Annotated in this window: 36 protein-coding genes and 1 tRNA gene (2 of these 37 only partly in view); 22 read left to right on the forward strand and 15 right to left on the reverse strand. The window is 52.7% G+C overall.

The features are described from left to right. The 5 genes from RBB63_RS16040 to RBB63_RS16060 all read left to right on the forward strand — a co-directional run. On the forward strand, nucleotides 1-165 hold the 3' portion of the coding sequence (locus RBB63_RS16040) for an ExbD/TolR family protein (RefSeq protein ID WP_309385984.1). Its footprint begins 258 nt before the window's first position; 165 of the gene's 423 nt are visible here — the last part of the coding sequence; the start codon falls outside the window, past its left edge; the stop codon is at nucleotides 163-165. Continuing rightward, nucleotides 165-2,246, forward strand: coding sequence for a hypothetical protein (locus RBB63_RS16045; RefSeq protein ID WP_309385985.1), 2,082 nt, complete (start codon nucleotides 165-167; stop codon nucleotides 2,244-2,246). Before RBB63_RS16040 ends, RBB63_RS16045 begins: the two co-directional genes overlap by 1 nt. Nucleotides 2,247-2,348: 102 nt before the next feature. Then, nucleotides 2,349-2,433 (forward strand) — tRNA-Leu (locus RBB63_RS16050). 222 nt (nucleotides 2,434-2,655) lie between these two features. Continuing rightward, the gene (locus RBB63_RS16055) at nucleotides 2,656-3,357 is read left to right on the forward strand and encodes a PEP-CTERM sorting domain-containing protein (RefSeq protein WP_309385986.1); all 702 of its coding nucleotides are present in this window, start codon (nucleotides 2,656-2,658) and stop codon (nucleotides 3,355-3,357) included. 200 nt (nucleotides 3,358-3,557) lie between these two features. Further along, entirely contained in the window at nucleotides 3,558-4,499 is a 942-nt protein-coding gene (locus RBB63_RS16060) for a hypothetical protein (RefSeq protein WP_309385987.1), read from the forward strand. 99 nt (nucleotides 4,500-4,598) lie between these two features. Here RBB63_RS16060 and RBB63_RS16065 read toward each other — a convergent pair whose 3' ends face one another. The 6 genes from RBB63_RS16065 to RBB63_RS16090 all read right to left on the reverse strand — a co-directional run bounded on the left by RBB63_RS16065 (nucleotide 4,599) and on the right by RBB63_RS16090 (nucleotide 12,798). Beyond that, nucleotides 4,599-5,717 (reverse strand): ABC transporter ATP-binding protein, encoded by a 1,119-nt coding sequence (locus RBB63_RS16065; RefSeq protein WP_309385988.1) that lies wholly within the window; start codon nucleotides 5,715-5,717, stop codon nucleotides 4,599-4,601. Beyond that, nucleotides 5,717-6,580, reverse strand: coding sequence for a hypothetical protein (locus tag RBB63_RS16070; RefSeq protein WP_309385989.1), 864 nt, complete (start codon nucleotides 6,578-6,580; stop codon nucleotides 5,717-5,719). Before RBB63_RS16070 ends, RBB63_RS16065 begins: the two co-directional genes overlap by 1 nt. Nucleotides 6,581-6,687: 107 nt before the next feature. Then, nucleotides 6,688-7,473, reverse strand: a complete 786-nt coding sequence (locus tag RBB63_RS16075; protein WP_309385990.1) for a glucosamine-6-phosphate deaminase — start codon at nucleotides 7,471-7,473, stop codon at nucleotides 6,688-6,690. A gap of 11 nt (nucleotides 7,474-7,484) precedes the next feature. Beyond that, nucleotides 7,485-8,996 carry a family 20 glycosylhydrolase gene (locus RBB63_RS16080; RefSeq protein WP_309385991.1) on the reverse strand — a complete coding sequence of 504 codons (1,512 nt, stop codon included), beginning with the start codon at nucleotides 8,994-8,996 and terminating at the stop codon, nucleotides 7,485-7,487. A 35-nt stretch (nucleotides 8,997-9,031) separates the two neighbouring features. Then, on the reverse strand, nucleotides 9,032-9,745 hold the full coding sequence (locus RBB63_RS16085; protein WP_309385992.1) for a hypothetical protein: 714 nt from the start codon (nucleotides 9,743-9,745) through the stop codon (nucleotides 9,032-9,034). Beyond that, on the reverse strand, nucleotides 9,745-12,798 hold the full coding sequence (locus RBB63_RS16090) for a hypothetical protein (protein WP_309385993.1): 3,054 nt from the start codon (nucleotides 12,796-12,798) through the stop codon (nucleotides 9,745-9,747). Before RBB63_RS16090 ends, RBB63_RS16085 begins: the two co-directional genes overlap by 1 nt. 226 nt (nucleotides 12,799-13,024) lie before the next feature. On the opposite strand from RBB63_RS16090, the gene RBB63_RS16095 reads away from it, so the two are divergent. From RBB63_RS16095 to RBB63_RS16125, 7 genes are all read left to right on the forward strand, one after another. Continuing rightward, nucleotides 13,025-14,134 carry an ROK family protein gene (locus RBB63_RS16095; RefSeq protein ID WP_309385994.1) on the forward strand — a complete coding sequence of 370 codons (1,110 nt, stop codon included), beginning with the start codon at nucleotides 13,025-13,027 and terminating at the stop codon, nucleotides 14,132-14,134. Between the two features lie 109 nt (nucleotides 14,135-14,243). Continuing rightward, nucleotides 14,244-16,889, forward strand: a complete 2,646-nt coding sequence (locus tag RBB63_RS16100; protein ID WP_309385995.1) for an extracellular solute-binding protein — start codon at nucleotides 14,244-14,246, stop codon at nucleotides 16,887-16,889. Nucleotides 16,890-16,892: 3 nt separating this feature from the next. Then, nucleotides 16,893-18,761, forward strand: a complete 1,869-nt coding sequence (locus RBB63_RS16105) for a carbohydrate ABC transporter permease (protein ID WP_309385996.1) — start codon at nucleotides 16,893-16,895, stop codon at nucleotides 18,759-18,761. Nucleotides 18,762-18,874: 113 nt separating this feature from the next. Further along, nucleotides 18,875-19,507, forward strand: a complete 633-nt coding sequence (locus RBB63_RS16110; RefSeq protein ID WP_309385997.1) for a hypothetical protein — start codon at nucleotides 18,875-18,877, stop codon at nucleotides 19,505-19,507. A gap of 143 nt (nucleotides 19,508-19,650) precedes the next feature. After that, entirely contained in the window at nucleotides 19,651-20,691 is a 1,041-nt protein-coding gene (locus tag RBB63_RS16115) for a hypothetical protein (RefSeq protein WP_309385998.1), read from the forward strand. 91 nt (nucleotides 20,692-20,782) lie between these two features. Next, a complete protein-coding gene (locus RBB63_RS16120) occupies nucleotides 20,783-22,651 on the forward strand; it encodes a beta-N-acetylhexosaminidase (RefSeq protein ID WP_309385999.1) in 1,869 nt (622 codons plus the stop codon). A gap of 24 nt (nucleotides 22,652-22,675) precedes the next feature. Further along, nucleotides 22,676-23,401, forward strand: a complete 726-nt coding sequence (locus RBB63_RS16125; protein ID WP_309386000.1) for a prepilin-type N-terminal cleavage/methylation domain-containing protein — start codon at nucleotides 22,676-22,678, stop codon at nucleotides 23,399-23,401. Nucleotides 23,402-23,413: 12 nt separating this feature from the next. Here RBB63_RS16125 and RBB63_RS16130 read toward each other — a convergent pair whose 3' ends face one another. The 3 genes from RBB63_RS16130 to RBB63_RS16140 all read right to left on the reverse strand — a co-directional run bounded on the left by RBB63_RS16130 (nucleotide 23,414) and on the right by RBB63_RS16140 (nucleotide 31,471). Then, complete coding sequence (locus RBB63_RS16130) at nucleotides 23,414-24,013, reverse strand: hypothetical protein (RefSeq protein ID WP_309386001.1); 600 nt, start codon at nucleotides 24,011-24,013, stop codon at nucleotides 23,414-23,416. A 234-nt stretch (nucleotides 24,014-24,247) separates the two neighbouring features. Then, nucleotides 24,248-24,850 (reverse strand): PEP-CTERM sorting domain-containing protein, encoded by a 603-nt coding sequence (locus RBB63_RS16135; protein ID WP_309386002.1) that lies wholly within the window; start codon nucleotides 24,848-24,850, stop codon nucleotides 24,248-24,250. Nucleotides 24,851-24,874: 24 nt separating this feature from the next. Next, nucleotides 24,875-31,471 (reverse strand): lamin tail domain-containing protein, encoded by a 6,597-nt coding sequence (locus RBB63_RS16140; protein ID WP_309386003.1) that lies wholly within the window; start codon nucleotides 31,469-31,471, stop codon nucleotides 24,875-24,877. Between the two features lie 898 nt (nucleotides 31,472-32,369). On the opposite strand from RBB63_RS16140, the gene RBB63_RS16145 reads away from it, so the two are divergent. Beyond that, nucleotides 32,370-32,615 carry an ATP-binding protein gene (locus RBB63_RS16145; RefSeq protein ID WP_309386004.1) on the forward strand — a complete coding sequence of 82 codons (246 nt, stop codon included), beginning with the start codon at nucleotides 32,370-32,372 and terminating at the stop codon, nucleotides 32,613-32,615. Further along, a complete protein-coding gene (locus tag RBB63_RS16150) occupies nucleotides 32,612-32,914 on the forward strand; it encodes a response regulator (RefSeq protein ID WP_309386005.1) in 303 nt (100 codons plus the stop codon). The genes RBB63_RS16145 and RBB63_RS16150 overlap by 4 nt, the downstream gene beginning before the upstream one ends. Nucleotides 32,915-33,052: 138 nt before the next feature. On the opposite strand, the gene RBB63_RS16155 is transcribed toward RBB63_RS16150, so the two are convergent. Next, nucleotides 33,053-39,424 carry a beta strand repeat-containing protein gene (locus tag RBB63_RS16155; RefSeq protein WP_309386006.1) on the reverse strand — a complete coding sequence of 2,124 codons (6,372 nt, stop codon included), beginning with the start codon at nucleotides 39,422-39,424 and terminating at the stop codon, nucleotides 33,053-33,055. 107 nt (nucleotides 39,425-39,531) lie between these two features. Then, nucleotides 39,532-43,455 carry a beta strand repeat-containing protein gene (locus RBB63_RS16160; protein WP_309386007.1) on the reverse strand — a complete coding sequence of 1,308 codons (3,924 nt, stop codon included), beginning with the start codon at nucleotides 43,453-43,455 and terminating at the stop codon, nucleotides 39,532-39,534. Nucleotides 43,456-44,083: 628 nt separating this feature from the next. Between RBB63_RS16160 and RBB63_RS16165 the strand changes: the two genes are divergently transcribed. The 7 genes from RBB63_RS16165 to RBB63_RS16195 are packed head-to-tail and all read left to right on the forward strand — an operon-like array spanning nucleotide 44,084 to nucleotide 49,982. Beyond that, on the forward strand, nucleotides 44,084-44,512 hold the full coding sequence (locus RBB63_RS16165; RefSeq protein WP_309386008.1) for a PqqD family protein: 429 nt from the start codon (nucleotides 44,084-44,086) through the stop codon (nucleotides 44,510-44,512). Between the two features lie 5 nt (nucleotides 44,513-44,517). Further along, on the forward strand, nucleotides 44,518-45,573 hold the full coding sequence (locus RBB63_RS16170; protein WP_309386009.1) for a hypothetical protein: 1,056 nt from the start codon (nucleotides 44,518-44,520) through the stop codon (nucleotides 45,571-45,573). Nucleotide 45,574: 1 nt separating this feature from the next. After that, the gene (locus RBB63_RS16175) at nucleotides 45,575-46,267 is read left to right on the forward strand and encodes a glycosyltransferase family 2 protein (RefSeq protein ID WP_309386010.1); all 693 of its coding nucleotides are present in this window, start codon (nucleotides 45,575-45,577) and stop codon (nucleotides 46,265-46,267) included. Further along, nucleotides 46,264-47,010 carry a glycosyltransferase family 2 protein gene (locus RBB63_RS16180; protein WP_309386011.1) on the forward strand — a complete coding sequence of 249 codons (747 nt, stop codon included), beginning with the start codon at nucleotides 46,264-46,266 and terminating at the stop codon, nucleotides 47,008-47,010. The genes RBB63_RS16175 and RBB63_RS16180 overlap by 4 nt, the downstream gene beginning before the upstream one ends. A gap of 46 nt (nucleotides 47,011-47,056) precedes the next feature. Next, entirely contained in the window at nucleotides 47,057-47,740 is a 684-nt protein-coding gene (locus RBB63_RS16185) for a glycosyltransferase family 2 protein (protein WP_309386012.1), read from the forward strand. Nucleotides 47,741-47,745: 5 nt separating this feature from the next. Then, nucleotides 47,746-48,882 (forward strand): nucleotidyltransferase family protein, encoded by a 1,137-nt coding sequence (locus tag RBB63_RS16190; RefSeq protein ID WP_309386013.1) that lies wholly within the window; start codon nucleotides 47,746-47,748, stop codon nucleotides 48,880-48,882. Then, entirely contained in the window at nucleotides 48,882-49,982 is a 1,101-nt protein-coding gene (locus tag RBB63_RS16195) for a glycosyltransferase (RefSeq protein WP_309386014.1), read from the forward strand. The genes RBB63_RS16190 and RBB63_RS16195 overlap by 1 nt, the downstream gene beginning before the upstream one ends. Nucleotides 49,983-49,988: 6 nt before the next feature. On the opposite strand, the gene RBB63_RS16200 is transcribed toward RBB63_RS16195, so the two are convergent. From RBB63_RS16200 to RBB63_RS16215, 4 genes are all read right to left on the reverse strand, one after another. Beyond that, nucleotides 49,989-53,891 carry a beta strand repeat-containing protein gene (locus RBB63_RS16200; protein ID WP_309386015.1) on the reverse strand — a complete coding sequence of 1,301 codons (3,903 nt, stop codon included), beginning with the start codon at nucleotides 53,889-53,891 and terminating at the stop codon, nucleotides 49,989-49,991. A gap of 153 nt (nucleotides 53,892-54,044) precedes the next feature. Beyond that, a complete protein-coding gene (locus RBB63_RS16205; protein WP_309386016.1) occupies nucleotides 54,045-55,691 on the reverse strand; it encodes a sensor histidine kinase in 1,647 nt (548 codons plus the stop codon). 2 nt (nucleotides 55,692-55,693) lie between these two features. Beyond that, complete coding sequence (locus RBB63_RS16210; protein ID WP_309386017.1) at nucleotides 55,694-56,350, reverse strand: response regulator transcription factor; 657 nt, start codon at nucleotides 56,348-56,350, stop codon at nucleotides 55,694-55,696. A gap of 272 nt (nucleotides 56,351-56,622) precedes the next feature. Beyond that, nucleotides 56,623-57,294, reverse strand: coding sequence for an HAD hydrolase-like protein (locus RBB63_RS16215; protein ID WP_309386018.1), 672 nt, complete (start codon nucleotides 57,292-57,294; stop codon nucleotides 56,623-56,625). Nucleotides 57,295-57,423: 129 nt separating this feature from the next. Here RBB63_RS16215 and hemN point away from each other — a divergent pair, with 129 nt between their 5' ends. Continuing rightward, nucleotides 57,424-57,671, forward strand: partial view of an oxygen-independent coproporphyrinogen III oxidase gene (hemN, locus tag RBB63_RS16220; protein ID WP_309386019.1) — the beginning only. The gene runs 1,117 nt beyond the window's last position; only the first 248 of its 1,365 coding nucleotides appear in the window; the start codon lies at nucleotides 57,424-57,426; its stop codon lies off the right edge, out of view.

Below are 57,671 nucleotides of genomic sequence, written 5' to 3' on the forward strand. Positions count from 1 at the left end.
CTGGAGGAGCTTAAAGTGATCGAGCAAGATGACCCGGAACGCCGCATCCGCTTGGACACCGATGAGAACACGCCTTTCTACCGGCTGGTTGAAGTCCTCGACGCCTTGAGTTTCCGCAACCTGCGCAACGTCGGCGTGCGCACTTACCACGAAAAATTTGACTAATGTCTTCCCCCCTCACCAGTCGCAAGCCCCTCGTCGTTGCACTAACCCTCGCCAGCATTTTGGTGGGTGGGTTTTCCATCGCGCTTTACCTCAACGAAGACCTTCGCCGCTACACCATTGCGCAAATCGAGGAAATCACGAATGAGGACGGCGAGAAAATCAAACGGGTCAAAATTGAAAAACCTGAGCCCAACGAACAGCAGGTTCGGGAAATTTCCCGCAATCAGGAGCGCAAGAAGCGCGAGGAGCTGAAAGAGAAAGCCAAGGAACTGCGCGAGACCGTTTACAAAATTGAAGAAGTTGTCGAAGCACAGAAAAAGCTCGTTGAAGACCGCCTGACCGAATGGCAACAAATCGCGCTAGCCGCTGATCAGTTGGCCGAACAGGCGCAAGATTTCAACGAGCATCTCGCTGCCGATGATGCGCCGCAAAATCTGGAAACCGCCCGCCCCTTCAGTGAAGAGCTCAAGGAGCTTACGGAAGAATACGCCGAAATGGTCAACCAGATGAAGGATAGCACCGTGACTCCCGACGATGCCAAACAAGCCTCACACAGTGCCCGGGAGTTGCGCAACCAAGCCCGTGATTTTGAGCGTAAATTTAAGCAAGCCACCAGCCAGGCGCCCCCCGAAGACCGGGCCAAGGCCCAAGAGCTTCAAGCAGAGCTCTCTGAGTTCGTCAGCAATGTGGAGCAGCATTACCAAGACATGGATGAGTTCTCCAAGTCCCCCTACTTTTTGGAGAAGGAAGAAGAGACTCCCAGTGAGACAAATCCCGCCGAAAGCGAATTGGCGCAAAACGATGAAGGCGCTCCGACGCAGGATTCGGAGCAACTCGAACTCGATACCGAACTTGAGTCCGCAATGGCCGATGAGGCCACCGATGAACTCGCCCAAAATGGCCAACTCGAAGATGGTGAGATGTCACCTCTGGGCAATCATCTACCCAGCGATGAAGAACTGGAGCAACTCAGCACCGCCGAACTTTATGAGCAAATCCAGGAGATGACCGGCTTGGTTGATGAGGCGTTTGCCGAAGGTCAGGCCGCTGATTTGGCGAACCGTAAGGAGATGTCTCTCCAAAAGGCCAGAGAGGAAGTTTATAAACCAGAATCGCAAAAAGGCCCGGACCTAGGGGAGGCACTTAGCCAAAACCAGCCATCGACTCGCGAAGAATTCCAACAGTTTAATGAAGCACTGGACGAGGCAACCAGCGCCGCCCAGCAAATGTCGCGCACCGCCCAAAACCGCAAGGAAGCCCTGACCGGCGAAAATCAACAGCAGAGCGGGCAAGGGCAAAATGGCGAACAATTGGAGGCCAAGCTCAACCAGAAAAACCAGCTTCAGGCCCAAATGAAAATGCTGGCGCAAAACGGCGGACGACAAAACGGCAACGTGCAGGACATGCGCGCGCTCATGGCCCAGAACTACACCTTGGGCGGTGGCGGCAACGACAGTGATGGCCAAGCCTTGAGCATGTCATTCGAGACGGCAATGAGCCAGAGCGCCCTGCCCAAAACCGTTTCCCTAAATGTGAATAAGACGCTCGCCCAGGCAGTGCCAGGGCGGCGACTGGACATGAATTCCGAGCGTCAAGGTTGGATTTTTCTCGATACCTGGTATGTCATCGGCCCTTGGCAGCGCCCGAATAAAAACGATTCGTTCGATGTGGAATTCCCTCCCGAAAGCCTGGTCGATCTCGACGCGACCTACATTGGTAAAGTCAGCCGTTTCCGCAATGAACCCATGGAGCTCCGGTGGCGCTTCGTTCAGACGGAGAACATCCGCATCAACCCACCCGATGAAATCAGCGACGCCGTCTACTATGGTTACACCGAAGTTTTCTGCGAAGCCGCAACCGAAGTCACCGTAGCAGTCGCCAGCGACGACATGGCCAAGCTTTGGGTGAATGGGCTGGTTGTCTACGAAGACTCGGGGCTCTCCGGTTGGCAGATTGATGAAGGCTTTCGCACCATCCTACTCAAACCAGGCTACAACAAGGTGTTAATCCGTTTGGACAACGGCCCAGCCGTCTGCTATTTCTCGGTGCTCATGTGTCCGACAGAATCTTTAACGAATTAGCCGAGGCGCTCAGCCACCCCTTCAAATAAAATGGCAAAAATGTCGTGAAATGAAGGCTTTACAAGCATCGCTTCGAACGCCATTTTCCTTTGTTTTCCGAGGGCCCAGGTGGCGGAATTGGCAGACGCGGCGGACTCAAAATCCGCTTCCTTCGGGAGTGTGGGTTCGACCCCCACCCTGGGTACCATCTCGAAAAGCCCGCATCAACACGACGATGCGGGCTTTTTCGTGGCCAGAGGACAGCCCATAAGCCCTAAGCACTTTTCATCTAGATTGAATGAAAATGTGCATCCAATAATTGCTGTTAAAGCCTGAGTCGCAGCGGAAATTGCTAATTTCAGAATTGTAGTTGACATTGCACGTCGCATTTATTTCATTGAATGAAACAAATCACTCTAATCCAACGACCATGATGGAACACACCCAAAAGATACCAACTATCGCACTCTTTATTTTGAGTGCCGCAATCGCCAACGCACAGACACTTGTGATTGACGATTTTGACAGCTACACAGATACGACTGAACTTCAGGCAAACTGGAACTCATTCGGAAATGCAGCCACATCTGGCGCTCCGCTTCTCGCCGCTGGACAAGGTGTAGACGGCAGCAATGCGGCTGCCTTCAGCTTGAACTGGTTTGCCACCGGAGCCAGTAATGCAAACATGCGCCGCATCAATCTAACTAGCCTTGACTTGAGCAGTTATGATTTCCTCGATGTCAACCTATTCGTCGAAACGGATACCGGCAACGATTCCCCCACAAATCCCACTATCCTAAAGATTGCGTTTCAATCGAGCGATTCCACTATCTGGCAAACGTCATTAAGCTTTGCGCTGGAACCAAACCTTGACGCATACTCTCTACTTTCATTCGAACTTTCTGAAACCGCGATGGAAAGAGTCAGTGGAAGTGGCTCCTTTGCAGATTCCATTGTTGATATCACTAATATCCGTCTGCGCTTTGAGAATGTGGAGGAAGCAAACGTTGGGCAAACGGCATTCGTCAGTTCCATTGTCGCGAGCACCATACCGGAACCAAGCACTTACGCTCTCGGCTTTGGTTTAGCCATGGCTGGAACCGTTTTGTTATGGCGGCGAAAAGCTCAATAACAACATAGTCACCGTATATTCCATAGCGCGATTACTTACCAGGTCGCGCTATTTTTTTACCCGCCCCTGATCAAGTCGTCATACAGTTCAACTGCATGGCCTGGCTTAGCCGTATCATAACCGCACTAAATTCTTATATTCATTACATCATGCGCTATCTTCAACCAGCACCAAACTCATTCCACCTCCTCGTAAGATACATGGCCTTAATAGCCTGCCAATTACTCTTCACCACTGCGACGCTCCGAGCCGATATCGACCACGCACTGTGGGTTTGGGATGCCGAATGCATCACGGACTCCACTAAGCGCAGTGATCTCTTTAATTTCTGCACTAACAAGGGCATTACCACGATCTTCATTAATACGGGCAACGCATTTGTTGATCCCAATGACACAGCCTACGCGAGTAAACATCCCGTTACGAATCCGCAGTTAGGTCAATTCAACATCGCCGCGCACAACCTTGGCATTCATGTGCATGCGTCGGACGGCGACCCGTCATTTTGCCTGAACAGCCAACATAGCCGAGCAGTTGGCCGCATGCAGATGGCGGTTACCTTCAATTACAATCAGGCTATCAATGCCCGCCTCGATGGATTCAACTGGGACATCGAACCACATGGACTAGCCGCATGGGCAAACGCATCATATGAGCAAAGGCGCGCCTATCTGAACGGTCTACTACTCGTCGCCGAGCAATTAACCGACGAAGCAATAGACGCGATTCCCGAGTTGCCCATTGGTTTCACGATTCCTTTCTGGTACGATAATACCGAGTACGTTCGCTCCTTCAACGGAGTCACCAAGGAGACTACGTTCCATCTGTTCGACATAGTGTCTGCGTCAGATGATGCTTACATTGCCATCATGGCCTACCGCGACACCGCTTACTCCTCCTATTCACTTGCGGTCGATGAGTATGAATACGCAAAATTATCCACACCCAATGTAAAGATCTGGCATGGCTTGGAAACTGGTCCTTTTTCGCCCGAATACGTTACTTTTCATGAAGAAGGAGAAATCCAGTTAAACTCAAACATAACGATGCTGGAATCATACTTGGCTCCGTATCTCCCGCCAAACTCAGACGTTGTTGCTGGCGTCGCCATTCATGCATATCAATATTACAGCGCTTGGTAAACGTCGCATCATCCTGTGATGAAAACCTCAATCACGTCTCGCAGTGGTTCTTCTGCTGCGAGACGTTTTTTCAACTGACATGGCTCGACAACGATTCGCTTAAGAAACCTTCTGCATGGTTTCCGCATCAAATAAATGAATTTTATCGATGTTCATGCCGATCGTCGCTCGTTCACCAATCCGATGCTTGTTATCGCTCGGAAAGCGTCCGATGAAATCGTGACGCCCTGTGTTGAAATATAAATACGTCTCAGCCCCCATCGGCTCGACAACTGTGACTTCCGCATTCAATTCACAGCATGCCGTTCGGGCAGAGGAAATAACATCCTCAGGTCGAATGCCCATCATGACTCTACGGCCCTGAAATCCCCTTGCCAAAGAAGCTAAGCGATCGTCCAGCGAGATACGGAAAGGAGCCGCGCTTAAATTATGCTCTACAAAGGAAAGTCGACTTCCTTCTTTCTCGATCTTGCCTTCAAAGAAATTCATCGGGGGACTGCCGATAAAGCCAGCAGTGAATACATTGTTCGGTCGGCAATACAGCGATATAGGATCATCCACTTGCATGATTTCGCCATCCTTCATTACGCAGATTCGATCTCCCATGGTCATGGCTTCAACTTGATCATGGGTCACGTAGATCATTGTCGCCTGCAACCGGGCATGAAGCCTCGAAATTTCCGTACGCATCTGCACGCGCATTTTCGCATCCAGATTAGAAAGCGGTTCATCGAACAAAAAAACTTTCGGTTTGCGGACAATGGCTCTGCCTAACGCGACACGCTGTCGCTGCCCGCCTGACATCTGTTTGGGCTTGCGCTCCAGCATAGCCTCCAAGCCTAGAATCTCCGCTGCCTCATAAACGCGCTGACGAATTTCTGCGCAGGGAAATTTTTGCAGCTTCAATCCAAAAGCCATGTTATCGAACACCGTCATATGCGGATACAGAGCATAGTTCTGAAACACCATCGCGATATCCCGATCTTTCGGCGCAACATTGTTCACAATGCGTCCATCGATCTCGATGCTCCCCGAAGTCACATTCTCCAAGCCGGCAATCATACGCAATGTCGTCGATTTTCCACAGCCGGATGGGCCAACCAAAATCATGAATTCTCCCTGTTCGATTTCCAAGTTAATGCCTTTGACGGCTGTAAACTTGGAGCGTCCACCATCCTGGTATTCCTTTACCAGCTTATTTAAATTTACTAAACCCATTATAAAACCTCAGCTTGAATTAAAGGTAAATTCAGCAACTGGCGGACTCTGTCCCCCATGGACTGTTCTGCGTCCTCCCGAGTGACTCCGAAGTGACTCTGTAGGCAAAGGACCGCCTCGTCCGGCGTTAGAGATGATCCGGCAAACCCTGAATGGTCTGGTTGCCGGACAATGCGATCTGCGCCAACAACCAGCTCCAGTTCACCCAGTGTATAGAGACCGCTGGGGGCCGCTGCTGCCGCCATACAATCCGTTGTGAAGATCGACCGACGCCAACCTTTTATCCGGACATAGTTTTTCAATACCGGAAAAGGTATGTGCACGCCATCAGGGATGAAGCACGCCGTCAGCTCATCTCGCGACAAGAGACGGTTGATTATGTTATCATGCCGATGCAGCATCTGCGGAGCCCCGTTCCCCAAGTGAGTGCAGAGACTTGCACCAGCAGTTATCGCCCGATCAATCTCATGCTCACTTGCATTCGTGTGCCCCAAGCTAACGGTGACGCCACGCTTGACGAACTCGCAAATCGCCTCCCTCCCCCCTTTTCGCTCGGGGGCCAGAGTAACGAGCCTAAGCAATCCCCCGGAAGCAGAAACCAGCTGGTTTAACACCTTCGGGTTCGGGTCGATTACGGCATGGATTGGATGCGCTCCACGATAGCCATCCACCTCGCTGATAAAGGGTCCTTCCAGATGCACCCCCTCTACCATCTCGTGAATGATAGGCGACTCCTGACGCCACTTTACCAGCTGACACATTTGCTGACAAAGCAGATCAACTTCCGCAGTGATCAGCGTAAATAAAAACCCGGCAACGCCATGTGCGCGCAATTGCCGACAGGCGGTTTCCAATTCAGACATGCAAAGGTCTGGGTTCTGAAAATCAACGCCCGCAAATCCGTTAACCTGCAGATCAAATAAACTTGGGCTTCGCATCGGGTTCGCTCAACAAATTGATTCGCGTGCAATTATGGCATCAGCGAGGCTGCATCGCGATCAAGCCATAACACCGCTGAGGGATGTTGGCGCAAAATCGATGCGGGACACGCCGTGCTCACTGGGCCGTTTAAACTACGTGCGACTGCATTCGCCTTTAACTTTCCCGGAACCACACAAGATACGTGGCGACACGCGATCAATGCAGGTATCGTTAAGGTAAATGCGTGTGTCGGCACTTCTTCAATCCGAGCGAAGCAACCATCGTTGACCTGCTGCCGTCGGCAGGCGCCTTCCAGCTCAACAACTTTCACCCACAGCGGGTCATCAAAGTCAGCAACTGGCGGGTCGTTAAAGGCAATGTGGCCGTTCTCACCGATGCCCATGCAAACCAGATCAATAGCGGACAGTTTGAGCGCGGCTTCGTAGCGTGCTCGCTCCGCTTCCAAGTCTTCCTCATCACTGCCGATCAGTTGAACCTCGCGGCAATCAACATATGAAAGCAGATGCTCGTTCAGGTAATGGCGAAAGCTCTGAGGGTTATCTGCTGACAAGCCGATGTAGTCGTCCATATGAAAGACTACGACCTTAGACCAATCAACCTCTCTGCGACGTTCCATCAACTCATGCAAGAAATTATCCTGCGAAGGCGCGCATGCAAAAATAACCCTAGCTTCGCCTCGCTCCTCAATGGCTTCATTGATGACGTGAATGACGTAAGCAGCAGACGCCTCACCTTGCGATTTGCGATCGGAGAAGATCTCCACCGCAAGTGAATCGACTTGCATCGCCGTTTGAATATTACTCGGAGTTTTCATGATAGTATATGCTAATTCGAAGAAATGAGGCTGCCTTTAGAATGTGCTTCAACAACCTGTAGGCTCTTCCGGAAATTGATAAGCAGGTACTCAGCTTCCTCCCAATCAAAGACTGGAGCGAACCTGCGTGGGTCGTCCGCGAAACGCTCGTGATCCCAAACCTGCTCTAATTTCCCAAGCCACTTTTCACCCTCTGCTACAATGTAATCAGTTTCTTCCGCAGTTGCTGAATCTGACTTCAAGAGAGCCGCACGTTTATACAGATATGACATCCAACCCGCAAACAGTCTGAGGGTTTCCAGTGTGCGACATTCAGACCTAACGATCGGCAGAAAGCGCTTAATCTGATCTGCGATCATTGACCAGTCCGCCGAACTTCTCACCAAAGCTGAATGCTTTAACTGCTCCGGCCTAGCCGTGAGAATGCTGAGGTATTCTTTGCGCTTAGGTGCAATGTCAAAGCTAAGCTTCAATGCCCCGATAATTCCTGGGGTTGGCTCTGCATCATGAAACGTCCGGATATAATTTTTCAGACTCCGGGAAATATCCATGTTTCCCTCAGACAACATCGTGTCTGCAGCAATACTCAGGGATGGCCACAGTGAGTCGTGAAGGAAGCGCATTGGCGTCCAAATCGTCGTGAGCGCGCCAACCACTTTCCCTTTCCCCGACAGTTGTTGATAGCCGCTCATCCTTTCGATATTCGGCAGGGCTATTTTGCCAGGATAAGCTTGCTGATCATACGTAATGAGCGCGGGACAAAGCAAAACGTCGAAACCTGTATCAAGTAGTCGTTGAGCAAGCTCCGGCGTAACGTCGGGGTGGTATTGCCAAACGGCGATCAGTATGTCCCTCGGCAAGTCTTGTATAAAGCCTGTGTCAAAACTGTTTTGATCAACCCACATGATCATCTTTCGTCCGAGCGACTTCACCTCATTGTAGATGAACGATACATATTCAGCTAAAAGTTCAGATACGCTTTGAGTCTTCAATGCCTCTCGCGTTAATGGGTGGCCACCGAGCTTTATTTCATCGAGCCCTACATGGATCCAAGGCGAAGGGAAGATGTCCGCGACATCGCCCAGCAGACGTTTCATCAAACTCCTGGTTTCTGGATGCAGTGGGCAAATTGCCGTAAAGTCGCCATCGCTCTCACAAAGATGTTGATAGTCTGTGCGGCGTGTAATGTAGCGAGAATGCCCCAGCGTCTCTAGCTCTGGAATGAGGGTGATGCCGTTACGCTCAGCATAGGCGATTAAGTCGCGCATCTCATCTGCACGGTAAGCATGCTTGTCCGCCAAGCCAGGCTCACTAGGCAATTCCAAACTCAAACCCTGATCATCGGAGAAATGCCAGAGTATTGTGTTTAAACCTTTAGCCGCACAGAACTGAATGAATCGCCGGTAGTATTCCCGGCTTTCCATACAGCGAGCGCTGTCGATCATGAAGCCTCTCATATACATACTTTTTTCTTTAAAACCGCCAGGCTTGAATGCCGCAGTTAATCCGTAGTCATCGAACATAACACTACTACGATTCCTTTATTTTATTCAATGAATTAATTTAACCACGTGAATTTTTCCTCCTCAGGCAAGTCGTAATAGAGCTTAAACGAAACCTCCCTTTCACCGCTCAAGTCATCGGCAAGACTCGGATAGAAGATGATCAATATTCGCGCATGCTGACGCACCTCTATGGCGGTCGATAAAAAGCGTGTCCAGTTCGTCTCAGTTGAGTCCTTTCTGACGAATTGAAGCGGCACGAACCCCTGGCTCCCGTTTAAAGACACTGCCTGATCCTTAACCTCATCGAGGACTACCTTTTCCCCGTTAACAAGCCCAGCAATCGGACGACCACTGAGGTTTAGCAAGCGAATTGAATTCTCGGGATGCGCTGCTTTACTATCATCAAGCGCTAGCAAATTAAGGTTCTCTGATTTCCTGTCGTACTGGGCGAGAAACAAGACCTCACGCCATTCTGCATTTGCAGTCAATTTCCCTACGACAAGCGCTCCGTCATCCTTGCCGCCGGGGTGTTTGCTAAAGCTAAGTTCCCGACCTCCCCGATAGTGCAACGCCTCTGAACGCTGATCGATAGGCGCATAGAGTGACTTCATCTCCCCATCAATCGGAAGCGCGATTCCTGACAAGGGCTCAGCTCCCCACGAGATCATTCTAAAACGAAACGAAACCAGTTCATTCGACTCGGCCAAAGCCAGTGCACTCGACGCGAGCGCCATACATATAGTAATCAGTGTAATAGATAATTTCATCATATTTCTCCCTCTTTCAGCCATCGAAAATCGATAACCTTAAACTCTCTTCCCATTTCATCCATTGGCTCAAAAAAAGCAGGTTCGTCTGGATTCTGACTAACGGGCGTAACAGCTTCCGGGAAGCGCTGGACAACCGCTTCGCAAATAGCCTCAGCTTCGATCTCATGGGTATACGGGTTGATAAAATCACCGTATGATCGAATGATGAAAGTATCAGACCTAACCGTCAGATACGGGCCGATTGCAGTAAGCACGTCAGCCTGCGTCAACCACCCAGGAGCCGCAGTGTTCCTGGAGCCCAAACCAGCTTCTGGATTCGGCGCTGCAGAACTGTCATAGCTAGTCACTTGCGGCAAAGCGAAAGAACTGTTGATACCCGATTCTGCGAAACTTTCTCCGTTCAACTCTACGCCAGCAGTAGCGTCAATTGCCGCTTGCAAGAGACCAACATTCTCCTCCAATGGCCGGTTGATAAATTCGGCAAGAGAGTTAAATGGTTCTCCTCGCGCACGAATACGGTAAACAATCTGCGCAGCCAGATTCTCAACCTGTTCGGAGTTTAGCGCATGATAGCCACTCCACTCTTTATCTGCGCTGCCATTGGGGTTTGGCGTGCGGAAAAAGCTATTATCCAAAACAACTTCCTCAATCGCACTGGCGTCGGTGTCATAGTACGCCATACTTAAACCACCGAAATTACTCAAAAACGCTTTCCAAGCATCAAGCGACGTCGAGTTCACATTAAAGCCTCCTCGAATCATCAAGCCAGCAGCGGCTAGCTCTGGATCACTGTAAAGCAAATCAGTTGGCTCTCGCAACAATTCAATACGCGGATTCTTTGCTATCCATTCTCCAGAATTATCTTCGCCGGAAAGACCTGAAAAAAAGAAATCGTCCCAGAAAAACGCATTCAGCTCATAACTGAGATCCACGCTTTCCGGTTCCACAAATGGACTCGCGTATGAGTTGCCAACGGCATAGCTTGGATCCCATACTCGTGATGACAACGGAGCGTGCTGCAGATAGCCCAGTGAAGTTATCGGCTGCCTCGGCACACTGAAAAGGGTGACCACACTTTCGCCAGCAGCGTCAGATGAAGCGCCCCAGAAGCCCCGTGCATCTCCTTCGGAATCTAACTGAAAGTCCGATATCCAGTCAGCATTCAATGGTAGTTGATTGTTTGTATTTCCAGCATCCGCCAGCCAAAGCGGATGAGAAATCCAGTCAGGCGGGCGCGTATTCTCAAAAGATGAGCGTGGATTGAAATCTGCCAACCATCGCAGACCAGTACCCGCATAATTATCAGAGACATAGTCGGTTGCGCTATTCCTCATATTGAACCTTCGGCGAATTAAGTTGATGGAAGGCGGCAAACCGCCCTCCTCTGGCTCCAGGCTGACCTGAACCTTGGGCTGTCCACCATCGTCTAGCTGGTTAGAACTCGGAGAAATACCGATTCCGATGTCTTCAATAGTTTGTAATTCCTTCCAAACGCCATCCTCACTCAAGCGGAAAAGCAGCGAATAACGTCCGCCACTGATCTGCATCGTAACTCGTCCCTCTGGACCACGGGTATGTGAGCCCAAAATCCTGCGAGTATCCTTCCAGGCATAATTCGCGGTGGGGTATGCTTCTGCCAACAGCACGCCCCCCTCACCTGCTTCCGGATACTCATCGGTATCCGCCAGCCCAAATAACTTTACCTCTCCAGGCTCGAAAGCAACACCCCGCAATTGCAGCGTTGGATATTCTCCCAATAAGTCCTTAGGAAAAAATTCAACCGGGCGTGTATGAACTCCATCCTCAAATTCACTAGAACTGTATTCTGGCTCGGGATCAAAAGACACCATGACATAACCGCGCCCAGTCGCCGGCTGCACCTCCAACTGATAATCCGAGGGAGCTAACGCAACATCGTATGGATTAGCCAATGCCACAACAGGCTTCATGGTTAGGCGTAAAGTTGCACCATCCTCACTGCCAGAACGCATCGCTCCCCAACCGATCTGCAACATCACCGGCAAAGGAAACAAACCAGCTTGATTCGACTCAGGCGCAGTCGGCGCGATGACAGGCATGGTCGCCATCGCGTCACTCCAATTTGCCCAAGGATTGGCGAAGCTGCGAAGCACTCCCCAAGTAACCGTAGAAATATCTGGTGCGGGCAATATTTCTGCATCCGTTGCATAAGGGGCATCATTGTAATCCACATCCAAAATCCGCGAAAGATCTTTGCGAAAACCACCACTTGAAACGCTGACTGGCAAGCTTCTTGAAACGACCGAACCAGCCAATGCAAGCGCAGCCAATTGCTCTGTGGAACCACCACCAGCGATGTTCGATTGCAGAATATCAACCTGCCCCTGCGAAATGACTTTTTCCAGACTCTCTCCCCACTGCACTTTGCCGCGAAACTCTCGCATTGACTCCCATGCTTCGATTTCCTCGATCCCATAGCGCCATGTAGATTCACGGGCCCGCCTCAATTGCGCTTCGTCAGTGCTCTCCCAGGCCGGATCATTTAAATTTATGCGCGCCTTAACCCCCTCATCCATTATCCAGTAAGCATAACGCCCAAATCCTTGTGCATCGACATCCTGCAGCGGCGCCATAACCTCAAAATTGCTTCCCTCACCTCCCCAGAGCGTTACTCCATTATCGAGCTGGGTTAGCGGTGAAAACTGAGTAGGAGCTTCACTATTGGCGTTTCCGGACACTAACCAGGTCATGAGAGAACCATCGGTCGCGTCCCATACGCCTGTCCAATACTCATGTGGCATGCCTGCACCACTTAGAATATTGGCCCGTGCAGTAACACGCTGATCGCTGCCGGCAGCACTCTGCAAATGCCCAAGCGCTACCAATAGTCCTAAGCGCGCATTCTCCTTGGCCATTGCCTCGGAGGCGACATATGCACTCGTCGCCAGCTCCGTTCTGGTGAGAGTCGCCATCGATAGCGCAATGAGCAGCATAAAGCTCATCAAGCTCAGCGCGACGACCAAGGCAAATCCCCTTACTCCGCCTTCATAGTCCTGAATATTTTTAACCATCAATCCATCCCTCCACTTGCGCCACCTCAAGTTTAATTGAAGTTTCACCAGCCTATTGTTTCATTTAATGAAATATTTATCTCGACTCATGTCAATATTTAGTTTTTCTCTAAATTCAGGATGCGACCGGCTTGATTATTAGCTTGGTCAAAGCAACAGTAGCGGGTCTATTACTACATTTAGCTAAATAATACATTCATTACACAAGTCGCTAGCAAAACCATCCATGAGCAAAACCCACAACACAGATAGCAAGTCCAAGAATAATCGTAAGCAGGCGCAGATTGCGAACCGGCTACGCATTCTCCGCCTAATTTACTCCAAGACGCCATACTCCCAACGTGGGCTCACCCTGGAAACGCAGCTACAAGCCTCTACAATCTCCAATATCATCTCCGAACTATTAAAGTCAGATATGGTAATCGAGGGAGAATCACTTGAGAGCGGAAAAGTTGGACCACGAGAAACTATTTTGCGCATCAATCCGAAATTCACAGCGACAATCGGAATCAACATACACACGACCGCTCAAGACATATGCTTGATGAACGGAAGCGGCGAAATCATTTCACAGGATTGGCTTCAAAAGCCCTGGAGCGATGACTCCATTCACTTGATTGCCGATGAAATCAAAAACACCGTAAAGAAAGCCGGACTTCGCATGAAGGATATCGGCGGCGTAGGCTTCGCCGTCCCAGGCGTAGTCGATAATGAGACGGGTAAAGTCATATTATCTCGCGCGCTCAAACTGGAAAACTATCCGCTGCGCGACTTCATCCGCCAGAAACTCAAGACCCCGGTAAACATAGACCGTAACGTGATCAGCGGCAGTTACTATGAGCAGCACGCGCAACCGGACTCTAACTGGGCCAACTCGGGTTACCTCTTCATCAAGGACGTAACGCCACAAAAAGCGGTGAGTGAATACTCGGTTGGAATGGCATTGACCGTAAATGGGAACATCTACCGTGGCATTAACCATGCGGCAGGTGAGCTTGACGCCGTGCTCCTCCCCTCCGAAGAAGAAAGCGCGCGCAGCCGCGCTAATGCTCAGGAATTTTTCCGCAACATGGGTAGTCATCTCGCCTCGGCGGTAAACCTTTTGGATATCGGCAAGCTCATCGTCTCATCCGACGTAGACACGATGTCGCCTGACGATTTTAAAATCCTCTCTGCCGCTCTCTCCGATTCCCTGATTCCAATCAGTAATCGGACGTTCGAAGCGTCATTTTCAAAGCTGGGATTCTCTGGTATGACCCAGGGCGCCGCCCTGCAGGTGCTGCATCAAAAGCTGGAGAACGACCTCAGCGATATCATTCTAAATCATCGAAAGTAAATCCTCCCCTATGCTTCGACCCGCGTTGGTAAGTTTGTGTATTTTCTGCACTCCTCTTTTTCTCTCAGGAAACACGACTGTAGAGAGCTCAGAAAAAGTAAACGTACGCGTGCAGAACCTGCCAGGTCCGACATCGGAGGGCGTCAATGCCCAAGCCCAACGCAAGGTGTTGAAGAGCTTCCTTGACCAGCACCCCGACATACAAATTGAACCTTTCGCGATGCCCAAGATTGCTGGTAGCGCGATGGACATCGGGCCACTCATGGCCATCGCCGCTGGCATACCTCCACATGGAATCTATGTAAATTTCCGCCAGTCTTCCACCTATGTTGAACAGGGGTTCCTTGAGCCAATGGAAGTGCTACTCGCACGCATACTCAGCGACAACGAGCAAGTGCGCCAATGGGATAATCAGAATGCGTGGCTTGCCGATCCCAGCGAAGTGGAAATCCAAACCGCCATTGCCGCCATCAAAGCGCGCACGCCCAAGCCAGCATGGCCCGTTGTGTATCGTCCCAATTTCGCATCGGACAGCACGAGCCCTCACATCTGGGCGCTGCCAACCAGGACGTTGGTTGTTGGCTTGCTATACCGAAAAGACCTCTTTCAGGAGGCCGGTCTCAATCCAGATAAACCACCCAGTAATTGGACGGAATTACTGGAGTATGCCCGCGCATTACGCGACCCAATAAAACGTCAATATGGCATGGTGTTTGACCCCAGTAACCCATTGGGCTACGAAGCTTACACCTTCATCGTTTCACAAGGAGGGCGCGCGGTAAAAGAAAGCGCCCCTGGCGTCTGGGAAGCTTCATTTGCATCACCGCAAGTAGCAGAAGCTGCCTACTTTTTCTGGCAACTACTGCGAGAGCCTTTTACCAAAAACGGCACGACCATCAATGGCGCAGCTGGCCTGATTCCCGGTGGGCGAAAACTGGATTGGAACCGCGGTAAAGTGGGCATGATTTTTTCCTACTTAGACAGCGAGCTCCTGGACAGCATAAATCCCCAACTCGTAGGCATTGCGCCCGTCCCCGAGGCCTCCTCCGGCGTGAGAGCTAGCGAAATAAACTCTGAAATGCTAGGCGTCTTCTCGCAAAGCACGCCAGCCCAGAAATTGGCGGTTATGCGCTACATATGGTACATTACCGGATCAGATGCCGAACGCATTCGCACCGAGACATTCGTCGAGAACCGCTATGGCATGTTCGTGAACCCCGAGCTACTCGAAAAATACGGTTACCAGCGCATCCTGCAAAGAGTGCCTCCAAGTTGGCGCGAGACGTTCAACCATTCCATGGAAGACGGCGTTCCTGAGCCCTACGGGCGCAATACTCAGAGCGTTTATCGCTGGATGTCTTTACCATTCACGCAAACCCTCGACACCAATTTTGAAGGGATGCCCAAAGAGCAAGCCATCAAAACAATCTTGGGATATCTGGAAAGCACCGCACAGGAAATGGACGAAAAGGCGCTGGGTAACATCTCGCCAGAACAAATGCGAATCCGGCGCATCGGCGCGTTGATTGTCCTCGGCATTGTGATTGCGTCATTTGCGATAGGCTTTCGCTATTTGTGGCGCTACTTCACGCAGATCGATCAGAGCTTGCCCGCCAATAATGCGAGCCGACGCATCAAAGTTGGCTACCTTCTGTTAATACCAGGCTTGTCGCTAATCCTGATGTGGCAATACCTTCCGCTCTTGGGTGGCGGACTGAGCATTGCATTCATGGATTACCGCATTGCACTCGAAAGTGTCTGGGTAGGCATTGATAACTTTGCCAACGTACTGTTTGATGATAAATTTTGGGCCGGCATTGGGCGAACGTTCTACTTTGTGGCGCTCATGCTGGGCCTTGGGTTTTGGCCGCCTATTCTACTGGCGATACTGCTTCAGGAAGCGCCAACCAACACCGCAAAGTATATCTTTCGGACTATTTTCTACCTACCTTCAGTCTTAAGCGGCATCGTCGTCATGTTTCTCTGGAAGCAGCTGTATGACCCCTCTCCTACTGGCATTCTCAATACAATCATCATGAGCGTAAATGCGTTGGATCCAATATTCGCATCTCTGCTCAAACTCATCTTCCTTGCCGTGTGGTTGCTGCTGATTTTTTGCCTGATCTATTTACCATTCAAGCTTCAGGAACAAAGCACAGCAATGAAGGTTGGCATGTGGCTATTCGGCGTTGGCTTCATACTAGTAACCTTATGGCCGATATATAATGGCCTTTCCACGGCTGGCCTAGCTGGCGCGTCGAGCGTTATCGGCTCACTTTTCCGTGGCTTTCAAGTCGAGCCCATGCGCTGGCTAGAAAACCCAAGCACCGCGATGCTCTGTGTCGTGATCCCAACGGTGTGGGCAACATCCGGCCCCGGATGCATTATATACTTGGCAGCATTAAAAACGGTGCCAGAAGAACTATACGAGGCAGCAGAAATCGACGGCGCCAATTTCTGGCACAAGGTCTTTTACATCGTGCTGCCACGGCTGAAATTCTTAATACTCATACAGTTCGTGGCTGCTGTTGTGGCAGCATTTAAAGGCGGACAGGAATTCATCCTGGTAATGACGGGGGGCGGCCCTGCTGAAGCAACGACGATCCTGTCATTAGAGATATTTTTCCGCACTTTCCTGGATCTCGAATTCGGGATAGGCACGGCTATGGCATGGCTGCTTGGCGCGCTTCTGATTGGCTTTACTGCCTATCAACTACGCCTACTGGCCAACGCAGAATTCAAAGGAGGTAATTAAACCATGCCGATCATTTCTCAACAGGCTTCACGCTCTCCAAAAGGTCGCCTCGCCCACGCCGCGATACTGCTCGCACTCACTCTAGGCAGCATCACAATTTTATACCCTTTTGCACTGATGGTTTCCGGTTCGCTGAAAAGTGAAATGGATGAGAGTGACTTAAATTTAATCCCCAAGTATCTGTATCAGCAATCTGAGCTTTACCAGAAATTCTTGGAGACTAAGTATGCGCAACGCATTGACTTGCTGAACCAATCACACTTATCCAATCACCTTAAATTCCGCCAAGCACCTTCACCTTCCCCCAATGAGGCGCTCGCTAACGAATACGCCTCTTTCTTGAGAGAAGGCTCAATGCCGCCGGAATGGCTAGTTCTGGGCGGAGTCAATGGTCTGAAAACCGTGCCCATCAATTTACGCGAATTGCGCGGGAATTTGAAGCGACAGTTCAAGGGTGATCTGGACGCGTTTAATCGTGAGACCGGCGGAGTTTCAGCAACCTGGCTCAACATAACAATCCCACAACCAGACCCCCTATCTCAGCGCTATGACTATCCTGATAATGCAGTTGGCGAGGCCTATTTCAAAATACAAAAGAGCGCACCCCAAGCAGAGCTCTATGCTGTCAGCCCCACTGGCTTCTTCCTCGACCGCATGGTCTATCCGAGATTTGGGCGATACGACACGAGCGCTTTTGCTAAGTTATTGGGCCAAAAACTCGAAAGCTTTCACGACTTCCGTTTGGAGGAAAAATTTCCCGCACACCAGGATAAAGCCTATCAAGCACTTTGGCTCGAATATGTCATTGAGGAACTCAACTCTTCCTACGTGCAAACAGACAATGTGCCAACGCAGAGCTATCAAGATTTTCTGCACGACGCATACGGCAGCATCGTAAAGCTCAATGAAGCCTGGGTCACGGGATATGAAAACTTCAACGACATTGAATTACCTCAGGGCGCCTGGCTCAATGGAGCGCGACGCACAGACTATAATGCCTTTCTGAAAACGCTTTCACCGGACAAACTCGTATTAACCGGCCCTGAGTATCGCTGGCGTAAATGGCTGCGCCAGCGATACAATTCGCTTTCAGCAATTAATGCGCAGCTCGGTAGTCATTACGAAAGCTTCGAAGAGATTTACCCTCCGTCCGCTCAACTGGAGTGGCAATTCACGCAAGCCAACAGCACCTCGATCAAATGGGAATTCATAGTCCGCAACTTCGTCAATGTGTTCGATGAACTCTTTGTCGAAGGTCGGCCATTTTTAAACACTGTCATCTTCTGCGCACTATCGGTTCTGTCTGCGTTGATTATTAATCCATTAACCGCGTACGCGATGTCTCGCTTCCAGTTGCCTGGGTCCTACAAGATCCTGTTGCTACTGATGGCGACAATGGCGTTTCCACCAATGGTAACGCTCATCCCAACCTTTCTGATTCTACAAAAGCTAAGCATGATGAATACTTTTGCGGCCTTGGTTCTCCCAACCATCGCCAATGGCTACCTGATCTTTCTGCTCAAAGGCTTTTTCGATTCGTTGCCCAAAGAACTATACGAAGCCGCCAGTATCGATGGCGCCTCGGAAATGCGCATCTTCTTTCAAATTACTCTGGCGCTCAGCAAACCGATCTTAGCGGTCGTCGCCCTCAGCGCTTTCAACAGTGCCTATACCATGTTCCTGTATCCACTGCTCGTAGCTCCCGATCCAGACATGTGGCTACTCAGTGTTTGGCTTTACCAATTCCAATTGGAAGCATCGACTGGCGGCATTTTCGCCTCAGTTTTGATCGCCGCCATCCCGACATTACTTCTCTTCATTTTCTGTCAGCGCATAATCATGCGAGGCATTGTCGTGCCGGTTGAAAAGTAACAACTATTCGCTAATTCCAATCTAAATAAACGTTGACAGCAGATACAGATGAGCCAATTATTTCATTCAATGAATCTTCTGGTCAATTGAGTTCAATTTTATAAAATTAAGCTATGTCCTTTCAGTCTTACAGTATCGCAGCCATTAGCTTTCTGCTAACCGTGCTTCCCCTGTCTGCGGAGAGGTTGATCATAGACGATTTCGATAGCTACGCGAACAGCGAGCAACTGCAACGCAATTGGAATTCATTCGGGAGCGCAGCATCCTCTGGCCCAGCAAATCTGGAAGTCGACATGGGCTATGCGAACTCAAATGCCGTTTTGTTCAACTTAAACTGGGATGCCGGTAACAACGCCAATATGCGTATGGCGAAATTTCCAGCAGACGTGAAAGACCTCAGCCGCTACCTTACAGTCATCGTGTGGCTTCGCATCCTAAAAGAATCGGGCGACTTTGATGAACCAAGCGACTCCACCACTCTACGCTTGGCAATACAAGGCGGACCGGATGACAGCATTTGGCAGACGAAGGCAAACTACGAAGTCAAAATCGATTTCGATGATTACAAAAGCGCTGAGTTCTCATTGCTCGATTCAGAAATGGAGCGTGTGTCCGGCAAGTGCAGTTTCAACGAAACCCTTACCAATATAAACAACATCCGCCTTCGCTTCGAAAATGAAATCGAGCCTCAAGTCCGGCAAGATGTCTACATCGATTCCATTCTGGCAACGACCAGTACTGATTAACCAACCGCAACAGCTTTCTTACAATCTTATCTCGTTGCAGCTAATGTATGCCAAGGTGGGTGCGGACCGCACAACCGCACCCACCTTACTGCCAACTCAAATGAGGCATTAGCTCAGTTATCTCAACCCCCACACTAACCATTATGCAGTCTACATTCGCACTTACTCAATGGGCCCGTCGCGGCGCCCTCATTACAACAACAATTTTAGCGGGCTTGGCTCCAGCCGAGGCCAACGCTGAGAGCTGCTCAATCTACTCAGATACGAAGCCGAAAAGCACCGACCTCAAACTAGCCCCGGGAACCGACATCGGCATGTGGGTCTGGCGGCGTGAATACGTTGCGGATGCACAAGAGCAGGAGAAACTGATTCACTTTTGCCAGCAATTCGGCATCAGTCGTATTTTCGTTCAAGTCAGATTCGACGAGTTAGATGGACACTACAGCTTTGCCGATGCTGATCATTGGGATCGTCTGCTTAAGTCCGCCAACGCTGCAAACATTAAAGTCGAAGCGCTGGATGGCGCTGGTTATATGGGATTCGCGGAGTACCGTGAGGACACCTTGCAACGATTAGACGCGGTGCTAGAGTTCAACGAGAACCAGCCATCCGACGCCAAATTGGCCGGACTGCATTACGACATCGAGCCCTACGTTACCGAACGCTGGAAACAGGGAGATCAACAAGCTATCGCCAGCGAACTACTGGAGACAATGGATCAAATTCGCAGCAAAGTTAAAAGCAGTGATCCGTCTCTAACCATTGCTCACGACATTCCCTTCTGGTACAGTGGACGCGACGCACTCAAAGTTAATTTTAACGGATCGGACAAGTATCTGGACGAACACATTCAGGACCTTTCCGACTTCATGGGCATCATGTCATACCGCACCCATATGACCGGCAGTAACTCGGTTTCAGCGGTAGGCCAGGAAGAAATTGATTACGCGAGTCAGAACGGCGGTAAAGTTTATCTATCGCTCGAAACGGTTCCTCTGGAGGAGACTCCAAACATCACCTTTCACAATAAAAGCCCGGAACAATTGGCTATAGCCATCCAGGAGCTTAGCGCACACATGGAGGGGCAACCAGGATTTGGCGGAATCTTCATCCATTGCTATCGCACCGCAGGACCAATGCTCGAAGCATGGGCCAAGACAAGAGAACTACCAGCAACGAACTAATCAATTTACAGTGGGAAGCACGAACAGTAATCTGGAAACCACCATAGACTCTACGGCAGAGTTTACGCACTCCCTAGGTCTGAACCTGGGAATGCTGCCCACAGAACTTGCCGACGGCATTGAAGCGATAAAAGGACTCTTCCCTGATAGTTTTAACGAAGGGGATAACTGCTGGAAAATTGAGTTCAAGCGTCAGTCAAGTGACAAGCCGTTGCTTATCATTTCCCACGATTCAGGGCAAAGCATCAGCATCACCTACTCAGAACCTGCCTGTGCATTTCGCGCAATGGGGATTTTAATGGGTCAGATGGCAGGCAACCTGACTCCCCAAAGGATCTACGAGCAAAGCACCTTTCTCAAGATCGGAGCAATGGTGGATGCTTCCAGAAACGGTGTGCCTCGCATGGACACTCTCAAGAAGCTCATCTGCCATTTTGCGCTCATGGGCATTAATCAACTAATGCTCTATACTGAGGATACTTATGAAATTCCAGGAGAGCCAACCTTCGGCTATTTTCGCGGAGGCTATACCCAGACAGAACTCCGTGAAATAGATAATTTCGCTGTGCAGTTCGGGCTAGAAGTCATACCCTGCATTCAAACCCTCGGGCACCTGGAGCAAGTCCTGCAATGGCCTGAATACCAGGGCATAAAAGACACCAATGGCGTGCTGCTAGTCGGCGAGGAAGGAACAGATCGCTTCGTCGAAAAAATGATCCAATCAGCTTCGGCGCCGTTTCGAAGCAACCGTATTCATATCGGCATGGACGAAGCCCATGGTGTTGGCTCCGGCATCTACCGTTTAAAAAACGGCTTAAGGCCGCCCTTCGACATCCTTTGCGAGCACATGCAAAAAACAGTCGAAACCTGTAGGCGCCTCAACTTAAAGCCAATGGTTTGGAGTGATATGTTTTTCCGCCTTAGCTCGCCTCAAAACAGCTACTACGACATCAACTCCACGATCGATCCTACTCTAGCCGATAAAATCCCCGAGGACGTGCAACTCGTTTATTGGGACTATTACCATGCCGACAAAGACTTCTATAACGAGTGGATTAATCGTCACCGATCACTGGGGAAGCGCCCAATATTCGCGGCCGGCATTTGGACCTGGAATCGTTTCTGGGCTCAGCTTCCTCAGTCCATGAACACGATTCGAGCTGGTATCCAGGCGGCACGTGAAGAAGGACTGGACGAGACATTCGTCACCATGTGGGGTGATGACGGCATGGAGTGCGAATTGTCCTCAGCCTTGCCAGCCGTACAATGCTTCGCCGATCATGCCTACTCTGGGGAATACACCATGGAGCGCCACACGCTCAACTTCCTGGGCAGCGTAGGCGGAACCATGGAGCAATGGATTGCCGGCAGCCAGTTGGATATCTTGCCGATTCAATCAAGCTCAGACTTTGAGGCAAACGCCAGCAAATGGATTTTTTGGCTGGATCCCCTACTCGGGCACTTCGAATGTCAGTTACTACCAGAATTCGTAGAACACTTCAGGCAGGTTTCAGCAGCGTTAACTTCGAGTACAGAGAGTCAGCCGCAAGACCAATGTACTGAAATCATACGACATGCGGCAATTGTGCTAACCCTCAAAACAGAGCTACACCTGACCCTGCGCTCTGCCTACCGCGCTAGAGACTTGGATAAGCTTGAAAGCTTAAACGATTCGCTCATTAACCGATTACAACAAGAGTTAATTGTAATGAAAGATCTCCATGAAGTCAGATGGCATACAAACTTCCGGTGCTTCGGCTGGGAGGTCATTGAGCGACGCTATGCAGGACTGCTTTCACGCATCACCACGCTCCAGAAAAAACTATGCGATTTTCTGGACGCGCCACACACAACAATTCCCGAACTGGAGTGTACGCCAACACAGCTGTGGCCACATGAGCAAACTCAATCCATCACGATAACCCACAGGCAAGCCGCAACGCCCAGCTTTATAGGTTAGCCCAACACTTCAATCTTATACGCTGTGATTCAGAACTACTCTAAACGCCTGGGATTTACACTCGTAGAATTGCTCGTGTGCATCAGCATCATTGCGATTTTGGCCAGCATCTTATTAGTGGCCATCGGAGCGGTGCGGGAGTCGGCAAAAGAATCGAAATCGCTATCGAACTTGCGCCAGATCGCAACTGCGATGCAGATGCACACATCAGAGAACAATGGCCTATATCCACCTGGCTACTTCTACAAACAGGGTGAAGGCGAGCGAATATGGATGGTGGAATTGATTCCATACATTGCGCAAATCAGCGATTCCAACAGTTCAGTGGACAATGTCTTTGTTTCACCACTAGTAGATCAGGAAATCAGAGAAGGTGATCTCGAGAATGGCGTCATCCCATCGACTTACTCTGTGCATGGAGGGCTGTGTCCCAACATTTCCAACGTCGATTCAAGGATTCCTTACTGGAACATTCTTAACCCATCAGATATCATCATCGCTGGCGAAGCAACTTTACGCAGTAATAACACCTACGCCAGTGCCACATTCAGCACGCCGAGCGCTTTCAAAACAATCGGGGTCGAGGCGGACCTAGACGCCCCAATCCCAACCGACACTTCAGACGATGGCATCGGCGGCGCACTCAGTTATCGCGCAGACGGATCAGCTCCAGTGGCTTTTGTTGATGGGCATGTGGAATCAATTCCCAAAGGCAGCGTGCTCTACAAAAACATCGTCATCCGCAAGTAGTAGCCGCACGACTCAGCAATGCTTTTGATTCCGCGCAGACAGCTGCTGAATAGCGCGTTCTCTCGCAGCAAAGCTTTTGGCGGGATCGCTTAACTCAGGCGGATTCCAATTCAGCGCTTCCAAACGCCCCCAATCCCGGCCTAGCATCGTCGCATCGTCATAAACAGGATCCATGCCCGGTTCTGTTGATGGTTCGAAAATATAGCTCGGGTTGCTCAGATAAAGCACACGTGCAGGCGCCGAGCCATCCTGATTGTCTAGTTGCAAAAAAGCTCCCGGCGGTATCAATGCCGCCGCACTGGGAAAACCTTTTCCATCGCTTGCTTCCGGCAATTTCATCTCCAGCATGGTACGGTCTTCATTACTATCAGGTTCCTTGATCCAAATTTTAAGTTCACCCGACAAAAGAACGATCACATGGGACACAAACCGATGGACAATGATATTAGACAGCACGCCTGGATCTATTTGCCCAGCGGCTACACTAAGACCATCGAGCAGATTCCAGGGCAACCCACTCATGCTGTCTTTGGGGTTGAGGAATGGATTCACAAGCGTGCCATCAGGAACACGGTAAAATCCTTCTGAAGTGCAATTGAATAGGCGTTTCATTATCTACGACGGATTGATCAATAACGTGCGCAGGAAAACTGATGAGTAATCTGCTGATCAATACAGCTAACTCCGGATCAACTCGTTGCAAGGCTTCACTGGTTATCAGTAAAAAACGCCCGGCCACTCCAACGAGTGAACCGGGCGTAGAGAAACCTAGAGATAACATGAAGTTGCCGGGTTGAGCAAGTGATGGACCCGGCAACTTCATGTTATCTCTAGAAGCGAGAAGCTTTAATCCTGCCGCCGACGCCAAAGCACGATGCCAAGCCCCAGCAGACCAATCATCACCGCATAGTGCCCTGGCTCCGGCACCACTGTGACGCCAGTGTTCGGAGTGCTCTCATAAGTCCAGTCCAGAATCATGCCACCGGTATCGGCGTTGCCTAACTGCACCCGCATGAAGCCAAAGTGAATGCTGCCATCAATGTCGAACTGAAAACCAAGATAACCGGTCTCGCCAATTTGGAATTGGTCCAAACTAACCCCCAAATGCTCATTCTGAGAGCCGCCAAAGCCACTGCTAAAGTTAAGGCTTCCGTCGACAATCGATCCGGGCGCCAGGTTCACAATGGCGTCGAGATTGCCTGTTCCAGTGCGGGCGGGTTGAAATTCCAACCCATTCGCAACACCACTGCCGCCGAAGAAGAAGTTCACATCTGAATCTGAGAAATCCGCGTCATCGGCAGTCGAAGAGGCGCCAGTCACGATGTCGACAAACACGCCGGTAAAATCCGTCGGAATCGCGATATTCTGCAGGCCACTGTATTCCAAGGACGCGGCTGCTCCGTTGGCGACCAGGGCAAGCGTAATGGTGGAGAGTAAATAGCTTTTCATAGCGTTAACAGTAATTGGTTTCGCTTAGTTCTGAATGATGACGATGCGGGCAAAGCGAGCCTTGCGTCCATCGGGAGTGAAGAATGGATACGGCACGCTGACTGCTTCGACTTCACCGTCGATTGCGAGAACGGTTGGCGTCGCCGTCGATGAGGACCAGGAACTCATGTCGTAGCTGAATTGCACGATATAAGTCAGGCCAAGGGAAGCCGCGTCGCGACGACGGACAAACCACATTTCGTAGTCAGTGCCCGAGGCAGTCGCTTCGATATCGACGATTTGTGCGCCTCGTTGAGTTAAGGTTGTTCCGTCGAGAATCAAGTCAGCGCCACTGTTGTTCACGCTCGGGTCAAGGCCGAAGGCGAAGAGCATCAGATTAGGCATTGAGTTGCCATTGACTGTGCCTGCGGTGTCCGTCAAATCGATGCCGGGGAAGTCCGCAGTCCACGCATTGTAGGCGCCATTAAAGCTGCGGGAAATCGTGCCCGGCGAGCCAATTTCGTTGCTGTCATTCGCCGCGAGGAATGCGCCGTTGACGCCGACCACGCTCAGTTGCGTAACAATCACTACGTCTAAGCCATCGGAGTTGTCAAAGGTGCCATAAGGCGCTGCGTTCGGTGACTGTCCAAAGGATACGTTGGCCCGGCGAACATTGGCTGTATCGTAAAGGTTCACCGCGTCACCGCCGGTGCTCAGGCCAACGCCCGATCCACTGTAACCGCCAATCTGCAAACCACTGGGCAAACTACCATCGAACCACACGTCAGCAAAGGCCGTTTGCGCGTCAGACAGATTAGTCGAGATTTCGATGAAGATGACTGATTCGCCGGGCGCAATACTCGTGATGCCCACCAGCGGCACGGCGGCCACCGGAGACTCCGAACCATCGTCCATTTTCCAATCGGTTATGTCGACCGTGCGCGCGCCGATGTTCGTAACTTCGAACCAATCCGCACCGACGGGACTGTTACCACTGCTCCAGGGCGCCACTTCCGTCACCACTAGATTGCCACCAGGCGCTTCGCCGGGGGAACCGATTTCGTTCGCGTCATTCGCAGCGACAAAAGCGCCGTTCCAGCCTTCCACGCTCAGGAGCGTAATCGTGGTCCCGTCAAGGCCAACCGTGTTGTCAAAGGTCGCATAAGGCGCTGTGCCGTCTGCGGCGCCAAAGCTGACCGACGCCTGGAGCTCGCCGGATTCGTCGTAAAGATTGACCGCATCTCCATTGGTGCTGAGGCCGAGGCCTGAGCCGCTGTAGCTGCCGATTTGTAAACCAGTTGGGGCCGAGTCGCCGAACCAGGTCGTGATGAATGTGGCGGCAGTCGTTGCCAGGTCACTCGTTTCGATGAAGATCACCGACTCACCAGCGGCAATGCTCGTGACGCCGCTGAGGGCCACTGCATTGGCAAAATTCGCTGAACCGTCGTCGACCTTCCAACCGGTGATGTCCACCGCCGAGTCGCTGGTGTTGGTAACCTCAAACCAGTCGCTGCCTACCGGGCTATCGCCACTGGACCAGGGAGCCACTTCGGAAATGATCAGCGCAGGCGCCGGAGGGAGCTCCACCACTTCGTCATCAACGAGCAGCGTATAATTCACGGTCGCATCGGGTGTGCCGCCAACCAACGTATCGTCGACTTCGATCATAATCGAGTAGCTCGTCTGCGTTTCGTAGTCGAGCACTACGCCGGCCTTCAGGAACAGCTCCAGGCCTGAAATCTCAAAGCTTGCTGCATCGGCGCCGGTAATCGTGAACTCGTTGTCGCCCAAGCCGTCGTCATCGAGCACAATGTCCGCCAGCTTGATGCCAAAGGCTGTGCTCGTGTTTTCCTGAATCGAGGTCACAACGTTGTCGAGCACGATGGCCGTCGGTGCTTCGTTGGGAACTTCCGACACTGCAAAGACCCACAATTGCGGGTGATCGCTATCGCCACCACCGTTTTCATTGACGATGTAAATGCGGCCCGCCAAGTCCATCGTGATCCCCTCATGCTGCTGATTCCCGGCGGAGAGTGGATTGCCCAAGTCGCTCTGGATGTTGAGCGTGCTCGCAATGTTGCCAGATCGGTCAACGTTGACGATGCGCGCGTCTTCCTGGCCGACGATGAGCAGGTTGCCATACTGCGGCTGGCCAACCATCGACGGAATGTTTGAGAGAGCATAAACATCGGCCACGTCGGACATACCGAGGAGCGCCGGATCAAAGAGATTCGTGGAATTCTCCGTTGAAGCCGAGCCGTTGCTCGCCGTTCCGGCATCGAAATCGACATTGGTTTGGAATATACCGATGGGCGAAATTTCCTTCAACACGATGAAGCCACCTGTCATCGGGTCGTGACTCATCCCTTCCGTGCCAGTGTTATCAACGAACGTGCCAAGCTTGACCGTCTGCGTGTCGCCGCGCTCGAGCGTGGTTCCAGCCACGTAAGTGAACTTCACAAGCTGGCGGTCGCGCTCTTCACTGAATACAAACTCGCCGCCGCCGATGTAAGTGACGCCTTCAAGGTCGTAGAACTCAGTGCCCTGTGCGCTGCTGCCGAGAGCCAGCGTCATCGTATCGATGAGCTCGCCGGTCTTGGTGACCTGGGTGACCGAGCGACCGCCATCGCCTACAACGAACAGCGTATCGGTATCCCAATTGTAAGTAACGCCAGAAGCTTCCTGACAAAGCAAATTGTGAACGGGCGTGCCATCGGGCAAGGCAGTGCGAGTGGGTTCAGGCAAATCATAGCGGCCAATGCGCACATAAGTCGTCAGGTCGACCTCAGTTGGGCTCGCCACCACAGTCACCGTAACGGTGTCACTATCGATGCTGCCCGCGCTGTTCGTGACGCGCGCCCAGAACTTAGTGGTCTCGGTTAGCGCTGCGGTAATCAGCGTTGCCGAGGTCGCGCCGTCAACCGGTTTCGACGTGTCGCCAGCATCCCCCTCAAACCACTGGATGGTCGGAGTTGGCGTGCCGCTGGCGGCAATACGGACGTAGCCAACGCCACCGGAGCCGATCGTTGTGCCTTCAGCCTGGACGTCGATGCTCGGCAGGAGCGGATCATCGTTGAGGATCGTGCCGACGCCGTTGCTATTGCCGATCACAGTCTCGCCAACGCTGTCCACGAGGTTGGAAAGCGTGATGATCACGGTTTCGTCCTGCTCGGAATCGGTATCGCCCAAAACGGTGACGTCGATGGTCTGCGAGCTTGCTCCGCCGTCTGTGAAGGTCACCGTGCCGGAAACCGCGATGTAATCAATTCCAGCAGTAGCCGTGCCGCCGCCTATGGCGTAATCGACGGAAAACGCGGTATCCGTCACGTTGCGGGTAACGGTGAAGCTGAGCGTGCTCGTGCCGCTGTCGCCTTCCGTCACCGAAGCGCTGGCGATACTGACTGTGGGCACGATTTCACCGGGGTTGCCTGGTGAACCCAAGTCCGTGGCGGGATCAACCGCTTGGAACGTGGCGTAGTTGCTTCCCGTCGCAGCGGTGTAGCGAGGGTTCTCTGTGCCCGAGGTCAGCACCCAAACGAGGGCTGCCGTTTCGGCGCCGCCACCGGCTAAACCAGCATGCTCGCTCGCAGCAGTCGAAGCTGAGCCGTCTTCCATCAGGAAGCCGCCGCCGGCGTAGCTGAAGAAGAAAATTTCATTACCCTCTGGATCGAAGAACGAAACACCATCGCCCTTGCCCAGCCCAGGTGCGCCAACTGATTGGAAAACCTGAACGGTGTCCGACAAGCCCCACCAAGCACGGAAAGCGGCCGGGTCCATTTCCGTGAAGATCACGGATTCGTTCGGTGCAATGAAGGTATCGGCCGGCAAAGCCCAGGCGGCTGCTGAAGCCGCCGAGCGACCGCTGTCGTGCCAACTGAAACCTTCGAGGTTGACAGTGGAAGCGCCAAAGTTCGTCAGTTCCCAGTAGTCTTCGGCGCTAGAAGGAGCCAAGTCCGATTCACTGGTCAGCACCTCGGTCAGCATCAGCGTATAGTCCAGCGCATCGCCGTCATCGGCCACGGTGACGTCTTGCGTCCCTGGATTCGCCCCCGTCGCGGACGCCGTAATGGTCACAGTTTGGTCGCCGTCTGGAAAACTGTCATCCACTGCCGTTACGTCGAAGCTGGCGCTGGCATGACCCGCCAAGATGGTCACCGTGCTCGGAACCGTTGTCTCGCCTTCGTCGCTGGAGCTGAGTTCGACGACCAAGTCTTCGGTGGTGTCGCCGCTGCGGGTTACCGTGCCGGATGCAGCAGGGTTAGAAGCGCTTTCGACAAAAGTGCCTGGCGTGATGACGACTGTCAGGTCAAAGCCCGCGCCAACACCGGACAGGCCGCTAAAGCCAGGTGTGCCAAAGTCGCTTGCATCAAGTGCGGAGGCCCAGGTCGCGTAAGTGTAGCGCGGCGAAAAAGCGCCAAAGCTCGGATCGATCACCAGTGATTCCGATGCCAAGGAACCGCCCGCTGAAATGCCGGCATGATCGCCGATCGATTCGCTGCCATCTGGTCGGATAAATCCACCCGTATCATAAGAGAAGAAGAAGAGTTCGTCGGAGTCGGCGTTAAAGAACGAAACACCGTCACCCTTGCCAAAGCCAGGAGCTTCCGGATCAGAGATGACTTGAACCAATGGAGAGAGCCCCCACCAGGCGCGGAAGATCTCCGGTGTAGCTGCAGTGAAAATAACAGACTCTCCCGGCCCGATGTAGACGCCCGACGGGATCATGACTTCGCCTGCTTCGCGACCATTGTCGCTCCATGACCAACCTGAAAGATCGATCGGCAGCAGGCCAATGTTTGTCAGTTCCCAGAAATCTTCCCCACTACCGTATTCCTGATTGGACAGCAACTCGGTTAGGACCAGCACATCGGCTGGAGCCTGCGCCGTAACAACGCCCGGTGAAGCGATATCCGTCGAAGCAATCGTTGACGGCGTCGTGCCGAGCGTAGTCCCGTCAGCAAAAGTGTAGCGCGGATTTTCTACACCATAGGCGGGGACGATGACCAATGATTGAGTCTTGGTTGCGCCACCGGCGGAAAGTCCCGCGTGATCGCCCAACGACTCACTGCCATCAACCAAGGTAAAGCCACCGACGTCGTAGCTGAAAAAGAAAACTTCGTTCCCCAGTGGGTCAAAGAATGAAATGCCATCTCCACCACCCAGGCCTGGCGCTCCAGAATCACTGATCACTTGAACTGACTCAGCAAGGTCCCACCAGGCGCGGAATGCCGCAGCATCCATTTCCGTAAAGATGATGGACTCGCCAGGTGCGATTTGGATACCAGTCGGGATGACGACCTCGCCCGCTTCGCGACCGTTGTCACTCCACGACCAACCACCCAAGTCGATCAGTCTGAGACCAACGTTGGTCAGCTCCCAAAAATCCTCGCCACCGCCAGAATCTTGGTTTGAAAGCACTTCCGTCAGCAGCAAACCATACCTAGGGCCACTGCTAAAGATGCCGTTGACGCCCGGCGTGCCGAAGTCATTGGGATCGAGTGCGGAAACATCCTTTGCATACGTGTAGCGCGGCGCAGTCGTGCCGTAAGTCGGATCGAGCACCAGCGACTCGGAGTCCAGCGCGCCGCCAGACGAAGGCCCCGCATGCCCGCCAAGCGAAGGACTGCCATTCACCAGGGTGAAGCCGCCCTCATCGTAGGTGAAAAAGAAGATCTCGGCATCGTCCGCGTCAAAGAGCGCAACTCCATCACCACCGCCCAGACCCGGAGCATTGGAATCACCGATCACCTGCACGCTATCCTCAATGCCCCACCATGTACGGAAAACCGCTGCGTCTGCGGCGGTGAAAATAATCGACTCGCCGGACTGGATAAAAGTATCCGTGGGGATCGGCACAACGCCTGCCTCCCGGCTGTTGTCGTCCCAGGACCAGCCGCCAAGATCAATCGGCAAGAGGCCAATGTTCGTCAGTTCCCAAAAGTCCTCGCCAACACCGAATTCCTGATTCGACATGAGCTCGGTCACGAGTAGTCGATCAGCAAACGTTGCATTGTCCACCGAGCCGGGTGAGCCGACATCACCGGCGTCAATCGTCGAAGCGACGGTTCCGAAATTCGCGCCATCAGCGACCGTGTAGCGCGGGTATTCGATGCCGAAGGTCGGATCAATAATCAGGGACGCCGTTTCTGATGAGCCCCCGGCCGAAAGCCCGGCATGATCACCCAGCGACAAACTACCGTCAGAAAGAACGAATCCACCGGCGGCGTAGCTGAAGAAGAGCACCTCGACACTGGCGTCATTGAACAGCGCCACGCCATCGTCTCCCCCCAAGCCTGGCGCGCCGTCGCCCGTCAGAACCTGCACCGTTTCCGGCAGCCCCCACCAACTGCGAAAGCTTCCGGCTTCCATTTTCGTGAAAATAATAGACTCGCCGGGCTCAATCAACGTGCCATCCGGAATGATCGCCGTACCAGCAACGCGGCTATCGTCATCCCAGGACCAGTTACTCAAGTCAACCGTCGTGACGCCAACATTAGTCAGCTCCCAGAAGTCTTCTCCGCCAGCCGAATTTTCGCTCGATAAGATTTCAGTGAGTAATAGGTCTTGAGCAGAGACGGAAGATGTCGCCGCCCAAGCGCCGCAAAGAATAGAAGTGAAGCAGAGAAGCTTTTGGTACGCCATAGTAACGAGGAGCAATAGGAATTTAGATAATGCCAAACAGGCATTTTGCAGTCGCATCAATGTAGGCTCTTCATTTTCGATTCAGTTCAATGCAGAACGTATGCGTTGGCTCGCTAAACGCATTTTTTAACCTGACAGCCACAGTCCGGTAGCGCATTCGTAACAGCGTTACCTCAGTGACATATTTCAACAACCGCGCCCCCGACTTGGTAACTTACAGCCACCGCCAAATCACAAGTAAGCATCAAATCCTAATACCCAAAGTAGTCTACTTTGGATTAAGGACTTCAGCCTACAGTCTGCTTGACCTGATTAACACCAATGATTTTAATGCCAACCGCTACTCCACATGAAATTGGCTTCAAAAATACGCTTGATTGCTGCTTCGCTGGTATTGATCACATCAACCGCAACGTAATTAATTGTCTTCGTTGGGTATAATTCTATCGTCACTCGTTTACAAACGGAGTCCATCGAGCAGCGTGGAGATCTTGAAGTGGAGCGACTAAAAGTCGCTATTGGAGAAGTTTCACATTACATTCGACTACTCGAAGGTCTCCCTAGGTTAATCTGCATTGCGACGATAAAGCCAATGGCCACAGCTCGGAATATGTTGCTGTAGCGGTCGAAGACCTTGCCATCATTTTTCAACAGATATTGGAGGCCAAGCCCCCACTATGATCAATTACGCTTAATTGTCGTCGGCGACGAAGGGCGCGAAGTCATACGCCTGAATCGACTGAACAATGAGATAGTTCGCGTTGGCGAAGATGGATCCCCGTAGAAGGGCTTGCGCACAAATTTCATAGAGGTAACGAATGAACCCAAGGAAGACGCCTACCATTCCAAGGTGAATCTAAACTGGTACTGGAACCGCATCTAAGAACCTTACCGTCCCATGTTCCGTCTGGTTATGCCGATTTTCAGCTCCAACGAGGAACTCTACGGAATAGTCATCATAATCCTCAATTTTCGCGATTTCATCGGCACGACACAAACATCGGAAACAAAAAACACAAAGAGCACCGGCATGCGATTGCCGATATGCAAGCGCATCGTCGAACGCCATGGCGGAACGCTAAACATAACTTCTGGACAAGACTTTGTTCACGTCACTTTCACCCTAAACCTCTCTCCTATATGACTATTTTCGGGCCCAGACTGATTAACGGAACCAGCCCCATTCTGATGGTTGATGATAGTCCAATCGATGTCACTATTGCTAAAAAATACTACCAACGCTCTAGCCTAACCAATCCCCTGATCGTATTCAGTGGAGGAGAAGCCTTTCTCGAACACATGGATCTCGTAAAATACAACGAGGTAGAATACCCGGGCATGGTATTACTCGATATAAACATGCCCAACATGGATGGGTTTGACGTGTTGCGCGCATTGCGCTCGCAACCCTTCTTCAGCGAAGTGCCCCCATCATCATGTTGACGAATTCCGATTCTCGAGCGCACGAAGAGAACTCAATTTCGCTGGGGGCCAATATGTTCAAGACCAAGCCAATCCACTACAAAGAGTACGTTGCTTTTTTTAATTCCCTAGCAGCCTAGTAGCTACGCGATAGAACGGTTATTCCACTGCTGCATCCGAAACCGGCACGGTTACATCCAATTCGATAAAGATAACCTCTTCTTCAGGGACATCGAAATACAAGGTGCGGTATTCGTAACTGCCGTCGATAGTTTCGGTCTTGCTGTTGGCTGGCGCAATTGACGCGCCGACTGCGTCAGCGTCTTCCCAAGTTAACAGGTCCAGACTGCCATAGACGGTGTAATCGAGTTCCGTGGAGTCAATCAGGCGGATATAGCGGTAGTAGAAGTCGCCAGTGTTATCCATGCCGATGACCGGCAAGTAAGTCCAATCAACTACCGCGACATTGGGGTCGCCGATGCCAAAGGCATAGTAGAGAATATTCTCCAAGCCGTTTCCAGACCAGTCCGCATAATCGTCTGATCCATCGGCGGCCAGGCCATACTCCGAACGGAAGCCGTCTATATCATAGGTCACAGTGAGCGTCAGGCTCGTGTCACTCCAGTCTACTGACCAGGCTAAGCCAGCGCTGAGGTCCGGTAAGTTGTGGACGAGTGTGTAGGATTCCAGATCACTGAAGTGCAGCACCGTAAACGAATCGCCCAGACTAGGCGTGAAGTCATTGATCAACTCAACTGTCAGATAGCCATCTAAGACAAACTCACCGGTGATGGTGAGGACATCGTAATCAGTGCCTGCCGTCGTCCCGCCGAGTTCGAGGAGAAGTTCACCACCAGTTTGATTATAGTCACCATCCAAGGTAACGGCTGCGGCTGAGGCCCCAGGACTGAAAGTGCCCGAAACGTTATCCAAATAACCAGTAACCCCCATCGCCTTCAAGGTCGCACCACTGAGGATAGCACAGGAGGTAAAATATCCGATATGAAGTGTCCCGCCAACCAGCAAGGTCGCGTCATCCTCCAGTATCAGACTATTAGCGTACGAATTCCCAACAGTAAGCGTGCCAGAGATATCGACCAAGGTTCCCGAGCCGGTAAAGGTGCCAGCAGTACCAGTATCCAATAAGAGCGAAGTCCCGTAAAACTCGGCGCCGTCTTCCACGGTCAAGGTCGAGCCTCCCGAATAGATGCGATCTTTACCGAATGTTAGGGAGCTGCTGAAGGTGGCTTTGGAGCCGCTGCCACTGACGAGAAACCTACCTTGGCCTACGTTCCCAACAATCGCGGTGCCATCGGTTTCTTCCCGATATTCAAACTGACCGCCATTGGTTATTTCGACATCGCCCGAAGAACGCCACTCTGAAGCCACTTCGAAAAACGAGGAACCGGTGTTCTCGATGATCAAGCTTGAGCTTTCATCAGACACCTGCTTGACAACCACCTTGCCGTAACCATCCGCGCCTACGACCAGTTGCGCCATCGAGGCTGAACTGCCAGATTCAATGTTTAAAGCGCCACTGGCGTCTTTATGGCCACTGCCCAGGATAATACCGGGCAAGCTGCCAGTTGTGGCCCTTGAGAAAGACAATTCGCCAGCACCATCCTCATTAAGGCCCAAATAAATCAAGCCGTCCGCATTGAGAATTCCCTCCTCTCCATCAATGAAAATCTCACCCGTCGCGCCATCGCCGACATAGCAGTCATCCCCAAAGCTTAAGGTGGTATTACTATCCGAAGCATAGGCTTCTACGAGGAGATATGAATCTGCGCCACTTTGTCCGATGTAGCTTTTGCCATCGACCGAGAAATTGCCCCGAATAAAAATATCCACATCGCCTCCATTAGCTCCGGCATAAAAGTCTCCAAAAACCTGGAGCGACTGATAGGTTGTCACTTCTGCCACTCCTCCTTGATAAGCCAGGTAAAACGCATCCCCGTAAGCATCCCAGGCCCCCGCTGTTAAATGCACATACGCCTCGCCATAATCTCCTAAATGAACATCAGCATAAGTGGCAAACTCGCATGAATTACCAACGTCCTGGATTATCCCTTTTTCACCGCTGGCCCAGCCTTCATACAGCTCGGTATCCAAAAACGCCTTCCCGCGTAGATAGAGGTGTGAATAATCGTTGTCCGACACCAGGACGTAGCCAGTGGTGGGCAAGCCGGTTGTCGAGCCATTGCCGATGGTCACGTTACTGTATTCAGAAACATTAAAGTTTGCATTCTTTCCGACATGAAGATCGCCTCCCACGGATAAATGGCTCTGGATAGTATCCGTCGAATATACATTGAAACGTGAAAAGTTGCTGGCGTTATTACTTTCATCCTGGCTCAGATACAGGTCTTCCGTAACCTGAAGCAAACCTCCATTTAGCAAAGTCACTGTAGAGGTGGCGCTCACATCGATCACGAAATTGCTCCCCACGGTGAGTGTGCCACTATCAACCGTCAGAAGCCCATATCCCGAGCCGTCGTCGCCGATATCAAACTGATTCGTCACCGCCAGCGTCCCACCGACAATTCTGGCTTCGCCGTAGCCCTCCTGCCCCATCACCAGGCTATCCACCGAGCCCCGGGCATTTTCCCAAGAGCCATAGCTGCCGCTGCCACTGCCCACGATGACGCTGCCACCAACGCTCAGGCTACCCGTTCCGAAATGTGTCAGCCAGCCTGTCCCGCCATTGGCGCCAATGGTCAGATCGTCGTTAGTCACTTGCAAGGTGGCGCCATCCTTCACCAGCAACGCTCCCTCCAAACTGGCGACACTGCCAATGCTCAGCGATCCATTGCTAATCGTCATTGTAGCGTCTTCTTCGATCGTGACGCCCGTCTTGCCGCCGCTGTTGACTACGTTGATCTGGCGACCGCCAGTCGTATAGCTGCTGGCCTTGTTCCCAATGGCGATGACATGGAAGGCATATGACACGTCGAAGGTCACGGCCCCACCACCCGAGGTTGCATCACCGACGGTTAACGAATTAAATCGAACCGTGTCCCCAAGGAAATTACCGGAAATCGTGACGTCGCTGCTGCCTCCGTCTGGCGCTGCGACGACATCGGCGGCGGTGAAGCTGGACCGATCCTGAATATCCAAGGTCGCGCCGTCACCGAGGTAAAGCTGTCCGCCAACGGTCACCGTCGCGTAGTTGTCAGCGGTAAAGGAATTGCTGCCAGCATCGGCGAGTATCAGGTCACCCGTCAGCGTCATGATTCCTGAGTCGGAGACGATGCCCTCGGCGCCATTGGTTAAGGACAAGGAGACGGCGTCCAAACTAGCGCTATTCATAACCGTCAAGGCCGAGTCGGCATCAAGGTCGATCTGTCCGCCTACACTCACCGTCGCGTAGCTATTGGCAGTGAAGGTATTGCTGCCAACATCATCGAGCGAAAGGCCGCCCGTCAACGTCATGACTCCAGAGTCCGATACCGTGCCGTGGGCTCCATTGGCTAAGGATACGGAAGCGCCGTTATAGTTTGCGCTATTCTTGACCTTAAACGTCGAGCCTCCGCCGAGGTCGGTCAGACCACTTACGTTCACCGTCGCGTTGCTGTTGGCAGTGAAGGCATTGCTGCCAACATCATCGAGCGAAAGGCCTCCTGTTAAAGTCATGATTGCATCTTCTGAGACCGTGCCCAGCGAACTGTTGGCGAAGGTAATCGAGGTACCGTCAAAGGTCGCGCTGTCGGTAACGGTCAACGACGAACCAATGGCGTTGCTAGTCGAGCCCACCGTAACCGAACTGCTGAATGATGCGTTCGAGCCACTGCCGCTCACCAGAAATGCGCCCAGGCCATTCACCCCGATGATCGCCGTGCCGTCGGTTTCTTCCAGGTATTGAAACTGACCGCCGTCGGTTATTTCCACATCGCCGGAAGCATTCACCGATGAAGCCACTTGCAGGAACGATGAAGCCGTATTCTCAATGGTCAGGGTGGAGTTGCCGTTGGCGTCGGAACCCTGAACATCAACTTTACCGTAGCCATCAGCGCCCACCTTGAGTTCGGACGTTTTGGCCGAAGCCTTATCATAGATGGTTAAAGTTCCACTCGCGCCGCTATGCCCACTGCCCAGAGTAATGCCTGGCAGGCTGCTCGTGGTGCTGCCGGCGCCAAAGGCCAGCTCGCCGTCGCCGTTTTGATTCAGGCCCACATAAAAGATGCCCGCTGAATTGAGCGTCGTATTGCTGAGGTCAAGTTTGCTGGTAATGCCGTCTCCGATGTTGCTTATGCCGTCCAGCGTCATGCTACCAGCCGAAAGAACATTTACCGTGCCTCCAGTATAGAGGTCTCCGTAAACGCGAACTGACTCACTGCTGTTGAAATCCACGGTCCCGCCCTGGTAAGCGAGGTAGAGTGAGTCGCCTTTTGCCTCCCAGGTCGTCTCCTCAAGATCCACGTAGGCATAACCGAATTCACCCAAGTGCACGTCGGCGTTGGTGGTCAAGACGCCAACCGGGCCTCCCGAGGCAGTGAACAAGTTTCCTGATTCGCCACTCGACCAGCCGATGTAAAATGCTTCGTCCAATGTCGCATCGCCAAACAGAGAAAAGTCTACGTCGTTGGTATCCGAGACGAGCACATAGCCAGCAGTTGGTAAGCCGCTCGTCGATCCATTGCCAATCGTCACTTTGCTGTATTCGCTGACATTCAACGATGACTTATCGCCCACCTTGAAATCCCCCTGAACCGCCAAAGTGGTTTGCTTGGAGGCCGTCGAATCAACGCTTAGGCTGGCCGCCTGCGCAATACTTGCATTGTAAGCTTCGTCACCCACGACCATGTTTCCGGCGACTTGCATCGTGGCCGCATTTTTCAACTGCACTTCCGACAGCGCATTCACATCCATCTCAAAGTCACTCCCCACGGTCAACGTCGCGCCGTCCACCGTCACATCGCCACTGCCCGAGCCGTTGTTGCCGATCGCAAATCCATTGGCCACCGTCAGCGTCCCACTGGTAAGCGTGACCTCCCCATTGCCGCCTTGCCCAATGCCCACGCTCCCCGCCGAGCCCTGGGCGTTGGACCATTTGCCCGTGCTGCCGCTGCCGCTGCCCACGGTGACGCTGCCGCCGAGGCTCACCTTGCCCGCACCTGAGTGGTTCAGCGTTCCCGCGCCGCCATTCTGCCCGATGACCAAGTTCTCGTTGGAATCCACCAGCTTCAGCACGCCGCCGTCCTGCACCTCGACCTTACCCGCCAAGCCGGACACACTGCCGATGCTCAGCGAGCCGTCCTCGATGCTCCAGGTCGCGTCATCATAAATGGTCACGTTGGTCACGCCACTGCTGCCGACGACATTGATCTGGTTGGACCGCGTCGTGAGGCTGCTTGCTTTATCGCCAATGCCAAAGATCGTATTTTCGTCGTTCAGCAAGAAATTACCAACGCCACCGCCACCGAATGCCCCAACGAACAAGGAGCCAAAACGGATTGTCGTGCCCTCATCTTCGCCGAACTGAGAAATTTCAAAGTCGGAGTCTCCCCCACCCGGACTGACAACTGCGGAATTGGTCGTAAACAATCCATCGTCGTAAACCGTAAACTGCGCGCCATCCCACAGTCGCGTCCTTCCCAAGACTTCCAGATGACCGGAAATCTTCGCTCTGGATGAGCTTCCTGCCGCAGCGGAGTCCGTGCCTCCCAAGGTTAAATTGCTGGCCTGCATATAGGCGGAATCATCGGCCAGATACAGAACTGCACTCGAACCACTTTCCCGCGCCATGTAGACATCTTTGCCTGCATAGAAGCTACTGCTAATAATGTTTAGAGACCCAGAGCCTTCGTTGCCAATGTAAACAGCAAAGGATGGAACCGTGAGCTTGGAGTCGTTATACATATTAATGATGCCCTCCGAGCCACTCCACAACCCTATCCGCAAGCGCTCGTCCACGGTCATTTCAGCTCCTTCATTCAATTGAGCAAAGGCATAGCCGTCCTGCCCGACCGTGAGATTTCCGCCGACATCAATCGTGGAGTCCCCATTGGAGCCGTTTGCAGACAGATAGCCGCTCGCATCGGCGTAGGCCGCCATGATAATCTGCGAATCCGTTTCCAGCGCGCCCTCGTTAACGATCACCTTTCCCGTACCATTAAGATCGCCAATCGTCATTGTGCCCACAGACCAGGTCGAACCTAAGTCGACCTCGACCGACGATTCGCCCGACCCCGAGTAACCGATTTCCGCTTGATCAGTGGTGGTAAAGGTAATCGCCTGATCGTAACCTAGTTCCAATATATGTGTCCCAGATCCCCCCATCCATAACGAAGCGACAGCTAAGCCATCATGCCGAATGTAAATCGACTGATTGCCCGGATTGACGACTGCTTCGTCGTCGATGCTAGGCAGCCTTTGCGGACTCCAATTAGGTGAAAAAAACCAATCACTGTTATAACCGCCTGCCCAGGTGAAGGAACCCGCGTCAAGAGTCTGGGAAGCACCGGCGCCCAGGGAAAGTACGGCAATTAAGCCTGTTTTACGACCTAGCAGTCTCAGGATAGGTGATAGCATCCACCCATTTTACCACTCAATAATGAGTGTATACTTAAGATCGATTGGCTCTAAGCCATTATTTAGATGACTTTTTTGCAACAAATGCGCCGCCACCCACCTCTGACTTAATCGCTGACCTCAACATCGACGTAGAGGAAGATAGGATCTTCCGCTATAGGGAACACTGTCATTACTTCTTCGTAGTCATCATCGATGGGGCGTATATCACCCGCATCTGGTGAGGGGTCCGCCCCATCAGCCAACACATCTACCCATGCTTCCAAATCATAGCTGCCGTAAACCGTGTAGACGATCTCACTGGAATCAATGAGCCGCACGAAGCTGTAGAAAACAGCGCCCGAGCTATCCACACTAAAGCTCGGCAAGTAGTCCTCATTCACGGTCTCGCTGCTTGGGTCACCCAGGCCAAACGCATAGTAGAGAATGTTCTCCAGGCCGTTATCAGACCAATCCAAATCGTCATCCGAACCGTCGGCGGCCAAGCCATACTCAGTGCGGAATCCTGCCATATCGTCCGAGTAGCCGACCGTGAGGGTCAGGCTGGTTGACCCCCAATCACTGCTCCACGCCAGGCCGTCGCTCAAGTCCGGCAGGCTAAGTGAAACCCCGTTATCGACCAGTGTAGTGTAATTCAGCACCGTAAAGGAGTCGCCGACGTTGGGCGTGAAATCATCGATCAGGTCGATGGTTAAAGCGCCCGCCAGGGTAACGGTTCCGGTGACGGTCAGCACGTCATATTCCGTGCCGGCGGTGGTTCCCCCCAGCTCCAGCACCAACTCCCCCGAGGAGCTCTGCTGATAATCCCCATCCACGGTCACCGCAGCCGGTGAGGCGCCCGGGCTGAAGATGCCCGAAGTATTGGTCAAATTCCCCAGAACATCCATCGCCTTCAAGGTCGCGCCATTAGCCAGTTTGAAGGTCGCATTGGTTCCGATTTGGAGCGTGCCCCCCACTGACAAGGCCGCTCCATCGTCGAGGTAAATGCCATTACCAGCCGAGCTCCCCGTAATGAGTGAACCGGAGATGTCCGCCATGGTTCCGACGCCGGTAAACGTTGCGGTGGACGCATTGCGCACGTAAACGGTCGTCCCATAAAACGCCGCGCCGTCTTCTACCTTGAGGGACGACCCCTTTGCATCGTGGTTTTTCCCCACGGCTAGCGAACTGCTGAAGGAGGCGCTGGAGTCGGCGCCGCTGACCAGGAATGTGGCCAGGCCTTTCACCCCAATAATCGCCGTATCATCGGTGACTTCCTGGTAGTCAAATTGCGCGCCATCGGTGATTTCCACATCACCGGAAGCATATTTCACCGAAGCCACCTCGAAGCGTGACGCGCCAGTGTTTTCAATGGTCAGGCTAGAATAGTCACCGTATTCATCGGAGTCCTGGACGACCACCTTTCCGTAGCCGACGGAGCCAACGTAGAGCTGGGAAGTTTTGACAGCGCTCAAATATGAGACCGTTAAAGTCCCGCTCGCACTGCCGTCACCGCTGCCTAGAATAATACCGGGCAGGCTCCCCGATGTCGCGTAGAATCCCATGTTTAACACTCCTACACCATTCTGATTAAGACCTACATAAATTGAGCCTGTAGAGGTGAGCAACGCACCATCGTTCAGATCAATCTGGCCGGTCGCATTATCTCCGATATAGCAGTCATCACCAAAATTAAGGGACCCGGCATTACTGTAAATCCACAGAGTTGTCAGTGCGCCGCTCTGCCCCAAATAGCTCTTTCCTCCTACTGAGAAGTTGCTGGTCATCTCAATGTCCACGACACCGCCAGCGGCGCCAGCATAAAGATCTCCAGAGACATCAATGAATGCGTTGGAATACAGATCAGCGACTCCGCCTTGGTAGCCGAGGTAGAGTGCGCTTCCGTTAGCATTCCAAGTTGTAACGTCAAAATTTACAGAGGATTCGCCATACTCCCCCAAGTGAACGTCAGCATTCGTAGTAAACGAACCTTCAATCTCCCCACTGACTTCAATTCCACCGTATTCGCCGCTATTCCAACCAGCGTAGAATGCTTCATCCAGAGTCACCGTGCCGTCCAAATATATTTCTGGCGTAACGCCAGTACCAGAGACAAGTACGTATCCAGTGGTGGGCAAGCCAGACGTTGACCCGTTGCCAATAATCACGTTGCTGTTATCACTGACATAGAAGGAACCATTTTCACCAACGAGAAGATTTCCCTCCAGCGTAAGACTGCTTTGGATGGAATCAGTCGACTCCACGCTGAAGGTCGAAGCCTCACTGTCGTAGTTCTGGTTATCATGCAGACTCAAAGACAGGTCGCCAGCGACCTGAAACGACGCCCCATTCTGCACCAGCACTTCCGAGAGTGCGTCAACGATTATGCTGAAGTCCGTTCCCACGGTGAGCGTGGCGTCGTCCACCGTCAGCTTCCCACTGCCTGAGCCTTCATCGCCGATATCAAACCCATTCGTCACCGCCAGCGTCCCACTGGAGATCGTTACTTCGCCGTAGCCGTCTTGACCAATTCGGACGCTCCCCGCCGAGCCTTGAGCGTTTTCCCAATAGCCAACACTGCCGCTAACCGCGCCAACAGTGACACTGCCGCCCAGGCTCACACTCCCCGTTCCGGCATGCGTCAGGGTTCCGGTTCCACCATCATCTCCAATGACTAGGGCTTCGTTGGAATCCGCCAGTAGCAGTGTGCCGCCGTCTTCCACCAGCACTTTACCCGCCAAGCCGGACACGCTGCCGATGCTCACCGACCCGTCCTCAATCCTCCAGGTGGCGTCTTCCTCTACCGTGACGTTCGTGACGCCACTGCTACCCACCACATTGATTTGGTTGCCCCAGGTCGAGTAGCTGCTCGCTTCATCGCCAATGGCAAAGTTGGTTTTTCTGTCGGCTAAAGCAAATGTCGCGGTCCCGTCGCCATTGGTCGCATCGCCAACCGTCATCGCGCCAATATGTATGGTGGTTTCATCTAAGCCTTTAAGAGAAAATTTCGACTCCCCACCTCCCGGGCTGACTACCAAATTGTCAGTGGTATACGAACCTTGTTCAATAACCTGAAAGTCGGCGGTATTCCAGAGACGCGTGACGCCAACCACGTCGAGCGTGCCGTAAACCTGTATCACAGCCGCGCTGTTCGCTGAGGCGGTCGCCGTACCGCCTACTGTTAGATTGGCAGCCTGCATGTAGGAATCTTCACTAGCGATTAATAGATCACCATCCGATCCGCTCTGGCGGCCCACATACACGTCGTGGCTCGCGTATAAGCTACCATCGCCCGTGATAGAGATTTTTCCAACTCCTTGATCGCCCACATAGATATCATTCGAGGTCACGTTGAGGGTAGAATTAGAAAGTAAAATTTTACCATATGAATCGCTGCCGATAATGCCCAACCTCAACAGTCCCCCGACCGTCATTTCCGCGCTATCTTGCAGCTCAACCGTTCCTTCACCATAAAGGCCGACATTCAGGTTAGCGGCAATTTCTGCCGTGGCGGAAGTCAGATCTTTGTCGAGAGTCAAGTACCCAACCGATTGGAGTTCAGCACCTATGGTAACGTAGTCATCCACATCCAAGAGACCATCGATGATGCTTACCGTACCAGTCGCATTGTAATTGCCGATGAGGATTTTGTGCGCGTACCAGGTAGAGTCGTTATCAATTATGAGGGTCGCATCCGCATTATTCCTAGAGCCAATCTCGGCCACGCTTGCCGTAGTGAATGTCGCGCTGCCATCCGAGCCGACGGCAAGGGTAGGAGTATCGTAAACACGGCCCAAATACAGGGTGTTCACGCTGATCGACTGATGCGCCAGGATTTCCACCGTTCCGCTAACCGGCGCATCGAAAAAGACATCTGCGTTGAAGGAGGGCACAGATAAACTATACCAATTCGCGGGATTGTTCCAGTATCCGTTCGAACCACCGCCCGACCATGTATATACAAGGCCCTGCAGCGAAGTGGAAGCGCCCAGTAATAGTAAGGAAATGAGGCCAGCCTTGGCGCCTCGTTGTGTGCCGATACAGCGAAACATCGGCGCATTATACCGACGGAATATGAAGATTTCCTTAGCGAGCGCTGAAGCAGCGTCAAAAAAGTCTAATCGAATCCGGTTAATCTGTCCCGATGCCAAATTTCAGCCTCCAGCACAGCGGAGCGAGCGCGGCAGTTTGAAATGGTCATTTGACCACAAAAATGCGCTCAAGCGAAGTTCGTTTGGCTAATTAGAGCGCTTTCAGGTGTTTATTGCCAAACCCACTGGTGGTTTTTAACAGAAAACACTGGGGCAAACTGACAAAACCCACTGGTGTTTTCTGACAGAATGCCCCAGTGTTTTGCGCCACAACCAACCAGTGTTTTCCAACACAACCAACCAGTGTTTTGCGCCACAAAACACCTAAGGGTTCCGCCACAACCGACCAGAGGGTTGCGGCAGAAAACACCAGTGGGTCTTGGCGAAAAGGTGGAGCCCGGTGTCCCTACCGGGCTAGTTTCATCCAGCGGGGTGACGAAGAGGCGCCATCCACCACCAGGCAACCACAAGCAGCAACCGAGGTACCTGCCCCACTCAGGCCGAATCTATCGATTAGCTAAAAGCGCTCTCCTCCCCCATTATAAGATAATATCTTGTCAATACGTTCCATTGTCACTGTTATAAGGTCATGCCTACAATCTACTACCGTAAAAAAGGTCCGGACATTGTCACAGAATCGATGGATGGCGAAGTGGTGATCATCGATATCGACACCGGCGCTTACTACAGCTTGGAAGAAGCAGGGGCGTACGCCTGGAACAACCTGATCGCCGGCGCCTCCAAAGACGCAGTTGTCAATGTCCTTAAAAGCAAATTTCCCGAGGCAAACGTTGATGAGCAAATCAGCACGTTAATCGCCTCCTTGGGTGATGCTGGCTTATTGTGCGAGGCAGAAGCGCCCGCAGCGGAGGCGCCCCTAAGCGAGGACCTCCCAGCAAGTTGCGAAAAATTCAACTTGGAGTGCTACACCGATATGAAAGACCTGCTGATGCTCGACCCGATACATGAAGTCGAGGAAGCTGGCTGGCCTCATCGACGCGAAGACAGTGTAAGCTAGGTTGGATGATGGCAGCACCAGTCGAAACTGGTTTCTTTGAGCAAACGATCGAATCCATTCAGCGGTTCACTACCCGTCAAGCCTGCGCGACGTTAAGCCGCTCATTTGATCAGGCGATGCCGCCGATCACCGCAACCTTTGGCTCCAATGAGATGCAGGAGCGCATGGGACGGGCATGGCGACTCTTCGCGGACCCAACGCCTCACAAAGAAGCTTTCCAATTTTACTACCTCGACGAAGCGACGTCAGGGTTTCCCATGCCGGAGCTTCCCTGCCAGTTGGAAGACATTGGCGTTCAAGGCGTGATCCATGGCCTGCACGAAGCAGACCGCAAGGCCGTCTGGCAATCCGGCTCACGCGCGCTTTATCTGTTCGACCGCCAACAGGGCTGGGGCTTGTTTTGGACGAAAGACGCACGGCAGCTCCCCCACTGGGAATCCAGCTTCCCACTGCGCTACGTCATCGCCTGGCTTGGAGAAGGCAACCCGGGTCTGCTCGCCCATGCTGGCGCCGTGGGCATTGATGGCCGCGCCGTTCTCTTAGTGGGCAAAGGCGGCAGCGGGAAATCCACCACCTCACTCTCTGCCCTCGCCCACGGCATGGAATTCCTCGGCGATGACTACACACTGGTCCAAGCGGGCAAGCAGCCCACGGTTCATGCTCTGTCCACTGCCGCAAAAATAGATCAGGGACGTTTGCCAATGCTTGGCCTAACGGATTGTGAATGCCACGAACTCGGCGTGACCGAAGAAACAAACAAACGTGTCATCTACCTCGAAACCGACTTCGCCGCGCAATTCAGGCGGCAAAGCCAGCTGTGTGCGATCATGCATCCGATGATCGACGCCAATGGACCACGCATCGAGCCAATGAGCAAGGCCGCCATGCTAAGGGCATTGGCTCCGAGCACGATTTTTCAAATTCCCACCAACAGGCAGAATGTCTTTAAAAAGCTGAGTCAACTAGTGGCGGAGTTGCCCTGTTTCTGCTTTCGCGTTGGTCCTGATTTGAGCGCCAACGCTTCCCTTCTCAAAGAGCACCTCTTAACACCAACCGTTTAATATGGACCAACCACTTGTCACTTCTGGAGTTGCCGCCTACAATGCAGAGGCCTTCATCGCCGAGACTATTGAAAGCATTCTGGATCAAAGCTACTCGCCACAGGAGATCATCATCGTCGACGATGGATCCACGGATAAGACACCGGAAATCATTGCCCAATATCCGGGCGTCAGGTTGATCCAACAAACCAATCAGGGTGAAGGCGCTGCGCGCAACCGCATCATCCAGGAAGCACAAGGTAAGTACATCGCATTTCTCGATCACGATGACAAGTGGCGCCCGGAGAAATTAGCGAAGCAAGTCGCAGCGCTGGAAGCCGACCCGGAAATTGATTTCGCGCTTTCACGCATCCAGGTGCAAATCCAAGCCGGATCAGAAGATGCCCCCTGGGCGCTTGTCGAGAAAACGGAAAAAGTAGGCGGTTTTCTTCCCAGCACCCTCATTGCTCCCAAGGCTACGTTTGCTAAAGTTGGCTTCTTTCAGACAGACTTCAAAGCGGGCACGGACTTTGATTGGTTCAACCGAGCCTTCGACTTAAAGCTCAAGCACATCATGATCGAAGAGCAACTGGCTGTCCGGCGCGTCCACAGCGGCAACTCAATCCGCGAGCGTGAGCAGATGAAGGAAATCATATTTAAGAGCATACGCGCCTCCATCCAGCGCAAGAAACAGCAAAAGATCGCCGCATCATGAGCATCGACATCTCTGTTCTCATCCCGGCTTACCAGGCGGAAAAATACCTCGCGGAGACGCTGGCGAGTGTGCATGCGCAGACTTTTTCTCCCGCAGAAATTATCGTCGTCAACGATGGCTCCACCGACGCGACGGGAGACATCGCAAGCGCGCATGGAGCAAGCATAATCCATCATGAAACCAACCTGGGCATTTCAGATGCGGTCAACCATGGAATCGCACAATGCCGCTGTGAGTGGGTTGCTTTTTTGGATGCAGACGACCTCTGGTTGCCCGAGAAACTGTCCCGTCAAGTTGAGCGCCTCAACCAACTCGGCAAGGCGGCAGAGCACACCTGCGTGTTTACGCACCTTGAGCAGTTCATCAGCCCAGATCTATCCTCCGAAGAAAAAGCCAAGATAGTCCTCGAAAACACTATCCTGCCCGGCGCCATAAAATCCACCCTCCTCATGCATCGCAGCGTGTTTGACCGCGTGGGAAAGTTTGACCGAAAATGGCGTGTGGGCGACTTCATCGACTGGTATGCCCGCGCCAAAGAACTCGGCATTGGCGAAGCCATGTTGCCGGACGTGTTAGCCCGCCGCCGCATTCATGCTTCCAACATGAGTCGCAAAGATCATAGCGAACGCAAAGACATGGCCGCCATCCTGCTGCAATCCATCAAACGGCGACGCGCCATGCAAAACAAAGATTTCTCACCAGCCGACGACCACTCACCTCACCCTTCGCCTAATCCCAGTTAGAGCCGCTACACTCAAAGAAACTTTGCACTGCAAAGCATTACTGATCATGAGCCAACCTACTGTCACTTCCGGCATTGTCGTTTACAATGGAGAAGATTTTCTCAGCGAAGCCATCGAAAGCGTCCTCGCACAAACTTATGTTCCGCAGGAAATTATTGTAGTCGACGATGGCTCCACGGACGCAACGCCTGATATTGCTTGCTGCTATCCACAAATACGTCTCATCCAGCAGGAAAATCAGGGAGAAGGCGCGGCGCGCAACCGAGTCATCCAGGAAGCAAGCGGCGACTACATCGCGTTTTTGGACCATGATGATTGCTGGGTTCCCGAAAAGTTAACCAAGCAAGTTGAGGCGCTACAAGCCGATCCAGAACGGCAGTTTGCGCTGTGTCGGGTGAAAATAAAAATCGAACCCGGCACAGAGGACACCGAATGGGCGCTGACCGAAAAAACAGAGCAAATCGGCGCTTACTTTCCCAGCGCCCTGCTCGCGCGCAAATCGGCATTTAACCAAATAGGCGGTTTTCGCACAGACGTTGCCGTAGGCGTGGATATCGACTGGTTCCTGCGTTCATTTGATCATGAGGCTCCCCATATTACCCTGGAAGAGCCATTGTTCATCCGTCGCATACACGGCAGTAATGCAATGAAACAGCACGACTATATGCGGAAAAGCATGTTTCTTTTTTTGCGCGAATCAATCAAACGCAAGAAGCAGAAAGACACATAAGAGCCATGAAACCACTCATTCGACCAAACGAACCGGCAAGCTGGCTAAACCCCTATGGCTACTGGCCCAAGGGCGAGCATTGGGATATATTACTCGCCATCTATCAAGGTGATGATGATGCGCTTGAACGCTGGCGCAAGGCGACTGACATTGACACCACTGATTCCGGCATGCTGCGCATGCTTCCCCTCTTGTACCGACGGCTGAAAAATGAGCGACCAGATGACGCCTCGATGCCACGGCTCAAAAGTAAATATCGCTACACCATTTACCGCAACAACCTCACGCTTCATCGTCTCCGTGGCGTCGTCGAAGCTTTGGAAGCAGCAGGCATCCCGGTGCTCTACATCAAAGGCCTCTCCCTAGTCATCAAATACTATCAGGACATCGGCCTGCGCCCAATGAACGATTGGGACATATCAGTCCCCTTCAAGGACTACGAGCGTGCTTGCAACATCATTGCCAGCTGTGGCTTCAATCCGCAGATCCCGGTATCCAACTCCTACCGCCATGTGCGCTCCAGCCAAGGTTGGGAAGATGCAAACTCATTTGAAATCGACATTCACTGGCGCTGCCTCCCTGGTCGCATACGCGGCGACTTGCCTGCAGTCTGGAACCGAGCGACCAAACATGACTTCCGGGGCATGCAGATTTTAACGCCATGCGCCGAAGTCGATTTGCTAGGTGTCCTACACCATGGCCTGTCTCCCAACCCGACTTCTCCGATTCGCTGGGTGGCTGACTCCATCGAAATCCTAGACAAAGCCGAGATCGACTGGGATCTCTTTTTGTCCTTATGTCCAGGTGGGGAATTTCGTAAAAAGTTGGGCCCCGCTTTTCGATTCATCCACGCACTGCGACCCGAATGGGAGCTGCCGTTTGTCGAGGAATATTCGGGACGCCTCGAAGACTTGCGCGAAGACTATACACCGCAGAAAAGAGATGCGGGCATCTGGCCATACATCCAAACCAGCTATTCCTTATACCGCGAAGTATCGGAAAAAGAATCTCCATGGACGAAGCTGCGCTTTTCACGCCATTACCTGCGTTACCACTTTTCATTAGCTGACGATGAATCCCTCGCGGGTGATCTTTCCAAGCGCGCACTACGACGCGTTAGCCCAGGAGCCGCCACTGCCTGATGCGTCTGGCCATCACCACAGTCATCGTCCCTGACCCCCGCTACGAAGGCGCGGCGCGCCGCTTGCAGCACATCACAGACCTGCTCCGTCAGCGCGGGGTGTCAGTCACTCTCTTGCCCCTGCATCGAGAATTTCGAACAATGGATGCTGGCTCCATTAGTGAGCGAATAGAGCAATGGCGCCAGCATGGCCTCGCCATCGCCGAAACCAATTGGCAAGCAAATGTTCAACATCACCCGTATGACATAGTCTGGCACGATAGCTACCTAGCTGCTGAACAATCCATGGGCTTCATCCGGGAAAAGTGCCCGGGCACACGCCAAGTATTTGATACCGTAGACCTTGCTCATGTGCGTTATTTTCGCGAAGCCAAAGTCATGAGAAATCAGCGGCAACTGCTGCGCGCAATGGCCACGAAGCGCAGTGAAATTCAACTCGCGACCCAAGCTGACTTCACCTTGGCGATCAGTCAGGACGAAGCCAGAACCTTGCAACAACTGGCGCCGCAGGCACGCATTCTCACCGTGCCCAACGTTCACCCTCGACCATTGAAAACGCCAGGCTTCACCGCGCGCTCCGGCCTGGCGTTCATTGGCTCATATCACCACACGCCCAACCCCGATGCGGTGCACTGGCTTTGCGATGAGCTCTGGCCCCGCTGCCTTGAACTCGCGCCTGATCTGCAACTATCGATCATTGGGAACGGTCCGCTGGATGATGATAAAATAGCCCTAACTCCCAATATGAAACGACTTGGCTATGTGGAGGACTTGGCGACGTGCTTACAAGGGCTGCGCATCACAGTCGCGCCCCTGCGCTTTGGCGCCGGCATCAAAGGCAAAGTATTGGAAAGCATTTGCCATGGTGCGCCCGTTGTCGGAACCGAAATTGCCGCCGAAGGATTAAACATGCCCCCTGGAGCAGGCATTCGGGTGACGCATTCCGCTGAAGACTTTGCCCGAGCGGTGGTCCAGCTGTATCACTCTCAAGCTATCTGGGAACAGACCATTCACCAGGGCATCGATGTGATCGATCAGCATTTCACCCAAGCAGCTGTTGGAAAAGAATTGGATAGTCTGTTGGCGAGTTTGAAGAACTAGAGCACTTTATTCATTCGCGGCCTCCTCCCTGGTCTCGACGTCGACGTAGAGGAAGACCGGATCGCCCTCCCCTTCAAAGACCATATAGACATACTCGTAGTCATCGTCGATGGCGGCCACTTCACCATAGGTTGGCGCCGGGTCTGCACCTTCAGCAAAGATATCCACCCACGTGCTCAGGTCGTAACTGCCATACACCGTGTAGGTGACCTCGCTGGAATCGATCAGCCTCACGTAGCGAAAATAGACATCGCCCAACTCATCCATGTCGTAAGTCGGCAAGTAGGCTTCGTTGACTATCGCGACACTTGGGTCGCCCAGATCAAATGCGAAATAGAGAATATTCTCCAAGCCGTTGCCCGACCAGTCGGCGCTGTCGTCGGAGCCATCTTCGGCCAGGCCATACTCCAGGCGAAAGCCGGTCAAGTCAGCGGAATAACCAACCGTCAACGTGAGGCTCGTAGCGCCCCAGTCAATGGCCCACTCCAGCCCCGCATCCAGATCCGGCAGGCTGAGCGAAACACCGTTATCGACCAGTGATGCATAGTTCAGCACGGTGAACACATCGCCGCCGCTCGGCGTGAAATCGTCGATCAGTTCGACGGTCAAGGCGCCAGCCAGGGTGGCGCTTCCGGTAATCGTTAAGACGTCGTATTCCGTTCCGGCAGTCGTGCCGCCCAATTCGAGGAGCAGCTCCCCCGACGAAAGCTGCTGATAATCGCCCTCCACGGTCACGGCGGCGGGTGAGGCACCCGGGCTGAAGATGCCGGAAGTATTGGTCAGGTCGCCGATCACGGACATCGCATACAGAGTCGCGCCGTTCAGCATTTCGAACGTATTGATGCTACTGAGGTGAAGGTTATCGACCTTAAGGATGGCGCCAGCGTCGACCGTAAATTGATTCGATCCAGAGGCGTGATTGAGATTTAGCTTCCCCGATAAACTCACCAACGTTCCCTCGCCAGTGGCTGTGCCCAATGCGCCATTCCGAACCTGCAGCGTTGTTCCGTAAAATTCTGCACCGTTTTCCACCGTGAGTTCCGAGCCGGTGCTCGTGCTGCCGTTCCCCATGCGAACAGCGCAGCTAAACGAAGCTTTGGAGCCTGTCCCGCTGACCCGCATTTTGCCCACGCCAGACCGGCCGATGGTGGCTCGGTAATCGGTTAAATTCTCGTAGCGCAGTTCGCCACCGTTGTAAATCTCCACAGTGCCGGTCGAGTTTTCATAATTTCCAATGCGCAACTCCGAGGTATCCGAATCCTCGATGGTCAGGAGGCTGCCCGACACATAGGCGTACCCGTTGCCATACTCACCGACCATCACTTGCCTCACCGCGACATCGGAGCCGTTGTAGAGGTTTAAAAAACCGTTCGTCCCACTGGACCCACCGGCGAGAATCACGCCGGGCAGGCCATCCACGTCGCCACTGGCGTTAAACGTCAATTCGCCATGTCCGCCATTGCCCCCCACGTAAACCGTGCCGTCCATATCCAGGGTGCTTTCATTCGACAGGGTCGCAAAACCAAAGCCCAGATCGCCCAAGTGTAAGTCGCCCCCCAGGGTCAGCGCGGACGCGTCGAGTGTGACATCGGCAGTGGTCGCCGTTAATAAGCAACCGAAGTAGGCGTCATCCGAGATCGATAGCTGGCTGGCGGAATCCAGCGAAACGGACACGTAATTGCCATACTGCACCATATCCGATTGGACAGCGAGCGAGGAGCCGTTTGTCAACGCTATCGAGGCTGAGCCTGAGTTGCTGTAATTGCTACTGTCTCCCATCGCGAAGCTGCCTCCATTGGCCTGCCAGTGCGCGCCGCCATCGATCTCAACAATCGCGTCGCCCGCCAAGCCAAGGTTGACCGCGCTCTCGGTGGTCAGCGAACCCGAGGCATTCAAAATCTCCAGTTTGCCCAACTCATTAAACAACCGCCCAACGTGCAATGCGGGCGAGATCGTCGCTTGCCCATTGTCCACCGACAACGTGCTGACATCCGACACGTCTGCATTCGACACCAGCACATAAGCCCCGCCACTGAGGTCGCTCGTATCGCCGGTGCCGATCAAGACCTGGCTGTTCGCGTCGATGGAAAACGTGCTGTGTTGTTGCACCAAACAATCCTGCCCAATGCTGACGCTGGAGAACGTTCCATCCGTGGACTGGACGGTAAACGTCGAGCCCGCGGAGTTCCGGTTCGCGACCGTTAGCGAATCCGTAATTTGCAAGCTGCCTTCGTTTTGAACGGTCACCTCGGAGGCTGCATTCGCATACAGCGTAAAGTAACCGCCAACCGTTAACTCCGCGTCATCGACGATGAGCTTGCCGCTGCCAATACCATTGCCACTGCCGATCTCAAACTCATCCGTCACCGCGAGCAGGCCACTAAAGAGCTGCAATTCCCCATAGCCAATGGAGCCGGCATGGACACTGCCCGCCGTTCCCCGGGCATTCGCCCACAGGCCCGTGCTCGAGCTACCGTCGCCCACGTAAACCGGGCCATCAAAATCCAGGCTGCCCGACCCGATCTGATTCAAGGTGCCCGCGCCGCCGTTTTCTCCGATGGTTAGGTAGTCCACCGATTCCGCCAGCCGCAGCGTCGCGCCATGATTCACCAAAACTTCGCCCGCCAATCCCGAGACGCTGCCAATGCCCATTGCCCCACCTTCAATGACGAGTGTGGTCTCGTCGATAATGGTTACATTGGAGGCGCCGCTACTGCCGACGATGCTGACTTGGTTGGCAGGCGTCGTGTAGCTGTCAGCCTCGTCGCCGATGGCAAAGACACCGTCATGGTTGCCCAAGTTAATGTAGGCAGTGCCTCCGGGGTTCGATGGATCACCGACCGTCAACGTTCCAATCCTGAATACAGTAAGATCATCCGACTGAAAAACGCTCAAGGTCGCATCGCCGCCGTATGGCCATAGCTCCGCCGTATCCGTGATGAAGCTGGCTTCATTTAACAAAGTCATCGTAGCACCATAGCCCAATCGCGTGTTCCCGCTCACCTCGATTTCGCCAAAGGACCACACCGTGGGATCGGCGCTGTATTTGCCGCCCACATACAAGTTGCCCGCCTCGAAGTAGCTGCTGCCTTCGTTGAGGCGCAGCTCACCATCCGAGCCCGCCCGATTCGCCACATACACATCCGCATTGGCAAAAACGCTGGAGTTAATCCCGAGGTAGAAGGTGCCCTTCCCCTCGTTACCAATGATTAAATCGTCCGAAGTAACGTTCAACGTGCTGTTGTTCTTCACATTCACGAAGCCCTCGGAACCACTGCCACCGTAGCCCAGCCGCATGAGGCCGCCCACGGTCACTTCCGCCTCGTCCAGTTCCACATTTCCGTAGCCATACAGTCCGACATTCAAATTGCCCCCAACGTCCACGGTAGATTCTCTTTCCGCTTCGAGATAACCACTGGCCGATAGATTGCCGCCGAGTGAAATGTAATCATCTACATCCAAATACCCCTCGTAAACCCGAACCTTACCAGTAGCATTAAGCGCTCCGATAAGGATACTATCGGCATCCCAAGTCGAAAAATATCGGAGCTGAACTGTCGCATCAGCACTGTTCTGATATCCGACTTCCGCGATACCATGCGTGGTGAACGACGCCGTGCCACCATTCCCCAATATCAAACCGTAGGTGTCATTGCTGCCGCCGAAATAAAACTTATTCGTCTCAGCGGACACACCGCTGCTGATCGTGATGGTTCCAGTGTTTACATCCACGTAAACATCGTCCCGATAACTCGGCGGCACGAACGGATTCCAGTTTGTCGGTAAGGACCAAGAGTTATCTGTAGCACCTGTCCAGTTCGTGCCATACAGGGATGCACTGGCGCCCAATGAAATAATCCCAATTAGGCTTTTAAAGAAACGAACTGACTGTTGCGAAGAAAGAAACATGGCGCGCATTATACATGCGCGACATGAAAGGATTCTTAAAATATGACACTAAATTAATATAATTCTCTCGGTCGCCACCCCATTTACCTGAAAAAAGGCCCCGCAACCAAGGCGACGGCTACGTTCTATTGGCAGAAAAGCATCGTTCAGCACTCAATGAGCAAGCAGTTCAAGATCCGCTTGCTCATGATTAAGTTCTCCATACGGCAAGAAAATGGAGAACACGGTTTCAACATTCGGAATGCTGGTAACCTCCAGTGAGCCACCGTGCGCCTCGATAATTGCCTTGGAAATGGATAAACCAAGGCCGACATTTAAACTCCGCTGAACCGTGCGCGAACGACTCTCTTGGAAAAAACGGTCAAACAGTCGCTTCAAGTTATCCGGTTGAATCCCTTTGCCGTTATCAATCACATCGATACGCGCATAGTCTTTTTCAGCTATGGTGCGAAGGGTGATCGTCACTGGGGAGGCATTATGCTGCAAGGCGTTGTTGACCAAGTTGGTTACGACTTGCTCCAGTCGAAACGGGTCAAAGGTGGCCCGCACAGGCTGAAGATCCAACTTAAATTTAGAGCCTTTCTTCGAGATGATCGCCTCCAAATCCTCCGCCAGGCAATCCATGAGTTGATCCAGCGGCAATGGCTCCAACTCCAGTTTGAAGCGACCAGAGTCATAATGCGTCAGCTCCAGCAAATCATCCGTAATGCGCTTAATCCGCCGCACAGATCGGTCGCACGCATCAAGAATCTCCTCATGTTCTTCAACGGTGCGCTTGCGTTTGCGCCCCAGATCCACCTGCGCCATGAGCGTGGTAAGCGGTGTCCTCAACTCGTGTGAAGCATCCGCAGTGAAACGGATCTGCCGTTCGAATAAATCGTCCAACTTCACAAATGTATGGTTGAGGTTATCCGTCATGTGGACGAGTTCCGTCGTATTGCCCCCCGCACCTTCGGGTATTCGCTCTTTAAGATTTCCCTTGGCGATCAACCCGGTGGTGCGCTCAATCACCCTAAACGGAACCAGAGATCGAGAGACGAACCAACCACCAATCGTCACTCCCAGAATAAAGATAACCAGAACACTGCCAGCAATTTTCCATCTCAACAAAGCCAGATCAGCATAAACAGATTCTAAATCAAACCCCACCAGAACAGGCGCCGTGGGGTTGCCGTAAAACATTTCCCGATAATGACCATCCCGGATTCGCTTCAGGTATCCTCTTGCCTGAGGAGGTGTGTCAATCTGGGGCGCGTTCTCCGAACGATAAAAGATTTCCCCCGTTCGCCCATTCCAGGTAATGCAGTAAAATCCCAGATAAGCTAAATGCCGCTCGACGCTGTGAAACGGACCAGTTGCGCTGAACACATCTCCTACGGACTCATTGCCACCGGGGACAAACGCTCGGTTATCAACCACCCATCCATCCGAGGCAGGCAGCTCCGCCGCTGCCAGATCAGTATTTTCTGGCGGCGCTTCGCTGAATTCCCTTGACCTATCATCGTGTCGGGGCCCTTCATCGCGTCGGGAACCCTCATCACGCCGGGACCTTCCACCTTGATCTGGCCCTGATCTGCGCGGCCCATCACCACGCCGACGAGTCCCGCCAGACGCCATACCAGTAGCACGCACCAGTGGGTGCATCGTCTGGTCGAGCGTAAAGTCGAGCTCGTTCAAGGTGTGCTGGCGCTCATTATAATAAAAAGCAACACCAAGAATTAATAAGACGACACCAAGGATAACTGCGTGCCACGCCTGGATTTTCCACTTGAGCGAAATCATCATAGGCGCCTCAGCCACTGTTAAGGTTTGGGAATAATGTAGCCGACTCCCCGCCGATTTTGGAGAAAATCTTTACCCAGTTTTTTTCGAATGTTATAAATTTGAACATCAAGCACATTGGAGAATGCCTCTTCATCCTCAATAAGCAACGCTTCACACAGTTGATCGCGACTGATAATCTTGCCTGCATTGCGCGCCAAGTGCTCAACGATTTTAAACTGTCCGGCGGTTAACTTAACTGGCTCTCCATCAAGGGTAATCCCATAACTGGAAACGTCGATGATCACCCGCCCCAAATCGATTATATTCTCCGCCATCCCCATAGAACGCCGAGCCAGCGCCCGAACGCGGGCAATCAGCTCAGGCGTTTCGTAAGGCTTTGCCATGTAGTCATCTGCGCCATTATTCAGGCCGTAGATACGGTCATCCAGTTGCCCAAGCGCAGTCAGCATTAAGACCGGGGTAGCCTTTGTTCGACGCAGTTTTTTGAGCACAGCCCACCCATCTGCCTCGGGCAGCATGACGTCCAAAATAATAATGTCGAAATCCCAGTTTTCAGCGCGGTAAAGCCCTTCCAACCCGTTCACTTCACACTCGACGGAAAAGCCCTCTTCTTCAAGAGAGCGTGTCAGGGTTTTCCTGACGTCATCATCATCTTCAACTAGAAGAATTTTCACAGTCGTACCTATAAGCATGCACTAAGTTTAACAGGTCAATATGAATGTATTCTTAATCTCCGTTAACCTACCGCAAAATAATGATTAATTTAAATCAGCGCCAGCTCTCTGCGTCAACTATTCCCACTGAGAAGTTTCTCGAAAGGGCCAAATCGACCTAGTCCCTGCGGGGAACTTCGGAAGGGATCTTTTGGATTCTTCGAGCCGGATCGCCATCGCGTCGGTATTAATGTGGATCAAGTGCTGATTTCCAGACACTGCCTAGACAGCGCCTAAGCCTTTTCATCGCGGAGCCAAGCCAAGAGCTCAAGCGGCTGATCCACAACTTGGTCGGGCTTTTGCTTTTCGAGCACTTTGCGCAAATTGAAGCCCCAGGTAACGCCCACTGAGCGCACCTCAGCCTTACCTGCAGCTTTAAGGTCACGGCACTCGTCACCGATATAAATCAGCTCATCCGGCTCAAGTGTGAAAGTTTTCAGGATGGCCCTAAGATTCTTGGCTTTACCGCTCAATTTGCTCGTGGTGCTAATGAAATCGAAAAATGCGAGGTCTTCTTTCTGCAGGAACGCTTTGACGTTGGCTTTCGCATTCGATGTCAAAATTCCGAGCGTTTCCACGTGAGGACGCAGCTCACGGAGAAGTTCCGGCATCCCGACGATGGGTTGGATTTCGCCAATGCGCTTGCCAAAAATCCGGCGTCCTTCGCGGACCATCGATGGGATTTTCATCCGCGGAATGTCATACTCGCGGATGAACTGCTTCATCGTCAAATTGCGGGCGCTGGGCAGGTCTTCCGGCTTCACGGGCTTGTAACCGTAGACGGGCGCCAAGCGGTTATAGAGCTTCACGGCGTCGTTAAAGGTATCGGCAATGGTTCCGTCGAAATCGAAAACGACAGCAGATGGTAAGCGCTTGGCCTGGGCGGACATATCAGCGTGCAGCATTCAGGCGATGTCTCCGATGGCAAATGCAAAGCGCCAGTTGACCGGCAATTTTGCAGAATTGTGTCATTGGCGCAACGAAGCCTTTTAACGTGCAATCCAGCTAGTTCCGGCTAAATTTAACGGGATACCATGGATCTCAGCGAAACAGACCTTGCCCTGATCGAAAAATACCAGCGCCCCGGGCCACGCTACACCAGCTACCCGCCGGCCAATCACTTTGCGCCGGTCGAAGATCCAGCAGACGTGCTTGCTTCAACCGAGGCGTCGACCGCACCGCTTTCGCTGTATTTTCACCTGCCTTTTTGCGAGACGCTCTGCTGGTTCTGTGGCTGCCACACCATCACCACGCTCAAGCGCGACCGCGCCGATGATTACTT

Origin of the sequence: Cerasicoccus frondis (genome assembly GCA_031296915.1) — a bacterium.
In the GTDB taxonomy this organism is placed as follows: Bacteria; Verrucomicrobiota; Verrucomicrobiia; order Opitutales; family Cerasicoccaceae; genus Cerasicoccus; species Cerasicoccus frondis.

Coding starts and splice junctions, on each gene's coding strand:
- RBB63_RS16065 (WP_309385988.1), bottom strand. CDS start 5,717: ATGGGTTTAGTAAATTTAAATAAGCTGGTAAAGGAATACCAGGATGGT.
- RBB63_RS16150 (WP_309386005.1), top strand. CDS start 32,612: ATGACTATTTTCGGGCCCAGACTGATTAACGGAACCAGCCCCATTCTG.
- RBB63_RS16140 (WP_309386003.1), bottom strand. CDS start 31,471: ATGGCGTACCAAAAGCTTCTCTGCTTCACTTCTATTCTTTGCGGCGCT.
- RBB63_RS16195 (WP_309386014.1), top strand. CDS start 48,882: ATGCGTCTGGCCATCACCACAGTCATCGTCCCTGACCCCCGCTACGAA.
- RBB63_RS16095 (WP_309385994.1), top strand. CDS start 13,025: ATGAGCAAAACCCACAACACAGATAGCAAGTCCAAGAATAATCGTAAG.
- RBB63_RS16090 (WP_309385993.1), bottom strand. CDS start 12,798: ATGGTTAAAAATATTCAGGACTATGAAGGCGGAGTAAGGGGATTTGCC.
- RBB63_RS16115 (WP_309385998.1), top strand. CDS start 19,651: ATGCAGTCTACATTCGCACTTACTCAATGGGCCCGTCGCGGCGCCCTC.
- RBB63_RS16155 (WP_309386006.1), bottom strand. CDS start 39,424: ATGCTATCACCTATCCTGAGACTGCTAGGTCGTAAAACAGGCTTAATT.
- RBB63_RS16055 (WP_309385986.1), top strand. CDS start 2,656: ATGATGGAACACACCCAAAAGATACCAACTATCGCACTCTTTATTTTG.
- RBB63_RS16105 (WP_309385996.1), top strand. CDS start 16,893: ATGCCGATCATTTCTCAACAGGCTTCACGCTCTCCAAAAGGTCGCCTC.
- RBB63_RS16175 (WP_309386010.1), top strand. CDS start 45,575: ATGGACCAACCACTTGTCACTTCTGGAGTTGCCGCCTACAATGCAGAG.
- RBB63_RS16060 (WP_309385987.1), top strand. CDS start 3,558: ATGGCCTTAATAGCCTGCCAATTACTCTTCACCACTGCGACGCTCCGA.
- RBB63_RS16120 (WP_309385999.1), top strand. CDS start 20,783: ATGCTGCCCACAGAACTTGCCGACGGCATTGAAGCGATAAAAGGACTC.
- RBB63_RS16045 (WP_309385985.1), top strand. CDS start 165: ATGTCTTCCCCCCTCACCAGTCGCAAGCCCCTCGTCGTTGCACTAACC.
- RBB63_RS16170 (WP_309386009.1), top strand. CDS start 44,518: ATGATGGCAGCACCAGTCGAAACTGGTTTCTTTGAGCAAACGATCGAA.
- RBB63_RS16110 (WP_309385997.1), top strand. CDS start 18,875: ATGTCCTTTCAGTCTTACAGTATCGCAGCCATTAGCTTTCTGCTAACC.
- RBB63_RS16200 (WP_309386015.1), bottom strand. CDS start 53,891: ATGTTTCTTTCTTCGCAACAGTCAGTTCGTTTCTTTAAAAGCCTAATT.
- RBB63_RS16190 (WP_309386013.1), top strand. CDS start 47,746: ATGAAACCACTCATTCGACCAAACGAACCGGCAAGCTGGCTAAACCCC.
- RBB63_RS16185 (WP_309386012.1), top strand. CDS start 47,057: ATGAGCCAACCTACTGTCACTTCCGGCATTGTCGTTTACAATGGAGAA.
- RBB63_RS16180 (WP_309386011.1), top strand. CDS start 46,264: ATGAGCATCGACATCTCTGTTCTCATCCCGGCTTACCAGGCGGAAAAA.
- RBB63_RS16085 (WP_309385992.1), bottom strand. CDS start 9,745: ATGAAATTATCTATTACACTGATTACTATATGTATGGCGCTCGCGTCG.
- RBB63_RS16075 (WP_309385990.1), bottom strand. CDS start 7,473: ATGAAAACTCCGAGTAATATTCAAACGGCGATGCAAGTCGATTCACTT.
- RBB63_RS16165 (WP_309386008.1), top strand. CDS start 44,084: ATGCCTACAATCTACTACCGTAAAAAAGGTCCGGACATTGTCACAGAA.
- RBB63_RS16215 (WP_309386018.1), bottom strand. CDS start 57,294: ATGCTGCACGCTGATATGTCCGCCCAGGCCAAGCGCTTACCATCTGCT.
- RBB63_RS16160 (WP_309386007.1), bottom strand. CDS start 43,455: ATGTTTCGCTGTATCGGCACACAACGAGGCGCCAAGGCTGGCCTCATT.
- RBB63_RS16070 (WP_309385989.1), bottom strand. CDS start 6,580: ATGTCTGAATTGGAAACCGCCTGTCGGCAATTGCGCGCACATGGCGTT.
- RBB63_RS16080 (WP_309385991.1), bottom strand. CDS start 8,996: ATGTTCGATGACTACGGATTAACTGCGGCATTCAAGCCTGGCGGTTTT.
- RBB63_RS16145 (WP_309386004.1), top strand. CDS start 32,370: ATGTTCCGTCTGGTTATGCCGATTTTCAGCTCCAACGAGGAACTCTAC.
- RBB63_RS16130 (WP_309386001.1), bottom strand. CDS start 24,013: ATGAAACGCCTATTCAATTGCACTTCAGAAGGATTTTACCGTGTTCCT.
- RBB63_RS16135 (WP_309386002.1), bottom strand. CDS start 24,850: ATGAAAAGCTATTTACTCTCCACCATTACGCTTGCCCTGGTCGCCAAC.